Raw genomic sequence first — 57,189 nt, forward strand, 5'->3', positions numbered from 1 at the left:
AGCTCGATGGCGATGGTGTTCGCGGAGCGGCCGAAGCGGTCGCGCTCGGCGAGCGCATCGAGCGCCGCGCGATAACGGGCGGGGTCGCAGTCCTCGCCGACGACCTCGGAAAGGCCGGTGGACAACTTTACCTTGCGCAGGCGGGTCACGAAGGCGGCCACGAGCGTCAGGGCGAGGGCAACCAGATAGAGCACATAGCGCTCAAGACGGACGGCCCAGAGCATCACGACCAGGTTGGCAAGGAGCACGACGATGAGCTGCACACTGATCGAGCGCAGCCGCTTGAGGTACGCGGCCACGGTCCCCTGTGCATCCAGGCCCCAGTACGCGGAGCGCCCATCCCCCGTCGGAGACACGCTGTCGATAGGGTTGGGCTCCGGCGTCCGGGCGGGCGCGGTCGGAAGGTTGCTCATGGCGGTCATCTCCTCCTATAAGCTGCGACGTTCAAGCCGTCGTGATCATTCGCGGGCGCGGGGCACCGCATCGCCGTGCACGCCGCATCGCTGCGCCACCGGCACGGGCAACGTTCCCCAAAGCACCCCGCCCTCACATCCTCATGCGTTCGAGACGGGGGTACCCACGGCGAAGCGCCGCGTTGTACTGGCTCTTCAGGCGGCCCGCTTGCAGGTACCAAGCGGCATAGAGGGCAACACCTTCGACCACGAGCATCGCCGCGAGCACGAAGGGCGCCGTCTTCGTCATGAGCAGCATCGCGTCGAAAGCGGCGAAGAGTGCCAGCACGCCGGCCGTCGCCTTTGTACGCTCCTCAACCTGTCGGCGCAACTGGCAGCGAATGCCTTCCAGCTCCATCTCCGTATAACGCGCCGCAACGATGCCTTGGCGAACGCTTTCGTCCATATGCGCGATACAAAAACGGATCACGGGACCCTCCATCCCCTAGTCGACGAACCAGAACCACGCGAAGAATACGAGATACGGAACGCTCAGCAGGTACAGCGCGAAGATGAGCGCGATCATCCCGGTGCGAGCGGGCGAACCATCGCTCGCTCGACGCAGCTCGCGCACCGTCAACACGATGGCGACGACGAGCGCGACGACTGCCAGGACGGCCATGCCCATCAGCATCAGGGCGATGCCGACGCTCAACGCCATGACCGGCGCCATGAGCAGGGCGCACCCGCAGCCACCCGGACTGTAGAGGGTGCCGACCGCGCCTCGGCGAGCGCGACGCCGCGCACGGGGCGCATGCGTTGCGCTCGTGGGATTCCGCATATCGAAAAGCATGGCCCGCCCCTACTCGATCGGATCGCCCGCAGCAAGCGGGCCGTCCACATCGCGCGCGCCCACGAGGGTGCGCGTCGTGGGATACCAGCGTACCTCGGCCATCGGCTCGTCGAGCACGAGCGCGACCTCGGGCCAATCGGACGCGTTCACGCTGAGGCGCGCATCGACCTGGCCGTTCGCGACCGACTCGCCGTCCTTGTAGAGCGATACCTCGAAGGTGGTCGGCGTAAGCATGGCGCCGCGGCCGCGCGGGTGGTTGATCTCGGCCTCGTAGAAAACGAAGGTCTCCTGCTTCCACCCGCCGTTCAGGTCATCGAGCATCTCGCTGCAGGAAAATGCGCCCCCGACCATCGCGATGCCAGCCATCACGCCGCAGAAGAGCACGATCGCCGCGGCGCCGGTATGGTTATAGCTGATGGGGTCCTTCTTGCGATGGCGGCGATAGATGAACGGGATCGCCAGGAACACGATGGTGAGCACGATGCCGAACGCTCCGGTGCGGTCCGCCGATGACAGCGCCCCCATGCCGAAGAGGAACGGCAGCACGTAGCAGAAGAAACCCAACGCGATACCGCGCACCTCGCGTGCAAGCGCCCGCTGGTCGACATGCTTCTTGTGGATCGTCTGCAGGTAGAGGCAGGGGGTGAAGACGGCCATCGAAATGCCGAACAGCAGAAAGCCGACTCCGACCGAAGCGCGGTTGTACAGCGCCGCCGCACCCACGCTCGTGGCGAAGCGGCTGTAGACCAGCGCGGCGAACCCGACAAACAGGAAGACGCACCCCGCGAGAAGAAAAGGCGCCTGCTTGCGGTTCGCGGTGGTGGTTATGTGCGCCATACGTATACCTCGTCTTATGCTCGCGGCGCCCGAATCCGTCGCCGAGTTGATGTTCAGACGAATCTAGCATAGGGCACATTAACCTATGGCAACGGTTCGGTAAGCGCGCGGACCCAGGATCGGGAGCAAGCGCTTTTCAAGCTAGAATCTTCAGCTGCACAGGGCGAGATGACGCGAATGAGGCTCTGGCCCCCGAAGTGAGTGGATTAGACGGCAATCCAAAAGTATGCTGCACCGCGGCACAGTGCCCAACTGGTCAAACGGCAGGCGAATCTGCCGTATGTTATAGGTCTACTTGCCCCGAAGGAAAAAATCCACTCACTTCGGGGGTCAGAGCTATAAAGAACACCCTACCAACTCCCCGAGAACCCCGCGAAGGCGCCCCATCGCCGCCTCGGTGCCTCGACTTGACCGCACGTCAAGGGAAAACCCGTCTCCTCGCACTCAGCAGACGCCGGCTTCGCATCATCAAACGCTCTTTCATGCGGCCCGGCCATGCGAAATGGAACCGAGCGCGGGAACGCCCAAGGAAGGCGGCGTCCGGAGCAACAGGCGCCCAGCGGGACCCATGCCCACGGTCGGCGAGCGTCACCGCTCTTGCCACGCTGCACTAAGGAGGCTCGCGCACGGGGGGCGCTCATGCGACGATACCGCGCTCAAGCACCCGCCGGCAAGCACGCCGGCCGCGCAAGACGGTTGCGGAACCCCCTCATCCGCTCCTCCCTCCACGCCTGCGGGGATCATCGCGATGCATGTCGCTCAACCGACTATGCCAACTATCCGTCGCTCTCGCGTATTGTTGACAGAGGGAGATATCGCAAACCGGTCCCTCGCGTACCGAAACCACTCAAGAAAGCGAGGTGAGGACATGGAAGCTTGGAATGCATCGGCAGCGCGCCGGGCAGGCGGCGGGGGCGGCCCGTCGCACGACGCGTTACGAGGCACGGCGCGCGCTTCGATAGAGGCGGAGGCGAATCGGCTCGTCGAGACATACGCCGACACGATCCTGCGCGTGAGCTACACCTACCTGCACAGCACGCAAGATGCCGAAGACATCTGCCAAGACGTCCTTCTTAAAGCCCTCAACCGTGCGGAGCGCTTCGAATCGGCGGAGCACGAGCGCGCCTGGATCATCCGCGTCGCCATCAACGCCGCGAAGGACCTCCTCAGGCGCCAGTCGGGACGCACCACCGTCGCGCTCGACGACATCGCCGAGCCCGTAGCACCGACGCGAGCCACCGAGTACGAGCTCGAGGCCCGATCGGGAAGCGTCCTTAAGCGCGTCATGGCGCTGCCCCTGGAATACCGCGAGGCCATCTACCTCCACTACTACGAGGGCTGCTCCATCAAGCAGATCGCCGCCATCGTCCATGCATCCGAATCGGCCGTGGCCACGCGACTCAGCCGCGGCCGGTCCAAGCTTCGCCCCGCCCTGGAAGGAGTTCGACATGAGCTCGACCTTTGATTCCACCTCCTATCGATCCGACCTTGACCAACTCTCCTTTACCGACGAGCAGAAGGCGCGCATGGCGGCGCGACTCGCCGAAGCGGCATGCGGCACCGCAGAAGCAGTCGTCCAGCGCGAATCCGCAGCGAGCAAGATCCTGGAGCTGCACAGCGCCGACGGCGCGCGCGACGCGACGCGGCGCGCACGCCGCCCGAAGGCCCGTCGCAACGGCGCCCGCCGCATCGCGGCGGCGCTCGGCATCGCCGCCCTGCTCACCATCGGCGGGGGCACCGCCTATGCCACGGGCACGCTCGCGCGCGCGGCGGACTCCCTCGCCGCCGTCTTCGGCGCGGGGCCTGCGCAGACCGAGCTCATCGACCGTATCGGCCGGCCGATCGGCGCCAGCTGCACGAGCGACGGCATCACCATCACAGCCGACGCCATCATCGGCATGCGCCACGCCTACGCGGTGGTCTACACCATCGAGAAGGATGACGGGACCGCGTTCGACGAGCTCACGATGAACGAGAACGGCGCCTTCAATCTGCTTCTCGAAGGAGGCGGAAGCATCAACGCGCTGACCGCGCTGCGCCTTGGCGTGAAAGGCGGCTACGGCAGCTACCACACCTTCGACGCCGACCCCTCGGACAACGCCATCCAACTCGTTGAGATGATGAGCCTCACCGGCTCCTATTCCTCGCTCGTGGGCGAGACGCTGCACTTCGACGCCAGCAAGCTCCTCTACTTACCCGAGGGCAAGCAGGCGGACGGGCGAGACCTTCCCGCAGAGACGCTCGCCACCGGCGACTGGAGTATGTCCTTCAAGATCGACTACGAAGACCTCTCCGTCGATCTGCCCGCAGGCCAGACGTTCACCATCAACGGCAACAACGCCGTCATGAACGAACTCGCCATCTCCCCGCTCGGCGCGGACGTCACCTACACGGTCGATGCCGTGGACGGCCCTTCCGAACCCACGGGCCGCGAGGACAGCTCCGAGAACCGTGCGGGGCACGGCGACTTCACGGTGACCTTCGCCGACGGTACCACGCAGGAACTGGGCAGCGGTTACGGATCCTGGCAGGAGAGCGGCAAGACCGTCGTTCAAAAGACCTACTTCTTCAACCAGATCCGCGATGTCGACGATATCGTCAGCATCACCATCGGCGACCTGACGATCCCGGTCGAGTAGGCACGCCGTACGGGCGAGCAACGCAGCAGCTGCGCAGAACGAGGCCGCGCTCGACATCCCCCAAGGGAGCCGGGCGCGGCCTCCGCTGTGTTCCGCCGCCTCAGATTAGGGACAGTCCCTTTTCTGAGCCGGCGGCGATCCCGCAACGATCTCGTCGCGGGAGGGTGCGGCGCTACGACAAGTCGTCCTTGCGGCACCGCGCCCCAAGACCTCAAAAAGTGCCTGTCCCCCATTTGAGGTAGTTGACGCCTTATACTATGCTCCGTATAGTATCAGTTGAAGGGAGGTATCATGGATGCTCAGATGAAACGCGGCTTCCTCGAGATATGCGTGCTCGCGTCGCTCAAAGGACGGGACTCCTACGGCTACCAGATCGTCAAGGACGTACCCGATATCCTGGGACTTACCGAGTCGACGCTGTACCCGCTGCTCAAGCGCCTCGAGAAGGCCGATTGCCTGACCGCCTACTCCGTGGAGCACAACGGACGGCTGCGAAAGTACTACCGGCTCACGCCGACCGGCGAGGAGCGCATCGCCGAGTTCCTCTCCGAGCAGGCGGACATCATGTCGATCTATGATTTCGTGAAACGAGGTGCACACGTATGACCAAGCAGGAATTCCTCTCCGAGCTCGAGCGGGCGCTGGGTAAGCTGCCGCACGCCGAAGTCGAGCAGGCGCTCGCGTTCTACGACGAGGCCATCAGCGACCGCATGGAAGACGGTCTCAGCGAGAGCGAGGCGGTAGCCGGACTGGGCCCGATCGACGAGATCGCGGCGCAGATCGCCGCCGAGACCCCGCCCATCCCGCGCGCCATCGCGCGGGCCAACACCGGCAGCCGCACCTTGAACATCGTGCTGCTCGCCGTGTTCTCCCCCATCTGGGTGCCCGTCGCGCTTGCGCTGGCTGCCGCCGCGCTCGCCGTGTACGTTGCGATCTGGGCCGTCATAGCGTCGCTATGGATCGTCGACACGGTCCTCGTGCTCATGCCCTTCGCGGGGCTGGCGTCGCTCGCCGCGCTCGCAGGCGGCGGAATGCCGCTGCCCGGCGTCTTCGTCCTCGGCCTCTCGCTCGTGTCGAGCGGCTTCGGGCTCGTCGCCTCCTTCGCCGTCTTCTGGGCGAGCAGGCTGCTCTTCCAGGCAACGAGAGCCTTCGCGCGCTGGGTCGCGAGCCTGTTCGTGCGCGTGAGCGGCACAGATGATGACGGCACGTCCAATCGTGCAAAGACCCACGGCGGCCCAAGCATGCCCGCAGCCGTCGAGAGCGTCCCCTCCGTCCACGACACCCTCCCGGAAGGAGGCGTTCACAATGCGTAAGGCCCCCAAGATCATCCTCGTCACCGCAGCGGCGCTCATCGGGACCGGAGCCATGCTCTCGTGCGGCGCCTGGGCGGCGGCCGGATTCGACACCGCCCGCCTGTCCACCGTGAACTACGACTGGCATCAGACCGTGAGCGCGCTCGAGGACGAAGCCGCCTCGCCGCACGGGCGTATCGTCATCACGTCCGAATTCGAGAACGTCCAACTCGAACCCGCCGACGGCGACGCCATCGAGCTCGAGTATTGGACGGGAAACTGCCAGAGTGTCTCCGTCGAGGACGCGGACGGCGTGCTCAAGATCGACGTCGACTCGCAGCCCATGGAGGGCGTCATGATCGACCTCTCCCCTGCCGAGGCAGGCGGCGTCAACGACACCACAACCGTGGTTCGCGTGCCCGCGTCGTTCACCGGCGAGATCGAGGTGCACTCCGATTCGGGCGACGTCGTCGCGGCTGACGTGCGCGAGCTCGCCGGCCTGTACGCCTCCACCAGCAACGGGAGCCTCGTTACGAAGAACGTCTCCGCCGCCAAGCTCGACGCGATCAACGAGAACGGCGACACCTTGCTCTCCGGCATCGAGGCCGAGGCGATCCTCGCGACCAACTTCAACGGCGACATCTCGCTTGGAGGTGCTGCGGCACGCAAGGCCCAGGTCGTGAACGAAAACGGCGACATCATGTTGGCGGACCTGGCGCTGCAGGATGACCTGCTGTGCGAATCCGCGAACGGGGATATCTCGGCGCAGAGGCTCGACATCACCACGAGTCGGATCGAGAGCGTGAACGGGGACATCTACCTGTCGTACCTGGGGGCAGAAGACTCCTATCATATCGACGCCCACACCAACCAAGGCGACATCGTATCGCCGCAAGGTGCCGACGACGCCGCGCGCACCATTAGCGTCGACAGTAACCTGGGCGACATCCAGATCAACTTCACCTCGAAATAGGGGCACCCCCACCTCAATTTAGGGACTATCCCTACATTGAGGTGGCGAGGGTGGCACCGAGACGAGGCGATTTACCCCCGTCCGCCTTCATCGAACGCAAGTCGGCATCACGCGCGTCATCTTTTGACGATTTGGAGCGCAATTTTGACGCTCGTGATGCCGACCGGGAGCACCTACGCCAAGGCCAAACGCCCTACTTAACCCATCCCTCTCAGAAATTCGATAATCGCCAACCCGATACAACCCAATCCAAACGCATCCAATTGGAGGCACCCATGTCGCACACGGCCCTGCGCCTTGCTGACATCACTAAGCGTTACCGCTCGAACACCGTTTTGGGCCCCATTGACCTCTCGCTCGAAGAGGGGCGCATCTATGGCCTCATCGGCGAGAACGGCGCGGGGAAATCGACGCTCATCCGCATCCTCATGGGACTGAGCAAGCCGACAAGCGGCACCATCGAGATCATGGACGCGTCCACTCCCGATGGACTTCGCCGATCACGGGCGCAAATCGGGTACGTCCCCGATTCGAGTGCGAGCTATCCGCTGCTCAGTGCTGCCGACAATCTCAAGGCGCGTTGCCTTGAATGGGGCTTTGACCAGCGGCAGATTCCCTGCATTCTCAACATGGTCGGATTGACAGACACGGGCGGCAAACGGGCGCGGAGCTTCTCCCTCGGCATGCGCAAGCGCCTCGACCTGGGCATCGCGCTTTTAGGGCAGCCGCGCATGCTCGTGCTCGATGAACCCACCAACGGGCTCGACCCCCTCGGCACCATCGAGATTAGAAAACTCATAAAGCGCCTCAACCGCGAGCTTGGCACCACGGTGCTTATATCGAGCCACAACCTATCCGAGCTTCATCAAACGGCGACCGACTACATCATCTTGAGTAGCGGTGCACTGGTGGCTCAGCTCACCGCGTATGACGTCGACAACCTGAGCGGCGGCGATCTGGAAATGCTCTACGCACACATCATGTTGGGCCGTGGCGGCGGGGTCTCTTCGCGGCGTGGCAACCCCTGCGACTCCGCCTCGTCTTGGAAAGGCGACCGTCATGACCGATAGAGCAACGCGCCGACATGGCGTCCCGCATCGACAGAACAGCGACTCGGCCCTGAGATGCGCTCTGATCAGTGAGATCTTCCTCGCGAGCCGTATTGAGCGCATGGCACCCGTGGCCCTCATTGCCCTTTTGACCTGCGCAGCCACCGTTTTGAGTCCCGAAGGTGGGCCGTTGTTCATGGTGGCGGGCGACCCGAACGGCACCATGGGGGTCACCATCGGGTTCATCGGCAACGTCATCGACCACACCCATGTTGCTGAGTCCGCCGTGCGCGCGTCGCTCGTCTACACGGTTGCATGGATCCCCGCGGCGGTGATTCTCGGCATAACCGCGATTGGCGAAGGAGTCGCATCTAACAGCGCGCAGATTTCCCAGGCGAAGGGCATGCCAGGCGGGGCGGTCATTCTCACGAAGGTGGCACCGCAGGCGATGGCAATCGCAGTCGCATATCTCCTATCGTGCGGCATTGCCTTCGCAGCTACATCGGCTGCTTACGGTATAGCATCCGGTATAGCATCCAACGTCACTTGGCAGGTTGCGTTTGCGGTAATAACAACGAACTGCCTCCTTCTGTGCGCCATCTACTTTGCGTCCGCCTGCGTTGCCGCCATATGCAGAATGCCCCTGCTCGCCATCCTCCTTGCCCTGCTATTGCACATAGGGCCCCTGCTCGCGCACCCAAAAGTGTATGTCGCGGGGACTTCGCCGGAGATTGCCTGGGCAAGTCCCGTCGTTTGGCTCATGCACACGTGCTCCCTCAACATGGCGGGACCGACCTTCGCCTTCGGAGCGATGGTTGCCGCGGGCATATGCATTGCCAGCATGGCCCTCATGTATCTGGCTTGCAATCGTCAGGAGGCTTGTCGATGAACGATGGAACGCACTTCTCAACACCTCATGCGACCGTAAGAATCGGCGGATCTTCCTCGGGGCACGAACTCATAAAGCGCCCCCGTCCTGCCGTCGCGTCGTTGCTTATTGGATTGAAAGCCCATCTCGGACTTCTTGCGCTCGCAGGCAGTGTGGTCACATGTCTTATCTTCCTCTTCTTCGGCGATGGTTCATGGATGTTCGCTCTCACCGAAGCATCGGGTATCGGCTTTGCGCCCGACCCCGCATATTGGACAGCAAACGCCGGGATATCGACCGTCGACGCACTCGCGTGCTCGGCGCTTGCCGAAACGGTGTTCCTGCCGTTCATCGCGCTGGGAGTATGCGGGCGATTTTGCGGAGCCGTCTATACAACCGGTGCCCGGTCGGTCTCTCGGGCGCGCGGCACATCACCCCGGCGGCTGGCAGCGGGCGATCTTCTAGCCGTCTCGCTTCCCGTTCAGGTTCTCTATAGCGCAACTGTCCTCATGACCGCAACGGCCCTCTGCCTACAGGCGGGGCAAGCCAACCTCCTTGGAACTGTCCTCGCATCACTCGCGCCGCGCCTCTTGCTCGCACTCGTCGTCAACGAGTCGTTTATCGCTTGCGTACTTACGCTGTATCGGCTTATCCCCAACCGCGCCGCCGCGTTCGGGATCATGGCCGTCGGCTTCATCGCCTCCTGCGTGGCTCAGCTCTCGTTTCCCGGGGACATACTGCCGGCACATGCTGGGCTCTGGATGCATGCAAGCAGCACGACTGCTCTGCACGCGCTCACACTGCCGGTCGCCGTCTTCTCGAGTGTCACGGGGTTCGCCGCGCTTGCCCTCTGCGCGCGCGTGCAGCGATTACGGATCTAACTTCGCAGGAAACGGTTTTGTTAACAAGAGAAGGCAAGGAAGAAGAGGTAGAAACAGCTCACGTCTAGCAAAACGGCAGACACAAGCACAATGATGGCAACAATTAGGTCTCGTTCCTCACGCGTGTGAACACCGGGAACGTTGGAGAGCGAAAAATGCCGACAGCATATTCCAAAAATGATCACGCCAATGGAAAAGAGCGGCATGAAGAGATACTCCCACTTGCTTCCAAAGCGGGTTGGAACGTTCCCAAAACCAAAGTGGACGGGAACGACATCAGGCAGCTTCGATACCCGCAAAAGAAACCATGCGAGGGGAACCAGGCAAATCACCAGACTGGCAACATCAATAATCAAACAGAGCCGTTTTCGATTCATGGTCCCACCCCATCGCTCAACCCTACATTGAGATCCGCGGTCTCCTATTCCCCGTTGCCCTTAAGCGCCCATTGCCATGCGAACCGACGGATACTCGTAATGACATGGCTGAGATTGAACGACGCGGGCTCGGCCAGCGCTTCGACAGCCTCGTGGCGCGGACGGGGGTTCGGAAACTCAAAGGCACGGGCCTCTTGCACCAGATCAGCATGGTCAAACGCAGTCAGCGACATTGGGTGCCTCCCTTCCTTCGCCATCAGTATACAAACTTCTCTCTGATGGAGAGAAGTTTGAGGTCTATCTTCGCTCAGTGCCTCCTACTCCCTCACGTGCTCAAGCAGGTATTCGCGCATATAGGGGATCGCAAAGCTAACCACACCGTACGACGGAGCCTCGATGAGCGCCGCATCTACGAGGCGACGACGATAGGTGCTCACGGACGTGGGGGCGACCCCCATCTCGCGCGCGATATCGCCAGACGCCACGGGGCCAGACCCACATCGCACCATGGCCGCAAGGTACTCGAACTGCTTGCCCGAGACGCGCCTGAGCGCCGGTTCAATCACCATGTTATCGAAGCTCTTGCGCGCCGTCGCGATGCCCTTTTGCGCATCGCGCAGCTCAATCGCATCAGAACCGCGGCGCGAAGCTGACTGCCAGGTGTAATATCCGACAAGCTGAACCATGAAGGGATAGCCGGCAGCGGCGGCCGTGAGCACATCGGACACCCCAGTCGCAACAGATTTGCCCGCGCGCACCATCGTGTCCTCAAACGAATCTCCGACCTCAAAGTCCATAAGGCGCTTGAGCTCGACATGCTTGGCCCGCTGAAGAAACGTCAGGGTCTCATCCACCACAACACCGTCGACTGAAGCGGGAAGACCCGCGAATGCAAAGGCAACGTTCGCACCCTGGCGCACCAGCAACTGGATCTCGTTACCAAGCTCGCGGATCTCATCAAGCGGCGCATCTTGAATTTCATCGAGCGTGATGAGGAGGCCACCGTTGCGCGAAGCCTCGTACATCGCCTCCCCCAGCTGCGTCGCCGACTTGGATATCTCGACGGAACCCAAGCTCACGTCCAATATAGAAGGGGATACCGACAGCGAGGACACTTCGCGATTCCGCGAGAGGGCACCGAGAATGCGATCGCAAAAGCCCGCGTTCGCGGCGACGTCAACCACATGGAACCCATGCTCGCGCGCGATGTCTCCAAATGCGTTAAGGAGCATGGTCTTGCCCACGCCACGGACCCCGGAAACGCGAAGTAATCTGTCAGGAGCTCCGGGGCCGTTTTCAAGCGCTTCGGTAAAGTCGTCGAGAATCTCGTCTCGACCGATAAGTTCAGGTGGATTCATTCCAGCCGTCGGCTTGAACGGATTAACGCGCACCACCGCACATCACCCTCTGCGGTCAAAGAAGTTTAACAAGTTGAACAGAGTTTAACAAGTTGAACAAAACTCATACCGAGGGCTCGATAGAAGAAACGCCCGCTCAATCAACACACTCGCAAATTCTGTCACTCATTGAGAAACCGCACCGGTGCGGTCCTGATCACGCGCAGCACCGGCATCAGCCCTGCTACGGCCAGCACGACGAAACCTGCGACGGCGATGAGGACGGCAGGGGCAAAACGCACGGACAGCATCGCGCTCCCAGCACCCAAGCCCAACGCATGGGCCGCGATCATTACGCACGCGAGGCGCGGATCGAGACCGAATCCGCTCCCGCTCGTCACGCAAGGCCATACGAGGCCTCGGCCAGCGGCTACTTCCAGCCGGGGATGTCGGCACCCGAGGAGAGTATCGTGGACAGGATGGTCAGGATAACGACAATCAGCAGGAACACAACCGCAGTGCCCGCGATGACCATGAGGGCGCTGAGGGCGAAGCGGTACTCGCGCGACAGCTCGCGCGGGGCGGACGCCGAGGGCGTCTCGCACACCGACGGGACACTCGCCGAGCCCGTGAGGATGAAGTCCGTGCTCACACGGTAGATCTGCGCGAGCTTGACCACGTTGTCGACTTCAGGGCGGCCCTGGGCGCCCTCCCACTTCGAGATGGCCTGACGGGAAACACCAAGCAGGTCCGCCAACTGCTCCTGCGAGTAACCGGCCTTGCGGCGAAGATCGAGCAGACGATCGGCTAGCTGCGTCGTCGCGTCATCCATAATGAAAGCCTCCTTGTAGCGCTGATATTCCGGGGCCCGACGGCAGCCGTCATGGGATGCTTTCGCCCCCTTTGGCCATCGGGCCTCAGCGCAAGACTATCCTCGCAACCGCCGTTGCGCTCCACCATCTAGCAGCGACAATTGTAGCAACACATCGCGACAATTCCGCCACCGCCCGTTGCGGTGCAGGCGCGAGGGTTTCGCAGCAAGGACGCCGCCTCATATTCGGCCCCGTTCTCCCCTGCGGCTTGAGAATCTGGGTTCATGATTGACCTAGTGGTCAAAATACCCGTATTTCGCGCTTTTCTGATTCAAAAATCGTGCGTTACTTCCTAAAGAGTGGAGATGAGAGCGCTCCATGAAAAGAAAACCGCAGATAGGGAAAGACCAGGCAGCACCATCGCACCCAGAAAAAGGTTTAAACAACCAATCGAAAGCGCGAAATACGAGTATTTTGACCATCGATGCCGATATTAACGAAATCGAGCTCTCTCGCTTATCCCAAAAGAAGGTTACACGGTGCGCCAACGACCCAGATGAGTCATTTCGGAAGAACACTTCCGGCAAGGTCATCGGTGGGAACAGTGCCATCGGCCTCGCTGATGCAATGGTTTCAGCCGGCAGAATCGCTATAACGGGGACGGGGCGCAGTGCCGACGGGCAAATCGTCCTGATCAAAATCGAGAAGGAGCTTGGTGCACCACAAATCACGGCACTGCGGCTCGACATGATCGCGGCGAGCCGCACCGAGGGTTGGGCCTATCGAAGATCTCCGCCCACAGCGCGAACGCATCTATTACGACGAACAGCGCGATGATGCCGCAGGCGGCCTTCTTGCGCGCATCGATGGTGCGCCGCAGGATGCCGCTGATCCCCTCGGGCTCCATCTCCGCGTAGCGGTCGGAATCAACCCTCACGCGCTTGCCACCAGGCGACGGCGAGCTGCGTGCGGTTCTTGTAGCCCGTCTTCTGGAGCGACGAGCTGATGCGGTTGCGGACCGTACCCTCGCTGATGAACGCCGCAGCGGCAATCTCGTGATTGTCGAGTCCCTCGGCGATGAGGGCAACCACCTCGTATTCGCGATCGGTAAGCTGGGAGAACGCAGCCCGGCAACGCCCATCGGTCGACAAGGCGGCAAGATGAGGCAACATAACCGCATGCGCCGGCTCAGCATCGGCAGCAGAGGTCCCATCAGGACGGTCCGCGGCGCCGGTGACACGGGAATCGAAATCGACGCGACCCCTTACCAAGCGACCTTCCACCTCGACCAGCTCGCGCTCGCGATACTCATCCCACGCCCGATGGCGAAGATCGCGCTGGGCGAGCAATGCGCTCGTGCGCATGGAGACAAGGGCGGCAAGGGCGCACAGCGCCGCGCTGAGCACGATGGCCCCCGCGGGCACATGGTGCACCGCGGCGGCACAGGCAAACGGAATGGGCACCGCTAGAGGCGCCGCGCGCCAAGGCAAAGGATCCCGGATGAAACGGCACAGTTCGTAGGTGGCAGCCGGCACGAAGAACAACCCCTCGGGCACGACGGCAGAGAGCGCGCAAAAGAAAACGGGGGCAAGCGAACGCCACCCGCTCCTCGCCCATTCGCATCCCAACACCGCGATGACAGCAACCAGCAAGCAGGCGACCACCGAAGCAGAAGCTGCAATATCCCCAAATGGCAGCAGCACGCCAGCACCGGCAGTGTCCACGACCCCGGCGTCGAGCGTCGAATGTGCAACGAACGACACCGCGCATGCAGTGAAAACAACCAGTATGTCGACGATTCGTACCATGGTTCCCCATGGTAGCAAAAGCAAGATACGGCAGGTAAAACCAAGTCGTGACAAATGTCACTACCGTCATTTCCGCCCGTCAGGCACCATGTTCCCAACATGACCGCACCCAACGACCTCAATTTGGGGACAGGTACCGATCTTAGGCTCGACTCCAGCCGCAATGCGCGTGGCGAACGGCCGCTCAATTCAGTGCCTGTCCCTAAACTGAGGTGGAGTGGAGGAAGCAATGGACATCATCGCCGTCGACGGGCTCGTCAAGCGCTACGGCGAGCTGCTCGCGCTCGATCACTTCGACCTGCACGTCGCCGCGGGCGAGATCTTCGGCCTGCTGGGACCCAACGGATCGGGCAAAACCACGAGCATCAACTGCATGCTCAGCCTACTCGCCTACGACCGAGGCAGCATCCGGCTGTTCGGCGAGGCGATGGCGCCCACCCGCTACGACCTCAAGCGCCGCATCGGCATCGTGCCGCAGCAGGTGGCCGTCTTCGATGAGCTCACCGTGCGGGAGAACATCGATTACTTCTGCTCGCTCTACATAGGCGACCGCACGCAGCGGCGGGCGTTGGTCGAAGAGGCCATCGAGTTCGTGGGACTCGAGGAATTCGCGCGCTTCCGCCCTGGGAAGCTGTCGGGCGGCCTGCTGCGCCGTCTCAACATCGCCTGCGGCATTACACACAAACCCGAGCTGATCTTCTTCGACGAACCCACCGTGGCGGTCGACCCGCAGAGCCGCAACGCCATTCTCGTCGGCATCCAACGCCTGCGCGCCGAGGGGGCGACCGTGGTGTACACGAGCCATTACATGGAAGAGGTCGAGCAGATCTGCGACCGCGTGATGATCATGGATCACGGCCGCGCTCTCACCCAGGGCACCTGCGACGAGCTCAAGCGCTCGATTCGCACGGGAGAGCGCATCGTGGTGGAGCTGGAAGGAGCGAAGGGGCGTCGTGGGGCCGTACGCGATGCCGCCCCTACACCTCCCGCGATTCCGGAACGTGAGCTCGAACGCCTGCGTGCGCTTCCCCATGTGATCGACGTCGCGCTCGACGGCAACCTACTCACCGTCTCGTGCGAGGCGAGCGAGCACAACCTCACCGACGTGCTCGCAGCGCTGCGCGCGGGCAAGGCGCGCCTGGGCCGCATCACGTGCGCCCCGCCCACCCTGAACGATGTGTTCCTCGAAATCACCGGCCGCGAGCTGCGCGACTAAGGGGCGAATATGTGGACTACCTTCAAAACGACGGTGCACAGGCTCTTGCTCACGCCGAGCGCCGTCGTATGGACGCTCATCTTTCCCATCATCCTCGCCACGGTCTTCAACTTCATGTTCGAGCCCATGCGCGCGACGACCTCCATCGAGGCGGTCGATGTGGCGGTGGTGGCTGACGATTCCTGGAACGCGTCGCCGTTCTCGGCCGTGGTCGAAACGCTGGCGGAGGCCGATGAGCCCCTCATCGCGCTGCATGCCGTCGCAAGCGAGCAGGAGGCGCGCGATCTGATCGAACAAGGCGCGGTCGAAGGCGCGTACCTGGTCGAAGTTATCGACCACGGCGAGAAAACAGCCCTCGAAAAGGGCAATGATGCAGACGCATCCACCGCATCCGCAGTGACAAACGAAGCCGCGCCGGCTCCCCATGTGATCCTCGCCCCCGCTGGCAACGGCTCCGCCGACGCTATATCCCACGACGTGAACCGCTCGATCATCGAGTCCATCGTGACGGGCTACCTCCAGAGCGAAGCACTCACCCAGCAGGTCGCCGCAAGCAACCCCGCGGCGCCTGCAGATGCCGAAGCGGTCGAGCGGGCGCTCTCGCTCGATGCCCCCGTGCGCGAGGTCTCCCTCACGCACGCTCAGCCCGACGCCATGGTGCGCTACTACTACGCGTTGCTCGGCATGGCCTCGATGTTCGCTGCCCAGCTCGCCGAGGAACACGTGTGGCGCCTGCAGCCCATGGCATCCGCAGAGGGCGCCCGTCGGGCCGCATCCGGCACGAGCCGCATGCGGCAGCTCGTTCCCACCGTGGGCGCATGTTGGGCGGTTTCAAGCGCGTTTCTCGCCATCGCGTTCGGCTACATCTGCCTTACCGCGCATATCGACTTCGGCGGGCGCGAGGCGCTCTGCCTTGCAGGGATCACGGCGGCCAGCTTGCTCTCCAGCGGCATCGGTGCCGTGGTGGGGGCACTTCCCGGTAAGCTCGAGAGAGATTCGCGCAGCGGCCTGCTCACGGCGGCGACATGCCTGCTGTCGCTCTTCGCCGGCCTCTACGGCGCGCCCGCCATGCAGCTCGCCGATGCCGTTGCCCGCGCGTTTTCCGCGGCGGCTTGGCTCAACCCGGTCTGCTTGATCCGAGACATGTTCTACAGCGTCTATTACTACGACACGCTCGCCCCGTTTACGCTTCGCCTTCTTGCCTGCTGCGGTATCGCCGTTGCGCTGTTGGCGGGGGCGACGTGGCTCTTGAGGAGGTCCGCGCATGAACATCGCTAAACGAGCGCTCACCATCGCCCTCAGGCACCCGATATACCTCGTGATCTACATCGGTTTTCTGTCCGTGATGGGCGTTGCCCTTATGGGAGAGGTGGATGGCGGAGCGCATGCAAGCGAGACCGCCGGCACCGAGGGCGCCAGAACCCGGATCGCGTGGATCGACCGCGACGACTCGGCCGTTTCGCGCGGGGTAGAAAAGGCCCTTGCCCGGACCGATGAGCTCGTACCCTGCGAAGACGAGGAGGTGGCGCTCCAAGACGCCCTCGCCTCCGACCACGTCGATGCGGTGCTCATAGCCCCCGCGGGGTTTGGCGACGATCTGATCGACTCGGCGCGTTCCGGACGCGAGCTGCCCGCCCTCGAGGTCGCGACGGGAAGCGACATGCAGGCGACGGCACTGGCAAGTCAGCGGGCGAGCCGCTTGGCCTCGCTCGTCGCCTCCCAGGCGGCCATAGACCCGCGAGCGGACGTGGAGCAAATCCTGGCAAACGTTCGGGATCTCGATGACCTCGACGCGAACGTCGAGGTCATCGAGGCAACACAAGAAGATACAGCCGCATCGCGCCTGGCGTTCTACCTCACCTTTAGCTCCTACACGGTGACCTCGTCCGTTGTCGTCATCGCCGGCGTCGTCCTTGCGGCGATGAGCAAACCCGGAGTGCGTCACAGGCAGCTCGCGTCGACGGTAAGCAGTTGGCGCACGGGTGCCGAGAGCATCGCCGGGTGCGCCGTGCTGACGCTCGGCGTATGCGCCTGGGTTGCCACCGTGGGTATCGTGACGTCCGGAGCGACAGCGACCTTTGCTCAGATCGCACCTCAGATTTGTCTTGCCCTTACCTCGTTCCTCGTGTTCTCGATGGTCCCGCTTTCGCTCGCCTATACGCTCACGCAATGTGGCCTGCGCGAGGAGGCGCTCAACGCCATCGCCAACCTCGGCGGCATGATCATGTCGTTTTTGGGAGGAGCATGGGTCCCGCTGTCGCTGATGGGTCACGGCGTCCAAACCGCAGCGAGGCTCTCCCCCACCTTCTGGATGTACGACGCCGTGACTCGAGCGCTCGAAGCGCCCAGGGTAACGCCGCAACTTCTCGGCACCATTGGGGTCGACCTCGGCATCATCGCGCTGTTCGCCGCGGCCATCGCATCCGCGGGCCTCGTAGCGGCCCGCCTGCGCGTCCGCGAGAGGTGAAAAGCGCGGGCGCGTACCGCGAAACCAAAGATCCTTTCACCTCAGATTAGGGATGGGCGCGTCTCTGAGACGGTGGATCGGGCGCGGATGTCGCACCCCGATCCGCCTCGCAGCCAGTCACCCCACCTCTATTTGGCACCTGTCCCCAAATCGAGGCGTGTGCGCGCATTAGAAAGGCAGCCGCGATGTATGAGCGCGCTCGACGCGCGGGGTCTTCATCCGGAACAGGCCATGACGGTTGCAGTACAGATAGACCACGCCGCTGCCGCGCATGGCGAAGCGCGCCTCGGCGGCCTGTTCGGGGTAGAGCTTCTTCAGCCGAACCGTATCCGGTGTCACATAGGCGATGAAGCTGGCCGGCTCAATAGATGCGCACGCTTGCATTATGCGTGCCGGTTACCCGCGCGCCAACCTACGCACCGTAGAGACGCGCCGTCCTCTCCCCGTCGCATGCGGCGTCCGGAACGCCCGCCGTCCTCGCCCGCCGCGCGGCTCGAATGAGTGCCCGCCCCAATTTGAGGCGGAGTCGCCCTTGCGCACGAAAGGGGGCTGCGGGCGTGGTTCACCTGCAGCCCCCTGAGCCTCAAACGAGGGTCTCAAATAAGTGCCTGTCCCCTATTTGAGAACGTGGCACGCTTACTCCGCGGCCGCACGAACGAATTCACGGAACAGCGGGTGCGGACGCGTGGGGCGGCTCTTGAACTCGGGGTGCGCCTGCGTGGCGACGAACCACGGGTGCAGGTCGCGGCGCAGCTCGACCATCTCGACCAGCTCGCCATCCGGGCTCGTGCCGGACACGACCAAGCCGGCCGCCTCCAGCTCCTCGCGGTACGCGTTGTTGAACTCGTAACGATGGCGATGGCGCTCGTGCACCAGCGGCTCGCCGTACGCCTCCGCTGCGAGCGTGCCTTCGACCAACGCGCACGGGTACGCGCCCAGGCGCATGGTGCCGCCCTTCTCGGTCACGCCCTCCTGTTCGTCGAGCAGGTCGATGACGGCGTGCGCGCACTGCGGGTCGAACTCGGACGAGCTCGCATCCGCATAGCCCAGCACGTCGCGCGCGAACTCGCACACGGCGACCTGCATCCCCAGGCAGATACCCAGATACGGCACCCGGTGCTCGCGCGCGTAGCGGGCCGCGGCGATCTTGCCGTCGAAGGCGCGCTTACCGAAGCCGCCCGGCACGAGGATGCCCGACGCGTCGCCCAGCACCTGCTCGGCGTTGTCATCGGAGAGCGCCTCGCCGTCGACGAGCTCGACCTCCACGTGCTTGCCCAGGTGCGTGCCCGCGTGGTGCAGCGCCTCGATGACGGAGAGGTACGCGTCGGGCAGCTGGGTGTACTTGCCCACGAGCGCGATCTTCACGGGGTCGCCCTCGTTTTCCGCATGGTCCTTCGCGGCGAGGAACCTCTCCCAATCCGCCATGTCGCGCTCGCGTGGATCGAGCCCCAGACGCTCGCAGACGCGCAGGTCGAAATCCTGCTCGGCCATCATGCGCGGCACATCGTAGATGGACGGGGCGTCTTCGCAGGTGAACACGCAATCCATGTCCACGTCGGTGAACGAGGCGATCTTGGCGCGCACGTCGTCGTCGATGTGGTGGTCGCTGCGCAGCACGATGATGTCGGGCTGGATGCCGAAGCTCCGCAGCTCCTTGACGGAGTGCTGCGTGGGCTTGGTCTTCACCTCGTGGGCCGCCGCGATATAGGGCACGAGCGAAACGTGGATGTAGCAGACGTTCTCGGCGCCGGCGTCCTTCTTGTACTGGCGGATGGCCTCGACGAACGGCTGGCCCTCGATGTCGCCGATCGTGCCGCCGAGCTCGGTGATGACCACGTCGGCGTCCGTCTGCTCCTCGACGCCGCGGAACTTGGCCTTGATGGCGTTCGTCACGTGCGGGATGACCTGCACCGTGCCGCCGAGGAAATCGCCGCGGCGCTCGCGCGCGATGAGGTCCTGGTAGATGGCGCCCGTGGTGAAGTTAGAGTCGCGCGTGAGGTTCTCGTCGATGAAGCGCTCGTAGTGGCCGAGGTCGAGATCGCTCTCGTAGCCGTCCTCGGTGACGAACACCTCGCCGTGCTGGAACGGGCTCATGGTGCCCGGGTCCACGTTGAGATACGGGTCGGCCTTCTGCATGGTCACACGGTAGCCGCGCGCCCTGAGCAGGCGGCCGAGCGATGCCGCGGTGATGCCCTTGCCCAGCGAGCTGACCACGCCGCCGGTCACGAATATATGCTTTGTCATGGTGTTTGCCTGCGCTTTCCCGTCGAAGATGCTTACTTCCACGGGGTTTTAGTGTACTACCAGCCCACAGCGCCGATAGGTAGCTCTGCAAGTTCACGCACTCGAAACGAAACCTCAGAAAGAACCTCAGAAAGGGGACAGGCACTTTTTTGAGAGCTCGAAGCGACCGTCGCTTTCCCGAGCGCCAAGGCGGCCGCGAAGCGCACCGCTTCAAAGTGCGGTCCCTGTCTCAAAAAAGTGCCTGTCCCCTTTCTGAGGGCCCTTTCCGAGGGCCTGCCGCCGAGGTCAGCGTGCGGTCTTGACGCCGAAAACGAAGTACGCGACGTGGCCAAGCCACACGATGACGAGCACCGCGCGGCCGACGGGCGCGCCGCCCATGAGCGCGAACCCGATCGAGAGCAGCAGCGTCACCATGACCATGATGCGGACCTTGGTGGCGACGCTCATCCCGCGGCCCGCCACAGAGCTCTCAAAAAAGTGCCTGTCCCCTTTCTGAGAGGCACAATCCCTGGACTACAGGCCGGCCAGCAGCTCGAAGACGCGCGCCGCCATGGCGTCGACCTCCTCGCGCATGTTGTCCAGCCAGCGGCGCTGGCTGCCGACGGTCTCCTCCTCGTTCGCCTCCAGCGCGTCGATCGTGGCGGAAAGCGACGCGAGGGGCGTCTTGAGCTCATGCGACGCCCGCACGATGAACGCGCGCTGCCGTTCGGCGGCATCCTCGGCGGGCTTGAGCGCGCGACGGACCATGCGACGGCACACGAGCGCCAACAACAGGCAACCGACCGCCCCCAGCACAGCGAGCATCTTGGCCAGCGAGGTGAGGGAGACAACGTCGGGCGTCACGTCGAGCATGCCGAGCATGCGCCCGGCGAGGTGGCCGTCCGCCACGTAATCCTGCAAGTCGCCGCTCGCATACCACGCGGTGTCCGAATTCTCCCCCGTCTCGGGATCATAGTCCGGGTTGACGCAGGCCACCGCGCTGTCCCACAGGAACGTCCGACCGCCCACCGTGATCAGGCGCTCCCACCAGAAGCGCGCGCGACCGGACGCGAAGGCATCGCTCGCACGCTCGATCAGCTCGGCAGCCTCCCCGTCGGTGAAGTCCGAGTCCTCGCCCGTCGTCACGCGCGATGGGCGCCGCAGCAACGTCACCGTGTCATCTGGAGCGTACAGCGCGACGAAGGCCTCGTGGAACCCCGGCAGGCCGTCCCATGTCGCGATATCGCGTCCAACACTCATGGGCAGAAAATCGCCCCGCTCGGGCCATGTGTAGGCTGCGACGGCCTCGGATGCCGTGGCATATCCGCCGAGCAGCACGTCTGGCTCGGGCCTCTCGGAGGTCATGGTGCCGTACAGCAGGGTCGCGGCGGACTCGTACGCCGTCGTGGCGGAGAACCCCCAAGCGCCCGTGAGCGCCACCACGAGGACGGCGCATGCCAGCACGCTGGACGTCAGCCATAGGCGGCGATACGTCGCGGCTAGCCCGTCCCTCTCTTTCGCACCGCTCGCATGCTTCGCGCCCATCATCGTCTCCCCTCTTCCCGACCCGCGTCACATCGCCCAGCGATACCCGACGCCGCGGACCGTCTCAATCCGGGGCATCGCGCCCGCCTTCTCAAGCTTCCCGCGCAGTGCATGCACGAGCACCTCGAGCCGGTTCTCGCCGCCGATGGTTGACGGACCCCAGAGGCTCGCGACGAGGTCGCCCTTCGCGACGGGCGCGCCGACGCGCGCCATAAGTCTCTCGAGCAGCTGCGCCTCGCGGGGCGTGAGAGCGATATCGCCGGCCCCCGCCGCCGTGGCGACGCGAAGCGAGAGGCCGCGCACATCGAGCTCGGCGCCGAAGGACGCGAGGGCGCGCGGGGGCCGTATCGCCAGCGGGCGGCGCGTCACCGCGCGGATCCGCGCGAGAAGCTCGCTTGCATGGAACGGCTTGGGCAGGTAGTCGTCCGCACCGGCGTCGAGGCCCGCGACGCGATCGTCCACGCCCGTGCGTGCGGTGAGCAGGATCACCGGTACCGATGAGCCCGCCGTCCGCAGGACCTGCAGAACCTCCAAGCCGCTCTTTTTCGGCAGCATGATATCGAGCAGCACGCAATCGTGCGCCCCGGTGAGGGCGAGCTCTTCAGCGCGCTCGCCATCCGTCGCGATGTCGACACCATAGCCCTGCTTGCGCAGGACCTCGGCCTCCGCCTCCGCCAAGCGCGGAGCATCCTCGCAAAGCAAGATGCGCATCGGGCACCTCCCCCATCGTCGATTCAAGAAGAAGGATACCCGAGCAAGCTGAGAAAAAGCTGTGACATGCGGAGCGCTCCGCCGGCGGGCAGCCTCAGAAAAGCCTCAGAAAGGGGACAGGCACTAATTTGAGGCGCAGACGAGACGAAGCCATCGTAGCGGACGGCGCGAGGGCCGTGACCTCAAAAAAGTGGTAGCGGACGGTGCGAGGGCCGCGACCTCAGAAAAGTGCCTGTCCCCTTTCTGAGGTTTCCAGCACCACGCGCTCGACGGCGCGGGCGGTGATCGCCCCGTACGCCGCCATGAGGCCGATCGTGAAGGCGAGCACGCCCGCGACGATCGCAAGCAAGCCCTCGGCACCGATCGCGAACGCGAGGAACGCCACGAGGAACAGCCCGAAGACGTCGTGGACGAGTGCCCCGGCGAGCGGCGCGGCGAAGTAGAGCGCGAGCTGCCGGCGCACGGACGCGCGCATGAGGGCGCGGTCGCACCCGAGCTGTCCCAGCACCCCGTACGCGCGCCGCGCATCGACCGCGCCCGAAAGCTGCTGGAGCGCGAGCACCGCGACGGCGCTCAGCAGGAACACCGCCCCGTAGAAGATGCCGATGTAGCCGATCGGCGCCATCGACGCCGCGATGCCGGCCGAGACCATCTCGGGCGTGCGCAGCCCGATGCTGAAGACGAATCCCGCGACCATCATGCACACGGCCACCGCGACGAGCACGCATACGCAGGCGAGCGCCATCGAGGTGCTGGACACGCGCGCCTCGACCTGCCGTACCGTGAAGGCGGTGAGCCCGTCCCAGTACCGCTCGGAGCGCCCGCGCACCCGATCGCCCCACGCGGCCACGCCCAGGCGCGCGACGAGCGACGTGGCGAAGCAGGCGGCGAAGCCCATGGGGATGATGAACGCGATGAAGTACACCGGTTGGAACACGCACGAGCCCCATACGACCGCGAGCAGGACCGCGGCGAGCACCGCCTGGCCGCCCCGCGCGACCCGGCCGCCGAGGCGCATGCGCTCCGGCGCGCGCTCGGCGGACATGAGCTCGATCAGCGGGCGCCGCGCGATGTCGCGCGCGCCGTCCGCCGCGTTCACCGCGAACACCACGGCGAAGCACCCGGCGGTCCATACCGCAGCGTCCGGCGAGAAGGAGAACGCGAGCCTCCAGGGAACGTCGAACACGAACGCCGCGACCGCGCCGAACGCGGGCGATAGCGCCGCGCCCGCCCCCAGGCCGCACGCCAGCGCCCCGGCGCCCACGAGCGCCGTCTCGGCCACGAGCACGCCCGATACCGCGCCGCGCCCCATGCCGCACAGCTCGTAGAGGGCGAACTCGCGCTTGCGCCGGCGCAGCAGGAAGCGGTTGGCGTAGCGCACCAGGAAGAGGAACACGAGCACCGTGAAGACGGAGAACGCCTGCAAGACGTCGCCCGCGCTCCCCAGCACGCCCATCTGCTCGGACGAGAGTCCCATGGCGCGCAGGTGGTCGGTCGACGCCACGAACGAGTACAGCAGGCACGCCGCGAACCCGAGCGTGACGAGGTACACCGAGTAGTCGCGCGCGCTGCGGCGCACGTTGCCGATGGCGAGCTTGAGAAGCAGTCGCATGATGATCCCTCCGAACGTCTTGACGGCATCCATTCTCGCGGGCGCATGGTACGGTCGCCATCGATTCTGCTTACACGTGGCGAACAAAACCGTAAGGTTCCTGCGAGGCGCGGAGGCACAGGATGCGGGAGAACGCTCCGAAACCGCTTATCGCCGGCAGGGAATAACATCATGCCCTGCCCCTACCCGCAGGCCGTCTCCCTGCGGACGGACCGCCGACGGAGGGGCCAGAAGGGCCCCGAAAACGAAACGGGCGCGGACCCGAAGGCCCGCGCCCCGTCGCACGGCGCCCCATGCAGGGCATCAACCGTCCTACAGCTGGCGAATCGGCGCGCCCTCGATCTCGCGATGGCCAGCGCGCTCGCGCTCACCCCTCGCCGTGGGCGCCGAACCCTGGTCGACCGCCTTGCCGACCTGGGCGGCGTACTCGAGGCGCTCGTCCGCGGGCGACGTCGCCGCCGACCATGTGCGCATGACGCGCGGGACGGCGAAGAACGCCGCGATCGCGAGCAGCGCGACAACCGCCAACAGCATCAAGATCTCGTATCCAGACATGATGGCTCCTTTCCGTCATCGCCTTCGCGCCGAACCCCGGTGCTATCCGGAGTCCTACCCACCTCGTCCGCCGCAAGACCGATAACTCGGCGAATGAAGCCGAACCGCCGCTCACGGACCCTCCGCATCAACCGGCACCCGCCTCTCAAAAAGGGGACAGGCACCAAATTGAGAGGTTCGATACCGTGTCAAAGGGAGCCCCCGCCAACCTCCCTCAAAAAGGGGACAGGCACTTTTTCGAGAAGAGCGCGGTCTTCAGCTGCCGCCCCTTCGTTCAAAGCCCCGTCCGCCTCAGAAAAGTGCCTGTCCCCAATCTGAGAGGCCCACCCACAGCCCCCTCTGGCCATACCCGGAGGCCTGTCGCCCACTCGAAGCGAATCAAAGTAAAGACAACCGCTCCGTTCGCGGCCAAAAACGCCCGTGCTTTGAGGGCCGGATCGGATTCCCTACACCGAACCCACGGCCTTCCATTTCTCCAAGAACGAACGGTAGGCAGGGACTGCGCGCACAAAAGCATACTCGTCTTCACTCTCGACTTCCGAAAGCAGCAGTGCGCCCATTCTGGAGGTCAAATCTGTCAGGTCGTTCAGGTCCGAGTAGCGGTAGAGCGGTCCTTGGAGCGATGCGGAGTCATTCCCGTGCAGCGAAGCCATAACGGCATCAAGAAGCTCGATTGCCTCATCGGCGTCGCCCGCCACCGTCACGGCCGCCAGCCGCGGCATCAGACCCATCCATACAGGCTGACCAAGTGCCTCGAATGCCAACTGAGCGCGGTGCGCGCATTCGAGCGCATCATCTTTGCGGCCATCCCTCAAGGCAATTTCGATCAACCCGACAATCGCCCCCATCAAATCGGCGGCGATGCGAATCACGCGGGCCTCCCAAGTGCGTGCGGCGTCCTCGTCTCTCCCCTCGCGCGCATACAAGATAGCCTGGCGCTCCTCCTTATCCACCGTGCGGTCGGGGATGCCGTCCAGGATACGCTGAGCGTCCTCATACCGTTCTTTCTGCATGGCTTTCGCGATGAGCATTGCGGACGCCTGATCCCTCACCGCCGGCACGGCGCTCTTCGCCAAACGCGCATACGCATCGTCAAGCGCTGGCCGATACCCCTCGGCATCCGCTACTTGCCGAAGCGTGAGCGAGCCGTCGAGATACTGCGTAAGAACGATGGCCAGCTCATCGCTCGTCGGATATAGGCGCATCTTCTCCTGCGCGTAATCGAAGCCCGCATCGTATCCCTCTTCACGCACCAGTCGATCGACTTCGCGCTGTATTGCCAGGCTCTCTTCCTCTCCCAACTCCGGCTCGAACGACAGCAGCGTATTTGCATCCGTTTCGAACAGGCGAGCAAGCGAAGGGATGAGCGTGATATCCGGATAGCATATCCCGCGCTCCCATTTGTTGACCGCAGGGGCCGAAACACCGAGACGCTGCGCCACTTGCTCCTGAGTCATACCGAGCTCGCGACGGCGAGAGCGAATAATCTCTGAGATGTGCATGTCTTTCCTTTCGCCTAAGGACGATATACCGCAGCTGCTTGGCATCTATTTCATCAGCTAGCGACCGCCAACACAATTGACACGCCCTCATGTTTTCGGCAGGAAATCTAACCGCTGGTTAAAACAAGCATGCCCCCGGCGCGACCGCACCGGGGGCATGCAAGCATCTCTAGTCGAAAACGCCGCCTACAGCACACCATCCAACATGAGGTTCACCTTGAGCACGTTGACCGTGGGCTCACCGAAGACGCCCAGGAATCGGCCCTTGGTGCATTGGGCGATGATCTCGCGCACCTCGTCCTCGCTCTTGCCGGTAGCCTTGGCCAGGCGCGGAACCTGATACTCGGCCGCATCCGGAGAGATCTCGGGATCGAGGCCGGAACCGGAGCAGGTCACCAGGTCCACCGGGACCGCATCCATGTCGGCATCGGGGTTCGCGGCGCGAATCTTCTCGACGCGCGCATCCACGAGCTCCTGATACTCCTCACTTGCCGGAGACAGGTTGGACGGAGCGGAGTAGGCCATGAGCTCACCGTTCTCATCCTCGACCACCGACACGTTCTGGATGCGGCCCCACATGTGGTCCTCATCCTCGAAGTTCTGACCGATCAGCTCGGAGCCCACGATCTTGTCGTCGACCTTGATGAGCGAACCGTTCGCCTGATACGGGAACGCAACCTGGGCGATGCCGGTCACGACGAGCGTATAGCCCAGGCCGCAGACAACGGTAAACAGCGCGAACACGCCCAGTGCGCGCGATGCAACACCTTTGAACATACAGACCTCCACTTACATAATGCCGCAGAACGCGAGCAGCATGTCGATGAGCTTGATGAATACGAACGGGGCAATGATGCCGCCCAGACCCCACACGAGCAGGTTGTGGGTCAGCAGCTGTCCGGACGGGACCTCGCGGTACTTAACGCCCTTCAGCGCGGCCGGGATCAGCGCGACGATAACGAGCGCGTTATAGATGATGGCCGAAAGAACCGCGGACAGCGGGCTTGCCAGACCGAGGATGTTGAGCGCGCCAAGGCCCGGGTAGATCGGCGAGAACAGGGCCGGGATGATAGCGAAGTACTTCGCCACGTCGTTGGCCACCGAGAAGGTCGTGAGCGAACCGCGGGTCATGAGCAGCTGCTTGCCGATGCGCACGATATCGATGAGCTTGGTGGGGCTGGAGTCGAGGTCGACCATGTTGCCGGCCTCCTTGGCAGCCTGGGTGCCCGTGTTCATGGCCACGGCGACGTCGGCCTGAGCCAGAGCCGGTGCGTCGTTGGTGCCGTCGCCGGTCATGGCGACCAGGTGACCCTCGCGCTGGAACTCGCGGATCTTCTCGAGCTTGCCCTCGGGGGTGGCCTCGGCCAGGAAGTCGTCCACGCCGGCCTCGGCGGCGATTGCCGCGGCAGTGAGCGGGTTGTCGCCCGTCACCATGATGGTCTTGATGCCCATCTTGCGCAGGTCGGCGAACTTCTCCTTAACGCCGGACTTGATGATGTCCTTGAGGTACACAACGCCCAGCACGCGGCGGTTCTTGGCCACGACCAGCGGGGTGCCGCCGGCCTTGGCGATGCGCTCAACGACCTCGTCGCACTCGGCGGAGAACACGCCGCCGGCTGCCTCCACATAGGCGCGCACGGAATCGGCAGCGCCCTTGCGGATCTCATTGCCCTCGTAGTTCACGCCGGACATACGCGTCGCCGCGGTGAACGGGATGAACTCCATGCCCTTGTCCTCGAGCGTGCGTCCGCGCAGGCCGAACTGCTCCTTGGCGAGCACGACGATGGATCTGCCCTCGGGGGTCTCGTCGGCCAGCGAGGAGAGCTGCGCGGCGTCGGCGAGTTCCGCGGGATCGACGCCGTCGACCGGGATGAACTCAGACGCCTGGCGATTACCCAGGGTGATGGTGCCGGTCTTGTCGAGCATGAGGATGTCGACGTCGCCGGCGGCCTCGATGGCGCGGCCGGACATGGCCAGCACGTTGGCCTCGTTCAGACGGCTCATGCCGGCGATGCCGATGGCGGACAGCAGCGCGCCGATGGTGGTGGGAGCCAGGCACACGAGCAGCGCCACGAGCGTGGTCACAGACGTGGGGTTGGCCATGTCGTTAAGGCCGGCCGAGAAGCAGGAGTAGCAATAGAGGGCCAGCGTGACCAAGATGAAGACGATGGAGAGGGCCACCAGGAAGATCTCCAGGGCGATCTCGTTAGGGGTCTTCTTGCGCGCGGCGCCCTCGACCATCGCGATCATCTTGTCCAGGAAGCTCTGGCCGGGCTCGCTGGAGATCTTGACAATGATCCAGTCGGACAGCACCGTGGTACCGCCGGTAACGGCAGAGCGGTCGCCGCCAGCCTCGCGGACCACGGGGGCGGACTCGCCGGTGATGGCGGACTCGTCAACGGAGGCAGCGCCCTCGATGACGTCGCCGTCGCCGGGAATCTGCTCGCCGGCGCGTACGATCACCAGGTCGCCGCGCGTGAGCTCGGTGCCGGGAACGACGGTGAAGTGCTCCTTGTCCTCGACGGACTCGATGCGATGGGCCTCGACATCCTTCTTGGCCGCACGCAGGGAATCGGCCTGAGCCTTACCGCGGCCCTCGGCAAGCGCCTCGGCAAAGTTCGAGAACAGGTCGGTGAGCCACAGGATGACCGCGATGGCGACCACATAGTAGGTGGGCACACCCGCGTCCTGCACACCGAAGACGGAAGCGACGGCCAGGACGGAGGTCATGACGGCGGAAAGCCACACCAGGAACATGACCGGGTTTTGAATCTGGACGCGAGGATCCAGCTTGGCAAACGAGTCGCGGACCGCGCGGCCCATCATGTCTTTTTGCATAGCCATAAATCTGCGCCCTCCTTTACGCAATCATCTGGAAGAACTCGGCAACGGGGCCAAGCGCCAGGGCCGGGAAGAAGCTCAGGGCACCGATCAGCAGAACGATGAACACGAGCAGGAATACGAACATGCCGTTGGTGGTAGACAGGGTACCGGCGCTCTCGGCGACCTTACCCTTCTTGGCCAGCGAGCCGGCGATGGCCAGCGTACCGACGATGGGCATGAAGCGGGCGAACAGCATCTCAAGGCCGAGTATGACGTTGATCCAGGGAATGTTGCAGTTCATGCCCGCAAACGCCGAGCCGTTGTTGCCGCCGCATGAGGTGAAGGCATACAGCACCTCGGAGAAGCCGTGCGCGCCACCATTGTTGAGCTGGTCGGCAAGACCGGGCACCATGCAGGCGATGGCCGAGCACACCAGAATGGCAAACGGAGTTGCCAGGCACAGGACAACTGCCCAGCGCATCTCACCCGGCTCGATCTTCTTGCCCAGGAACTCAGGCGTGCGTCCGACCATGAGGCCGGCGATGAACACCGTGAGGATGGCGAAGCCGATCATGCCGTACAAGCCGCAGCCCACGCCGCCGAAGACGACCTCGCCCAGAGCCATCTGGAGCATCTGGACAAAACCGCCCAGCGGGGTGTAGGAATCGTGCATGGAGTTAACCGAGCCGTTGGAAGCGGCGGTGGTGTAAGCCGACCACGTGGAGGAGGTGGCGATGCCGAAGCGGCTCTCCTTGCCCTCCATGTTGCCGCCGGCCTGGCCGTCGGTCATCTCGATATTGACCGCGCCGCTATCGGCCAGCTGCGGGGTGCCCGCATGCTCGTTGACGGCGATGACGCCGGTGAAGATCACCAGCAGGATGAACATGGCGGCAAAGATGGCCTTGCCCTGCTTGGTGTTCTTGACGCCGATACCGAAGGTGAAGCAGCAGGCGGCCGGAATCAGCAGCAGGCTGGTCATCTCAATGATGTTGGTGAAGGCGCTGGGGTTCTCATACGGATGGGCGGAGTTCACGCCGAAGAAGCCGCCGCCGTTGGTGCCGGACTGCTTGATGGCGACCTGGGGGGCCGCGGGGCCCTGGGGCAGGAACTGCTCGGTGACCACGCGCGCGTCCTCGACAACCTTGCCGTCGACCTTGACGGTGTCGCCCTCGATCTGGGCGCCGTCGATAACGCTCCAGCCACCGTCGGCATTGGGCTGAACGGCAACGGGCTCGACGAGCTCGGCCTTCTGAGCCGGCTGGAAGTTGGAGATGACGCCACCGGCAGCCAGGCAGATGCCGAACACGAGGTTCAGCGGGATGAGCACGTACAGGACGGTACGGGTGAGGTCGACCCAGAAGGAACCCAGACCCTGCTCCTTGACCTGACGGAAACCGCGGATCAGAGCGAACATGACCGCGATGCCGGTACCGGCGGAAACGAAGTTCTGCACGGTGAGGCCCATGAACTGCACGAGGTAGGACAGGGTGGTCTCACCGGAGTAGGACTGCCAGTTGGTATTGGTGATGAAGGAGGCCGCCGTGTTGAACGACAGGTCCCACGACACGCCCGGCAGGTGCTGCGGGTTGCCCGGCAGGACGGCCTGGAGCATCTGGAGCGCGATGAGCACCACGAGCCCGATACCCGAGAAGGCGAGGACGCTCGCCAGATAGCGCTTCCAGCCCATCTGCTCCCCCGCGTCAATGCGGAGCAGGCGATAGACGCCTCGCTCGACCGGGGCAAGCACGGGCGACAGAAACGTATGCTCACCGTCCATGACGCGCGCCATGAACTTCCCCAGGGGGATGGCGAGCGCGATGAGGACGGCAAAGTACAGAGCGTACTGAATGATGGCACTCATGCTTTACGAATCACTCCTCATGAGAATGTAGATGTAGTAGATAAGAAGTCCGATGCATGTGATTCCGATGATCGGAATGAGGACGTCCATGCGCCCGCTCCTTTCGAAGAAGCCTCTTTCCCTCACGCTGCGTCCGAAGGGGACGCGGCATGAGAATAGTAAACGCCCGTGCGCATTAAAGCGGTGTTAGGGTTGCGCGCCCACGCATTAAGATACCGTAAAGATGCAGGTAGGTGTACATAAAAGCAAGCTTTGGACAGCTATACTCATCCCATGCGCCAGCCCGTGGGCCATATCATCCCGTGCTCGAACCGTCCTGCTCGCGCGAAGGACCCACCGGGTCCTTCGGCTCGTGCGGAACTGCGCGCGGAATGATATGGCCCACGGGCTGGCGCGACGCACTTAATCGCAGCACTCTATAGCGAGCTGTTCCCCCGAGCGGCATGCAAGGTCCGTCGCGAGTTCCGCACGCAAAGGAGCGCCCGGCGGACGCTCCGTCTTGCGCAGGACCGTCCGGGCAGCGGACGTTGCGGGCCCGCCGAGGGAACCCACGGAAGGGAGTCTCATGCCACGTGACACAACCGATGGCCGCGTCGATCCCGATGCGCTTCTCAAGGCCATCGAGCACGATGCCGACGGCGACGAGGAGCATGCACGGCGCGGACATCTCAAGATCTTCTTCGGCTATGCGGCCGGCGTGGGCAAGACCTATGCCATGCTGCAAGCGGCCCACGCCGCGAAACGACGCGGCGTGGACGTGGTGGCCGGCTACATCGAACCCCACGAGCGGCCGGCGACGGCGCGCCTCGTGCGGGGCCTCGAGCAGGTGCCGCACGAGCTCGTCGAGCACAACGGCATCACCCTCACCGAGTTCGATTTGGACGCCGCGATCGTGCGCGCGCCGCAGCTCATCCTCGTCGACGAGCTCGCCCACACGAACGCCCCGGGCTGCCGGCATGAGAAGCGCTACCAGGACGTCGAGGAGCTCCTGCGCGCAGGGATAGACGTGTACACCACCGTCAACGTCCAGCATATCGAGAGCCTGAACGACATGGTGGCCTCCATCACCGGCGTCGTCGTGCGCGAGCGCATCCCCGACCGCGTCTTTGACGACGCCGACCAGGTTGAACTTGTGGACATCGAGCCCGCCGACCTCCTCGAGCGCCTGCAAGCGGGGCTCGTCTACCGCGAGGCTCAGGCGGAACGGGCGCAAGACCACTTCTTCACCGTCGAGAACCTCACCGCCCTGCGCGAGATCGCCCTGCGCAAGTGCGCCGACCGCATGGGGCACCTGGCAGACGCCGCGCGCGTGCTCGGCAACCGCGACTATTACACGAGCGAGCGCATCCTCGTGTGCGTCTCCCCGGCGCCGACCAATCCCCGCATCGTCCGGGCAGCCGCGCGCATGGCCAAGGCGTTTCGCGGAGAGCTGGTCGCCCTTTTCGTGGAAAGCCCGCGCACGCAGGCGATGAGCGAGCAGGAACGCGGTAGGCTGTCGGGCAACATCGCCCTCGCCGAGCAGCTCGGGGCCCACATGGAGACGGTGTACGGCGACGACATCGCCTTCCAGATCGCCGAGTTCGCCCGCCTCTCGGGCATCTCCAAGATCGTCATGGGGCGGACCGGCGAGCTGAAGGGTGCCCATAACGTCCTCTTCGGGCGCAAATCCCTCGTGGAGCAGCTCATCTCCATAGCTCCCAACCTCGACATCTACATCATCCCCGACCGGGCGGCGCCCGAGTCGCGCCCGGACGACCGTCGCGAGCACGGCGGCTTTCGCCCGCCGAGAGGGCGCGACATGGCGCGGACCCTCGGCCTCTCCCTTCTCGCCACCGCCATCGGGACGTACTTCAGGCATCTCGGCTTCGCCGACTCGAGCATCATCTCGCTCTACATCCTCACGGCCCTGCTCACCGCCGTCACCACCGAGGGGCGCGCCTGCACCCTGCTGTCGAGCGTGCTCTCCGTGGTGCTCTACAACTTCTGCTTCGTCACGCCGCTGTTCTCGCTCAACAGCTACGACCGAAGCTACCTCGTGACGTTCGCCATCATGTTCGTAACCGCCATGGTGGCGGCCGAGCTCACCGCGCGCCTCACCAACAACGCCCGCGCGAGCGCCAAGAACGCGTTCCGCACCCGCGTGCTGCTCGAGACGAACCAGCTCCTTCAGCAGGCCGAGGGTATGGAGGCCCGCGCCCGCGTGGCCATGAGCCAGCTCATCAAGCTCCTGCGGCTCGACATCGTCTTCTACCCGGCAAGCGGAGACCTGCTGGGAGACGCGCTCTACGAGCCCGCCGGGACGCAGGACCGATCTGCGAGCATTCTCACGGAGTACGAGCGCGCGGTCGCCACCTGGACCTTCACCAACAACAAGCACGCGGGCGCGAGCACCCGCACCCTGCCCGAGGCGCAGTGCCTCTACCTGGCCGTCCGCGCGGGAAAGGAGGTGTTCGGCGTCATCGGCATCGCGCTGGAGGGACGCGAGCTCGAGGCATTCGAGAACTCGATCGTGCTGTCCATCGTGGGCGAGTGCGCGCTTGCGCTAGAGAGCGACAAGGCGGCTCGCGAGCGCGAGGAGGCGGCCGTGCTCGCTAAGAACGAGCAGCTCCGCGCCAACCTGCTGCGCTCGCTCGGGCATGATCTACGTACCCCGCTCACCGCCATCTCGGGGTCGGCCGCCGTCCTGCGCGAGAGCGGCGATCAGCTGCCGCCGGCAAAGCGCCGCGAACTCGCCGATGCCATCTACGATGATTCGCTTTGGCTCATCGACACCGTGGAGAACCTGCTCGCCATCACGCGCGTCGAGGACGGCGACCTGCATCTCAATCTCACGACGGAGCTCATGGACGAGGTCATCGCGGGCGCGATGACCCATGTGGCACGCGAGGCGCACGGGCACCATCTCGTGGTGGAGCACACCGACGACATCTTGCTGGCACGGATCGACGTCCACCTCATCATGCAGGTCCTCACGAACCTCATCGTGAATGCGTTCAAGTACACGCCGCGGGGATCGACCGTCACCGTAGGGGCGCGTCGATCGGGTGCGGACATCGTGGTAACGGTGGCCGACGATGGGCCGGGCGTCGCAGACGCCGACAAGCCGCATGTCTTCGACCGCTTCTTCATCGCCGATAGGAACAGGCCAGTCGATTCGCACCGCAGCTTCGGGCTGGGGCTGTCGCTCTGCCGCGCGATCGTCGAGGCGCATGGGGGTATCATCGAGGTCGGAGATAATCAGCCCCATGGGGCCGTCTTCAAGTTCACCCTTCCCGCCGAGGAGGTAGAGATACATGAGTGATGCATCGCGGCAGCGTATTTTGGTGGTAGAGGACGACCCGGCTGTCCGCAACCTCGTCACGACGGCGCTCGACCTGCATGGCTACGATGTCGAGCGGGCCGAGACCGGAGAGAGCGCCGTCATGGAGGCCGCCTCGCGCAACCCGGACCTCATCATGCTCGACCTCGGCCTGCCCGATATCGACGGTGTCGAGGTCATCTCCAAGATTCGCGGCTGGTCGGCGGTGCCCATCATCGTCATATCCGCGCGCACCGAGGATTCCGACAAGATCGGCGCGCTCGACGCCGGTGCGGATGACTACCTCACCAAGCCGTTCTCCGTCGAGGAGCTGCTTGCGCGCGTCCGCGCGAGCCTGCGGCGATCGGGGATGGCGGGGACGGACGCGGTCGAGGCGAGCACGTTCGACAACGGCCCGCTTCATATCGACTTCGCCGCGGGCTGCGCCAGCATCGCGGGGCAGGAGCTCCAGCTCACACCCACCGAGTACAAGCTGCTCGCACTGCTCGCCAAGAACGTGGGCAAGGTGCTCACGCATACGTTCATCACGCATGAGATCTGGGGAACAAGCTGGGACAGCGACATCGCGAGCCTGCGCGTGTTCATGCGGACGCTGCGCAAGAAGATCGAGGCCGACCCGTCGCATCCCACCATGATCCAGACGCACGTGGGCGTTGGCTACCGCATGCAGCGCCTCTAGCCTCCCTCAAAAAGGGGACAGGCACTTTTTTGAGAGGAGCGCGGCCTTCAGCCGCCCCTTCGTCCAAAGCCCCGTCTGCCTCAAAAAAGTGCCTGTCCCCAATTTGAGGCTCCGCATCGAGGCTATTCGCTGCGCAGGGCCTCGACGGGATCGCGACGGGCGGCACTGCGGCTCGGGATGAGGCCGGCCACCACCGTGAGCAGCACGGAGATGAGGATCAGCCCCAGCGCAGACGCCACCGGCAGCTGCATCACGTTCTCCACCTGGTGCTCGGCGAGCGCCCAGGCGTTGACGGGGAACGAGACGGCAACCACCACGCCGATGGCGAGCGCGCCGGCGATCAGGCCCTCGATGAAGGTCTCGGCGTTGAACACGTTGGCGATATTGCGCTTGGAGGCGCCCATCGCGCGCAGGATGCCGATCTCCTTCTTGCGCTCGAGCACGCTGATGTAGGTGATGATGCCGATCATGATCGAGCTCACCACGAGCGAGATACTCACGAAGGCGATGAGCACGAGCGAGATCATGTTGACGATGCTCGTCACGCTGCCCATGAGCACGCCCATGTAGTCGGTGTAGACGATCGTCTTGTCCTCCTGCCCGGAGTCGCGCATCTCCTGGTTGTAGCGGTCGATCGCGGAAAGCACCGCATCCTTCGCCTGGAAGTCCACCGGATAGATGCTCACCGCCTGCGGATCGGACTGATCGGCGTAGCCGAGCGTCGACAGGTTGTTCGCATACGTCAGCTTGCCCGCGTTGGCGTAGCTCGCCATGAGCGACGCCAGGTCCTCGGCATCCATGTTGAAATGGATCGCGTTCGCGAACGCGGCTCCGTCCACCGAGAACGCGCTCTGCATATTCGCGGCGAGCCGCTGGGCGAGGTGCGGGGCCATGGCCGCCATGGCGCGCCCGAGCCCCTCTTGGAGCTGGGCGCCGATAGCCGCGGAAAGCTGCGCGCCCACCTGCTCCGCCATGCCTTGAAGCGCCGTCGCCATATAGGGCGCGAGGTCGTTCTCCACGTAGGCGCGCACGATCTGCTCCAGGCGCTCCGACACGGGCTTGCCCGCGACCTCGCCCACCTGCTCGAGCAGCGCGGTGCCGCCCTCCGGCGCATCGCTCGTCGCATACGCGGCGAACTGCTCTACCAGCTTCTTGCCGAAATCGGGGTCGGTGGGGCGAAGCCCCTCGCCATGCGCGGGCAGCCATGCCGTCAGGAACCGCTGGACGAATTGACCCGAAAGATCCACCACCTGCTCGAGCTGGGTCTTGTCGAGCACCGAGTCGTTCTGCAGATCGCCCAGGATCCCCTCGAGGTCGGGCATCGGGGCGCCGGCGAGAACGGAGGAGAGGTCGATCGACCCCAGCGCGCCCGAGACATCGATGTCGATACCGCCCAGGTCGACGCCGGCCAGATTGAAGCCCGATAGGTCGAGGCCCGCCGTCAGCTTCGATGCATCGACCTTGAACGCGCTGCGCAGGCCGGATTCATCCACCGTGAACAGGCTCGACAGATCGACGCCCTGCTTCGCCTCCTCCTGCAGGGTGGCGAAAGGCTTGTCGGTGAAGACGTCGACCTCCGGGTCGGCGAGCTGCTGGCGCACGATCTCGGAGTTCGCGGCGCGCGCCATGAGCTCCTCGGTGAGCCCGTGCGTGTAGGCGATGCCCTGCGAGAGCGCGGCGGACTTCGCCGTGGGGCTCGGCTGCACCACGCCCACCACCTTGAGGTCCAAGCCGTTCGCGACTTGCCGCGCCATGAACGCGGCGTCGTCGGACATGTCGGTCCAGCCGCCCGTCTCGGCGTTCCTGCGATAGGAGTCCGACGGGCTCAGGACCTTGAAGCTCGTGCCCAGCGCGTCGTCGTAGGTGAAATCGGCCTTGACCGCAGGCACGTCGACCTCGCCGGACCCGCTCATGGTACTGTCCACCATGCGATTCAGCTCCGCGGGATCGAGCGCGCCGATGCTGTAGAGGGTGAAATCGGAGATCTTCCCGCGCACGGAGAGCACGAGCACGCATTCATCCGCCGCCTCGGCCCAACGGCCCGCCACCACGTCGTACTGCTCGTCGAGCAGCTCGGGGTTGTCGATCATCTCGCTGAACGCCGTGGTGCCGCTCATCATGGTCCCCGCCATGGCCCCACTCGAAGCGCCGCCGGACATGGCGGTCGACATCGCGTTAGGTGAAACCTGCACGGGATCGCCGCCGTCCGCGTCCGCACGGTACACGAGCGGCGTGATCCCGTAGTCGTACTGGATGGCGGAAACCTCGCCGTCGAGCTCCTTGGCATCCCCGTCGAGAAAGGTCTTGAAGCTCGCCATGTCGTTGGACTTCACGCTCGCGAACATGTCCGAAAGCATCGTGAACACCGGGATGGGCTTGCTGGGATCCACCGTTTCGGGCGCCACGTCCTTCGAGGTCGATCCCTGCTCCGCACCATCGTCCGCATCCGCATCGGCGCCATCATCGGTCTCCGCAGCGCCCGCGTCCCCGGTCATCATGCTCGTGAGGTCGTAGCTCTGCCGCGCGATGGTGAGCGGATAGCTCGAAAGCGTGTCCTGCTCGACCTTCGCGATGTAGCCGTTCACGCCGTTGGACAGCGCCAAGATCGCCGCGATGCCCATGATGCCGATCGATCCCGCGAAGGCCGTCATGATCGTGCGGCCCTTCTTCGTCATCAGGTTGTTGAATGAAAGCGACAGCGCCGTTAGCAGGCTCATCGAGGATCGGCGCGACGGGGCCGCATCGGGATGCGCGGCCTCGGCGGCGCGCGCGGCGGAGAGCTCGTCGGCCGTCACCGGATTGGTGTCGCCCACCATGTGCCCGTCCTGGATCCGCACGATGCGCGAAGCATAGTCCTCGGCGAGCTGGGGGTTGTGCGTGACCATGATGACGAGCCGCTCGCGCGCGACCTCGGCGAGCAGGTCCATCACCTGGATGCCCGTCTCGGTGTCGAGGGCGCCGGTGGGCTCGTCGGCCAGCACGATCTCGGGGTCGTTCACCAGGGCGCGGGCGATGGCCACGCGCTGCATCTGCCCGCCGGAAAGCTGCGAGGGCTTCTTGTTCACGTGCGCGCCCAGCCCCACGCGCTCGAGCGCGGCAATCGCCCGGCGGGTGCGCTCGGCGCGGTCCACGCCCGCCAGCGTGAGGGCGAGCTCCACGTTGGCGAGCACCGTCTGGTGCGGGATGAGGTTGTAGCTCTGGAAGATGAAGCCCACGCGGTGGTTGCGGTAGGTGTCCCATTCGGCATCGCCATAGTCGCGCGTCGAGACGCCGTTCACCACGATGTCGCCCGAGTCCGCATGGTCGAAGCCGCCCAGGATGTTGAGGAACGTGGTCTTGCCCGAGCCCGAGGGCCCCAGCACGGCCACGAACTCGTTGGCGCGGAAGGTCACGGACACGCCGTCCAGCGCCCGCTGGACCAAGTCGCCCGTAGTGTAGGTCTTGGTGATGTCCCTGATCTCGATCATGCTCGCACGTTCCCATCGATCGGTTGCGTCACCTGTTGATACCCCGAATCGATGCGCTTATCCGAGCGAACGCCTTAAATTCCCGCGCGCCAGCCACCCCGCCAGGCCGAGACGAACGGGTCGAAACCCCTCCCCAGCCGGTCGATTCAACACGGGCGCGCCCACCCGACAGGCGGCGGCCGACGGGAGCCGGCGCACGAGACGCGCCCGCGTCGACACGGCTACGCGCGCTCGGGTCCCTCCGAGGCACGGGCGGCAAGCCGGGCGTTCGTCCACTCGCGGAACAGCTCGTAGAGCACCGCGACGATGGGGATGAAGAAGACGATGCCCACCACGCCGAACAGGTTGCCGCCGACGAGCGCCGCGATCAGCGTCCACAGCGCGGACAGCCCGACCGAAGACCCCACGACGTGCGGATAGATGAACTGGTTCTCGACGAACTGCACGACCAGGTACACGATCACGCACAGAATCGCCTGCTCAGGCGCAGCGAGCAGGGTGAGGAACGCGCCGATCGCGCACGAGGCGAAGGCGCCCACGTAGGGAATGAACGCGAAGAGCGCCGTCAGGAATCCGATGAGGCCCGCATACGGCAAGCCGACGACCGAGAAGGCGAAAAAGATGAGGGTTCCCAGGATGCACGCCTCGAGACACTGGCCGGAAAGGAACTTGGAGTAGGTGTCCGACGCGAGAGCGGCGACATGGCGGATGCGGAACGCGACCCGGGGGTCGAGGTGCGCATCCATCACGCGGACGGCCTGACGGCCGAGGGTTCGCTTGCTCGCCAGCACGTACACCGCGATGACGAACGCGAAGATGAAGCTCGAGACCATGGAGACGGTCGAGCGGGCCGCCGCGAAGACCGAGTTGGCGATCGAGCCGAGCCCGAAGTTGAGCAGCCCTTGGACGCTGCCCGCCGCGACGCCGGAAGCCGGCTTGAAGAGGCGGGCGAGCTCGTCGACATCGACCCCGTTGGCGGCGAGCGCGCGCTCGATCTCCGGCAGGCGCTCGGTGAGCAGCGGGGCGACGGAGCGCGCGGAGGCGACGAGCTGGGGCACGAGCATGGTGACCGCGAGGACCGCGACGCCGACGATCGCAAGAAGCGCCAGCACGATGCTCACGGCGGAGATGGCGCCGTCGCCGGGGCGGCGCCCCTCGGGAAGCGCGGAGGCGGCACGACGCAGCAGGCGCTCCATACCGGAGACGGGAACGTTCAGGACGAACGCCACGCCCAGGCCGAGCAGCACCGGGAAGAATATGTCGACGACCGCGGAGAGCACGCCGAGCACGACGTCGAGATGGCTGAGGCCGACATACAGGCAGACGCCGAACGCCACGAGGGCGGCGGCTCGACGGGTTTGCGTATCGAACATAGGAGCCTTTCGCGCAGACGGCGCCGGCTGCGTGGCGCCCGAGGAAGCGTGGAACTCCTTATACCCGCACTCGAACGCGGTATTCCCCCGCAGGGCGGCGATCGCCGCCACCGACACCGCATCTTCGGCACGGCTTAGCCGCCCTCCCTTCCAGGATCGGGACGGAGACGCTGGGGGCGGCTGAACGAATTAATCCATAACCCCCTGCTGAATTGGACAAATATGGCAAATATAGGTCTGACCGGCAGGGATCGCCCCATGAGAGCGTCCGAAGCGCGCTCGAGGTGCGCGCGAGCGGGTTAATATTACTCGTCCTCATGGCTGTGCGCACCTTCTGATAAATCACGGGAATCGATGGGCCGCGTGCTCGCGCAAACGACTTATATAATTGCCAAATTTGCCCAAGAAAGCAGGGGGTTAAGCAAAAAAATCGATGTAACCCGTTGCGGAGGGGAGCGGAGCCGGGCGCCAGCGCACTTCGGCGTCCGTCCGAACCGGGCCGACAACCCCGCGCGCCCATCCGTACGACCCGCATCCCGCGCGTCGCCCATGTCGAACCCTACTCCCGCCAGAACCCGTACAGCGCCTGGGAGTAGAGCGCGGCTCCGTAGTCCGACGGATGCGAATAGTCGCGCAGGAAGAGCGGGTCATACTCGCGATCCGAGAAATCCGCCGTGCGCACGCCCGCCCGCGCGCACGCCGAGCGCACCATGTCGTAATATCGGGCGCGCACGTCCCGCGTATAGGCCGTCTGGTCGTAGACGGCGCCCTTGACGGGCTGGATCACCACGAGCGGCTCGACGCCCGTCGCCCGGCACACCTCGAGCATCAGCTCGAAGTCCTCGAGCTCCTGCTCGCTGAAATACCCTTCCTCTCCGATTTTCCAGCCGCTCTGGGCACCGGAAAGCCAGGCGTCGTACTTCTTCTCGTACCACGCATCGTATAGGCCGAGGTCGTTCGACGAGGAGGCCTCCACCGCGCGCTCGCGCGCCGCGGCGACGATCCCCTCCCAATCCGGCTCCCCCGAAGCGGTCTCGGGAAGGTCGTCGGGACCGGGCCCCGATCCGTCCGCCGCGGCGCCGTCCTCCCCTGGGGCCCCTGCGCCCCCGTTCGCGCGGAGCCTCCAGGCGAGGCGCAGGTCGTCGACGCGCTCGCGCGCGGCGCGGTCGACGGCGGATGTCGCGCGGGCCAGCGGGCAGGCGTCCGAACCGCCCGAGACGTGCGCCCCGTACTCCTCTGCGCGCTCCGCCACGCGGCGCTTGATGCCGTCGGGAATCGAGGCGTTCGCCATGAAGGCGTCGTAGGCGCCCTGCGAGAAGACGCCCGGGAAGCTGGACTGCGGGTCCCGGTAGCACATGAACCACTGCATGCTGACGAAGACGACCGCGCGCCGGCTCCCTTCGGGCAGGCGCGGGGCGAGGGCGCCGAGCTCGATGGCCTGCCAGAAGTCGTTCGCGCCCGCGCGGCCCGCAACGACCGACGTCGCCCCGAAACGGCCGTCCGAAAACATCGCTGCAGGATGGGCCGGGCCGGCAGGGCCCGGCTTGAGCTCGGAGGAGCCCAGCACGACCTCCGGGGACGCGCCCGCCTCGGCGAGCGCGTCGTATTCGCCCGACATGAATTCCCAGCTCGCCACCTCGTCGTACCCGGGATACTCCGAGCGGAGCAGCTCCGACGGGAGCCCGGCGACGCCGCCCCCGGTGAACGCGATGGCGCAGGCGCCCGCCGCGAGCGCAAGCGCGATGCCGATAGCGGCAAGACGCCTCATGTGCACCTCCTAGAACTCAGCGTAGACCGGGGCCGCCGGCGCGCCGTAGGGCGAGCAGACGAAGAACCATGCGAGGACGGCCAGCAGGGCAAGCGCCGCGAGCGCCCAGGCCGCGGCGGAGCCAATCGAATCGGAGCCGAGAACCTCGCGGCAGCGCGCGCGGCGGCGCGCAAGGCGAGCCCTCCACCGGCACCAGACGCACCCGGGGTCCGGCGACGAAGGCGACGCGCCGCGGGACCCGCGCCCCTTCCCGCCCGCCCCAGGCGAAACCCGGAACGGCCGGACGGACGGGCCCGAGGCGAGAGCCGGCGAGGCGGCCCCATCCCCTGCAGGCGCGGACCCGATCGCCCTCACAGGCGCACCGCGATCTGCTCGATGATCTTGTTCACCGTGTTCATCTCCTCGCGCTCGACCGCGGTCGGGGCTATGTCGACGCCGAACGCCTCCTCGATGCCCACGAGCACCTCGATGGCGGCGAGCGAGTCGAGCAGGCCCGCCTCGAACAGGTCGACATCGCGCTCCTCGCGCACCGCGTCGTCCTCGCAGATGTCCTCGAGCATATCGAGCACCCTGTTCTCGAGTTCGTTTCTCTCCATGTCGTTTCCCTTCTCGCATGCGCGCCGCGGGGCGCGCATTGATAGACGTCGGATGTGCCGCCCCGCCGGCGGCGCCCCGAGCCGTCGAGGCCCGGGGCCGTGGGTCACGCTGCGAACGCGCGGGCGAGCAGGCCGCCCACCTGGCCGGAGAACAGTGCGAAGCCGAGCACCACGAGCTGCAGCGTCACGAACCACGTGAGCACCCGGTACCAGGCCTTCTTGCGGTAGCGCTTATGGAACCCGCAGCGCTTCTGGTAGACCTCGGTCGCCGCCAGCAGGACGCCGTGATAGGCACCGTAGGCGAGGTAGTCGGGCGTGAGCCCGTGCCACGCGCCCATGAGGAGCATGTCGACGGCATAGGCGGCGCACGCCGTCGACAGGCGGCTCGAGAAGACCTTGCGCCTCGTCGCGGCGCGCACGAAGCGCATGAACACGAAGTCCCTCAGCCACGTCGACAGCGTGATGTGCCAGCGGTTCCAGAAGTCCTTCATGTCGAGCGCGCGGTACGGGGCGCGAAAGTTCGCCGGAGTCTCGATACCGAAGCACGCGCTCGCCCCCATCGCCATGAGCGAGTAGCCGGCGAAATCGCAGAAGAGGTACACGGCGTACCCGTAGGCGCGCAGGACCTCGCGGGCGGCGACGGGCAGGCCGAGCGCATCGACGGTGAGCGTGCCGGCGGGGGCGGAGGCCGGGTCGTAGAACCCGCGCGCGACCGTGGCGAGCACCAGCTGCAGGACCGCTCCGGCGAGAAGCATCATGGTCCCGCGCGCGAGCAGGTCGGCGTACGCGGAGCGCGGGCGCGGCGCGGCGAGGTCCGAGGCGAAGCGCCGGGACCGATCGATGGGCCCGGAGGTGAACGTCGCGAAGAACGTGAGGAAGTACAGGTAGTCCAGGGGCGCGATATCGCGAATGAGGCCGTCGCGGATCTCGATGACCACCTGCACCGCGCGGAACGTCGCGTAGCTGATCCCGATGAAGCCGAGCAGGTTGCAGTCGAACACCGCCCCGACCTTGCAGGCGACGAGCGGGGCGAGGCACGCCGCGAGGGCAAGGCGGTACACCGCCATGCTCCTGTTGCCGCCCTCTCGCGCCCAGCTGCGCCAAACCGCATACGTCGCGACCGACGCCGCCGCGACGAACAGGGCGAACGCGCAGGCGCCCCGCGGGTCGCCGGCGAACAGCAGCGCGAGCATCGCCCACGAGGCGACCATGCCGTAGCCCCTGACGGAGCGCCCCGCGAGCCCCAGCGCCACCGCGGGCGCGGACACAGCCGCGAGCGCGATGAAGAAGGACGGGGACGTGTAGAACCCCATGGGGCTACCGCGCCGTCTCGGCGAGTGCGCGACGGTCCACCTTGCCGTTGCCCGTCATGGGCAGTGCGTCGAGAAAGGCCACCTTCTTGGGGATCATGTAGTGCGGCAGAGCGCCGCGCAGGCGCTCCTTGAGGGCGAGGCCAGCGCGGAACGGCGTCGTGGAGAGCGGGGCGGCGGGCACCACGTGCGCGACGAGGTGCGAGACCCGTCCCTCGCGGACGGCGGGGACCACCGCTGCGGCGGCCACCTCGGGCAGGCGCCGCAGATGCTCCTCGATGTCGCCGAGCTCGATGCGGAACCCGTTGAGCTTGACCTGCAGGTCGAGGCGGCCGCGATAATGAAGCATGCCCGCGCCGTCCAGCCATCCCTCATCCCCCGTGCGGTACGTGCGGACGGGCGCTCCGGCCAGCTCGCAGGCACCGAAAGACCGTTCCGTCAGATCCGGCCGGCGATAGTAGCCACGCGCCACCGTATCGCCCTCGATGACGACCTCGCCGAGGGAGCCGGGCGCGCACTCCGCGCCCGAAGCGTCCACGATGCGGATGCGCGTGCCCGGCCGCGCGGACCCTACGGGCAGCGGGTCGGAGGCGCCGGCCATCTCGTCCGTCACCTCGACGGAGGTCACGGCGACCGTCGACTCGGTCGGACCGTAGGTGTTAAGCACGCGTGCCGAGGGGAAGCGCTCGAGAAGCCGCGCGGCGGTGGCGTTCGGCAGGGTCTCTCCGCAAAAGATGGACAAGCGAAGGTCGGCCATGAGGCCTTGGCCGAACTCCGGGTTCGCCAGGCAGAGGGATGCGAACGCCGGGGTGGAGACCCACACCTCGATGCCGGACGACGCGAGGGCGGCGAGCAGGGCCGATGCGCTTTGCTGGGAATCGTGGACCAGCGAGAAGAGCGTGCCGCCGCTCGCCAGCGCACCCGCGAGCTCAAAGACGGAGAGGTCGAACGAGAACGGGGCCTGATCGAGCCACACCGCGGGACTCCCGCCCGAGAGCTCGAGGTCCCAGGCACAGAAGTTGTCGAAACAGTCCGCCGTCACCTCAACGCCCTTGGGGGCGCCGGTCGAGCCCGAGGTGAACAGGATGTACGCGAGATCCTCGCCGGAGATCCAGCGGGAACGGTCCGAGAAGCCGCCCTCCGAGACGATGCGGAAGAGTTCGTCGCCATCGAACAGCTCGACGGCGCATGCGCCCTCCACGCCGGGAAACGGCTCGCTCGCGAGCACCGGCAACGGCGCGTTCCCCGCTATCTGGGCCGCAATCGACGCCACGCGCTCGGGCGGGACCGAGAACCGGTCGACCGGCACGTACGGGCAGCCCGCCTTCATGCAGGCGAGAAAGCACGCGACCATGAGCGGATGCTTGTTGCCGTAGACCATGACCGGCTGACCCGGGGCCGCGATGCCCGCGATCCGGGACGCCAGGGCCTCCGACGCGAGCCAGAGCTCGAGATACGTCATGCGGTCCCCCGCGGACGTGCGCAGCGCCGGCGTCTGAGGCAGCGTCCGCGCCGTGTACTCAATGCTCTCCAGGTACTTCATGCCTCTTCCACCCCTCCGCACGCAAGCGGCGTACGCCGCGGCGAATTCGATACACAGACGAGAAGGCTACCCCCCCCCGACCCCGATCTGGCAAGTACCGAATCGGGTCCGCGGGCGAGGTCGCCGCCAACCATTCTGGTCTGCCAACCTTTACGCATCCTTACCGGCAGATGACAAATAAGTAAGTATTAATCGGGACGCAGCCCGCCGGGCTGCTCCCCGAAGGCCCTCGCCAAGAGGGGCGTACCCTAACGGCGCACCGTGCCATTAGGGTACGCCCCTCTTGGCGAGGGCCTGTCCCCCTTGGCACAGCCGGCAGGCGACATGCAATTAGGATGCCGGACGCACAAGCACGAGCCTGCGCACGACGGGGTGACGTATCATGGAGAGGTTAGCAATCCGCCGGCTCAAGGCGGTCCGCGCACCGCGCGGCCGGCCGCTGCCGCGCGGCACCGACCCGTCCACAAAGAAGGGCAGGACTCCATGGTCTCTCGTGTGTACGTAGAGAAGAAACCCGGCTTCGACGTCGAGGCCCGGCAGCTCAAGGGCGAGCTGACCGCGATCCTGGGGATTTCGGGCCTCACCGGCCTCCGCCTCATCAACCGCTACGACGTCGAGGGCATCGACGAGGAGCTGTTCGCTCGCTGCGTGCCCACCGTGTTCTCCGAGCCGCAGGTCGACGTCGTGTACGACGAGCTGCCGGCGGACGACGCCGCGACCGTCTTCGCCGTCGAAGCCCTGCCTGGCCAGTTCGACCAGCGCGCCGCCTCCGCCGCCGAGTGCGTGCAGTTGATCTCCCAGGGCGAGCGGCCTGCCGTTCGCTGCGCCAAGGTGTACGTGCTCTCCGGCAACCTTTCCGCAGAGGACCTCGACGCCATCAAGGGCTACGTCGTCAACCCGGTCGAGTCGCGCCTGGCGTCCCTCGAGTGCCCTGAGACCCTCACCCAGGAGATCCCCGACCCCGAGCCGGTCGAGGTCATCGACGGCTTCCGCGAGCTCGACGAGGGCGGCCTCGCCGCCTTCATCGCCGAGCGCGGCCTGGCCATGGACGAGGCGGACATCACCTTCTGCCAGCAGTACTTCATCGACGAGGGCCGCGACCCCTCGATCACCGAGATCCGCGTGATCGACACCTACTGGTCCGACCACTGCCGCCACACCACCTTCGGCACCGTCCTCGAGAACATCGAGATCGACGACGCGACCGTCCAGGCGGCCTTCGACCGCTACCTCGAGATGCGCTCGCAGCTCGGCCGTGACGAGAAGCCCATCTGCCTCATGGACATGGGCACCATCGGCGCCAAGTGGCTCAAGAAGCAGGGCATCCTCACCAACCTCGACGAGTCCGAGGAGATCAACGCCTGCACCGTCAAGGTGACGGTCGACGTGGACGGCGAGGACCAGGACTGGCTGTTCCTCTTCAAGAACGAGACGCACAACCACCCCACCGAGATCGAGCCCTTCGGCGGCGCGGCCACCTGCGTGGGCGGCGCGATCCGCGACCCGCTCTCGGGCCGTTCCTACGTCTACCAGGCCATGCGCGTCACCGGCGCGGCCGACCCGACCGTGCCGGTGTCCGAGACCATCGCCGGCAAGCTGCCCCAGCGCAAGCTCGTGACCACCGCGGCGGCCGGCTACTCCTCCTACGGCAACCAGATCGGCCTGGCCACCGGCCAGGTCTCCGAGCTCTACCACCCCGGCTACATGGCCAAGCGCATGGAGGTCGGCGCCGTGGTGGGCGCCGCGCCCGCGAGCCACGTCCGCCGCGAGTGCCCCGCCCCCGGCGACAAGATCATCCTGCTCGGCGGCCGAACCGGCCGTGACGGCATCGGCGGCGCCACCGGCTCCTCCAAGGCCCACAACGTCGAGTCCATCGAGAAGGACGGCGCCGAGGTCCAGAAGGGCAACGCCCCCATGGAGCGCAAGCTGCAGCGCCTGTTCCGCCGCGGCGACGCCTGCCGCCTGATCAAGCGCTGCAACGACTTCGGCGCGGGCGGCGTCTCCGTCGCCGTGGGCGAGCTGGCCGACGGCCTCTACATCGACCTCGACATGGTCACCAAGAAGTACGACGGCCTGGACGGCACCGAGCTCGCCATCTCCGAGTCCCAGGAGCGCATGGCCGTCGCCGTGGCCGAGGCCGACGTCGACGAGTTCATGGGCTACGCCGAGGAGGAGAACCTCGAGGCGACCGTGATCGCCGAGGTCACCGCCGAGCCCCGCGTCCGCATGGCATGGCAGGGCGACGCCATCGTCGACCTCTCCCGCGCGTTCCTCAACTCCAACGGCGCGCCGAAGTTCCAGGACGTCCACGTCCCCGCGCAGGGCGTCGCGCCCATCGACCCCGAGAGCGAGCTGGCACAGGCCGCGCTCGAGGAGTTTGACAGCCTCGAGAACGTCTTCGAGAGCACCGTGCCCATGGTCCCGGGCGCCGAGGAGGTCGATTCCTTCGCCGAGGCCATGCGCCTGCTCGTGAGCGACCTCAACGTCTGCTCCAACAAGGGCCTGTCCGAGCGCTTCGACTCCACCATCGGCGCCGCGACCGTCCTCATGCCCTTCGGCGGCGAGCGCCAGCTCACCCCGAGCCAGGCCATGGTCGCCAAGTTCCCGGTCGACGGCGAGACCACCACGGTCTCCGGCATGGCCTGGGGCTTCAACCCCTACATCATGGAGGCCGACCAGTACCGCGGCGCCTACCTCTCCGTCGTCGAGAGCATCGCGCGCCTCGTGGCCACCGGCTTCGACCACACCAAGGCGTACCTCTCCTTCCAGGAGTACTTCGAGCGTCTGCGCGACGTCCCCGAGCGCTGGGGCAAGCCCATGGCCGCCGTCCTGGGCGCCCTCATGGCCCAGGTCGAGCTCGGCGCCGGCGCCATCGGCGGCAAGGACTCCATGTCCGGCTCCTTCGAGGACCTCGACGTCCCGCCCACGCTGATCTCCTTCGCCGTCGCGGTCGATAAGCTCGCCAACATCGTGTCGCCCGAGTTCAAGCGCGCGGGCAGCCGCGTCGCGCTGATCCAGCCCGCCTACCAGATGGACGACCTCCTGCCCGAGACCGACTCGCTGCTCGCCGCCTTCGGCGCCGTCGAGGAGCTCGTCCGCGAGGGCAGCGCGCTCTCCGTCTCCACGCCCGGCTTCGGCGGCCTGGCCGAGGTCCTGTTCAAGGCCTGCCTGGGCAACCGCATCGGCTTCACCGTCGCGGACGCCTACTACGAGGCCGACGCGCGCGACCTGTTCGACCACGCCTACGGCTGCTTCATCGTGGAGCTCGCCGAGGGCGCGGAACTGCCCGAGGTCGACGGCGTGACCGTGGTCGAGCTCGGCACCACCACCGAGGCCTACGAGCTCGCCGCCTACGACGAGACCCTCGATATGGCCGAGCTGCAGGAGGCTTGGGAGTCCGGCATCGAGTCCGTGTTCCCCTACCGCAGCGCAGCCGACGACGTCGACGCCCCCGAGGAGCTCGTGCCCGAGGAGCGCTACCGCTGCGAGGAGGAGGGCCGCGTCCGCGCGACCTACGGCGGCCTCAAGATCGCCCGTCCGCGCGTGATCATCCCGGTCTTCCCCGGCAACAACTGCGAGTTCGACTCCGCCCGCGCCTTTACCGCCGCCGGCGCCGAGGCCGATGTCTTCGTGATCAACAACCTCACGCCCGAGCACGTCGCCGAGTCCACCCGCGAGCTGGCGCGCCACATCCGCGAGTCCCAGATCGTCATGATCCCCGGCGGCTTCTCCGGCGGCGACGAGCCCGACGGCTCCGCCAAGTTCATCACCGCGTTCTTCCGCGCACCCGAGGTCACCGAAGCCGTTCGCGACCTGCTGCAGTCCCGCGACGGCCTGATGCTCGGCATCTGCAACGGCTTCCAGGCGCTCGTCAAACTCGGCCTGGTGCCCTACGGCGACATCGTGGACGCCACGGCTGACGCCCCGACGCTCACCTTCAACGAGATCGGCCGTCACCAGAGCCGCCTGGTGCGCACGCGCATCTGCAGCGACCTGTCGCCGTGGCTCTCCCAGTGCGACCCCGAGGAGCTCTACACCGTGGCCATCTCCCACGGCGAGGGCCGCTTCGTCGCTAACGACGAGGTGCTCGCGCAGCTGCGCGCCGGCGGCCAGATCGCCACGCAATACGTGGACGTGGCGGGCATGCCGTCCATGGACCTCGACGTGAACCCCAACGGCTCCGTGGCGTGCATCGAGGGCATCACCAGCCCCGACGGCCGCGTGTTCGGCAAGATGGGCCACGTGGAGCGCCGCGGCGACGGCCTGTACAAGAACGTCCCCGGCGAGAAGTTCATGCCGCTGTTCGAGAGCGGCGTCGCGTACTTCTCGTAAGCGAGTCATGTTGGGGCGGGTTTTGCCCCGCCCCTCCCCGTGGCAGCATGAAGGCCGCCGCCTGGAACACATCCAGGCGGCGGCCTCTTTTTTCCCGCCTCAAAAAGGGGACAGGCACTTTTTTGAGGCGCGGGCCTTGTCCGGGGACCGCACAGGGCACGCGAAACCTCAAATTGGGGACAGGCACTAAATTGAGGTCTGTCAGCGGCACGGAAATCGGCATCGGCCGCGGCATCAAGGGCAGTCTCCGGACACCGAATCGGAAACCTTGGAAAAGCGCCCGCCCCTAAACCTCAAATTCGTGCCTGTCCCTAATTTGAGGTGCACGCCCTAACTGCACGCGGTTCTCACGATTGCCCGCTGAGCGCCTATCTCGCATCGCATCGACGTTCTCGCATGCAGGAGAACACGCAGCTCACGATAGCCACCAGCGCGATCACTGCAACGAACGCCAACTCGCCGCCCACCGGCAGCCAGCCCGTTGAGAAGGGATTGGCGCTCCCCGGCACCGACCGCTCGCACAGCGCATGGTCGAACAGCACGGGCACAAGCAGCCATCCGAAACCCGCGCACACGGGCACAACGCGCACGAGCATGCCAACATAGCCCGCACTCATCCGGGCAAGCACGAACGACAGGAGCCCCGCAGCAAGACCCAGGCCCACCATCAGCGCGACGCGAGCAGCTACATAAGCCCCCAGCGTCATGTCCCAGCCGCAGACATAACCGCTCAACGGACCCGTGATAACGCAGTCCATCAGGGCACCAATCCCAGCACCGGCAAGGGGAACGGCCCAGGCGCACAGGCTCACGGCAAGAACGAGCGCCGCCGACAACACCGCAGCCGCCAGCTGCGCGCCGAACACCTTGCGACCGATGCGCGATGACCACTGGACCGCCCGCATGCGATGCAGCTGGTCGCTCACCGCGACAGGAGCCATCACAAACATGGGTGCGACCACAAGCCACGTTGAGAGACGGTTGAGATACGTCTCGATATCCTGCAACCACATGTGCGAGAGATAGCCGCGTGCGCCCCCTTCCCCCTCTAAAGCCTGAAGCCAAAGGTCCATCTCATACGCCCTCTCATGGGAAGGCAAGGCAAGGATCCGCTCGCTCAAAGCGATATCCGCCTTGAGCGCATCATCGGGCTCGCCTCCCGCTTGCTGTACCCCATATTCGCGATCGAGCACCTCGATTGAAAAGGCATCGAAGTCCGCCCGCGTGCGAAGGTCGCGCTCGGCAGCCCCATCGAGCGTCGCCAAATCAGACTCGAACGCCGTCTCCGCAGCGCGTGCTTCCGCACGGATTTCACGCATCTCGGCATCATCGATCGAGGCCCCGAATCTATCCGCCCACTCCTGGGCAAGCTCGAAATGAAAGGTCGCCTGGCTCCCGTTGGGAAAAGCGACTATCCCAGGCCCCTTTCCGACAAGAAACCAGAAAGCGATGCCGGACACCAGAAGCGCCGCAAAGATACCCGGGCGCCATATCCTACTCAGCTCCTGCGCGAACAGACTCATCTATGCCACATCCTTATCGAACCACATGCGCCGCAGCACCGGATGCATGCACCACAGGACAGCGATGCCGCAAATCACAGCTGCAGCTTCTTGCAATGGGATGAACGAACGAAGCCCCAAGTCGGTAAACCACTGGCCGCTCACGGAAAGCAAGGGCGCTGGAAAGACGTGCATGAGTGCACGGGCGACGTGCCATCCGTTGAGCGCGCATGCCGCCTGCGCCCCCAGCGGCGCGATCAAGAGCACGCAAGCCGTTACAGCGGCACGGACCACGCTATAACCGGTTGCCAGCAGGACCGCTTGGACCGTAAGGCACAGCAGCGCCACGAAGCCCGACCCCAGCAGCAGGGTCCACATGAGGTACGAGCCGATCGAGCAATCGAACCACGTCACGAACGGCCGCGCGGAGCCTCCGTCCACCACAACGTTGAACAAGCTCGAAACGCTGCTCTCCCACACGGGACCGATTCCCCATCCGGACAGCGCGGCAACCGCTCCGAAGGTCAGCACCGCGAACGCTGCGTACATCGTCAACGCCCATATCAAGGATGCGGTGAGCCTTGTTGCAACGACGCCGCGCCCGACGGGACTCGACAGCGCGATCGACCGCGCCCCCGTTCGCTCGTCCAGCTCGCACATAGCAAGCAGCGCGGCCATTCCTATGGCAGAAGCCTCCAAGATAACCACGGGCACGAGCGTCCCGAATAAGAATTGGTGCACGTCGAACGTGTAGGCGGCACCGTATACGTCCCGCTCCTGCCTCGACGCCCGCACCGCATCGACCCGATCCTCCCAAGCCGCATATTTCGAAGCCACCAAGTGCGACGCCAACGGCGCATCCATATCGATCGCCGCCGCGGTACCGGCCTCGCCCGCATCAAAGGCGGCAAGTATGCCCTGGGCGTGGGACACGGACCATGCGAGCTGGTCGCGAGCACCGGTCGCCGGACGTGCCATCACCGCATCCAAGAATTCCTGATCCATATGAACACCCACCAGCTGGGCGACCGAAGCGACTTCCGCCATATGCGGAAACAGCCACGAGTTGCCAAAGATGAGCGCACCGTTCAAAACGAGGAAGGCGAACGGCAACGCGACAAGCAGGGGCATGCGAACGATCCGGCGCAACTCTTCCGCAAGCAGTGACAACCCTAGCGAGCGCGATATCGCCGCGCTCAGCGCCGTCATTTTCCTCACCGCCCCTCGCGATACCGCACCAGAAACGCATCCTCCAAGGTGGGGGAAACGGCGCGCGCACCCTCGGGGCACCGTGTCGCGCAGATGCGAAGCATCGTGCGTCCATCGCGCTCCCGCTCTCCCAGCACCTGACAGCCACGGGGAAGTTCCGCATGAACCGGCATCTCGAATATCATTCCAGCAAGCTCGGCGCAGAGTTCCGCGCTGCCCGGATACGCCTTCACGCGACCGTTTTGGATGAATACGATCTGGCCGGCAATCGCCTCGATGTCCGACACGATATGCGTCGACAGAATCACCGTGCGCTCTTTTGCGAGCTCATGAATGATGTTGCGAAAGCGCACGCGCTCGCGCGGATCAAGCCCCGCGGTGGGCTCATCAAGAATGAGGATCTGGGGATCGGCAAGCAGCGCGGTCGCGATTCCGATGCGCTGGACCATGCCGCCCGAGAACTCGCGCATGCGGCGGTCTGCCGCGTCGGCAAGACCTACCAGCTCGAGCAGCTCGTCGCATCTCCGCGCGATGTCGTGCTTGCCCATTCGCTGCAGGACGCCCACGTAGCGCAGGAACGCCCGGGGCGTATAGCTCGGATAATATCCAAACTGCTGGGGCAGGTAGCCTAGCACGGCACGGTAGCGCTCCCCCATCGCATGAATGTCCTCGCCGTTCCAGCAGATTCTTCCCTCGGTTGGAAAGGTAAGCGTGGCGAGCATCTTCAGAAGCGTCGACTTACCCGCTCCGTTTGGCGCTATCAACCCGGTAACGCCCGTGGAAAACGCAAGCGTCGCGTCCTCGATCACAACGTTGCTCTTGAATCGTTTGGTCACGTGTTCGACGGTAAGCATAGCGCATCTCCCCTACGCGTATTCTGCGAACGACATCGTGCAGGCATCAGCAATAAGGCGGACAAATAGGATCGTCGCGGCCGCTGCGACCGCGAAGAACACCACCGCGGGAACGGCGAGCAGCGCCGTGGCGGCTGCAGGGAGCATTGCCAGCAGCATGCCTGCAAGCGCCCAGATGACAATCGGCATCAGCGGGACGACAACCGCCTGAGCCGCCCCGTACATTCGCCCAGCCACGTTAAGCCGAAAGATCAGAAGCGAAAAGGCGCCGAAGGTCGCGAGGCTCGCCGCGGCAAGGGACAGCATCCACCAAAACGAGACCATGCGCGCGCTCGCGACCCAGGCCGCAGCGGCAAGCGGCACGGTAAGCAGAATCGCCATCGCCCCAAACGCCAGCATGCGGGCAGCATGGAACTCGAGAACCGTCATGCGACATGCCGCGCGCCACGCGATTGTTCCGCTCTCGCGGTCCTTCCACGCAACAAGTCCCTGAAGCGCCGCAAAAAACAACGGAGCCAGCATAAAGACCGCGAGCGCCGCGTCCCCGGGTTCTGCGATGAACGCCAAAGGAGCCGCGCCGGCAAGAGTGATGATTCCTGCCAGAATCGCGCAGTCCTCGATCCCGAAGAACAGCGCGCGCAAAGACAGGGCGGCGAAATTGCCCCGCATACGGCCGTATGACGCTTCGCATGAAGGCAGCGCCTCATCGAGAATCGATTCGATGGCGCGATCGCGCTCCTCGCTGCTCAACCCTTCGCGCCATTCCGCTTTGCTCATAGTCGCTCCTCCCGCTCAATGCATGCCCTCATCGCCTTGACCGCCCGGTAGTACTGGGCCTTGGCGGCTGCTTCGCCTTGCTGGGTCGCCCGAGCGATCTCGGCGAAGCTGCTCCCGGCAAACACCCGCAAGCGCACCACCGCCTGCACTCTGGGCTCAAGCCCCAACAAGAGCCCCATCGCCCTCCGCGCCCTGTCCTCGCTCCAAGAGCGATCGATGAGCTCCTCGTATTCATCGCGCATATCCACGGGATCGATCTCTACCCCATCTATGGATAGCGGCGTGAAGCGCATCCGCGCGCGATGCCAATCGATGATCCTATTGGCGGCGATGCGGTAGAGCCACGTTCGAAACGAGGCGCGCCGCTCGTCGAAGGATGCAAGCGCGCGCATCGCCGCAACGAAGACATCCTGCGTCACGTCGAGCGCCTCGTCCTTATCTCGCATCTGATGGGCGACAAACCGGTAGATGTCGTCATAGTGCCTGCGAATCAACTTGTCCGCGCATCGGCGCGATCCTGTTCGAACGATCTTGCGCACCAGCGCGACATCCCCGTCCGCCATTCGATCACCTCCTCGCACGGCATCGCGGCCCCTTGCTATGAGACTATACGTGCGCTCCCTCCATACGTTGCAAATTGGCCCTCGTTCGATTTCCGTATCATGCGCGCGACGGCGCAAGCCCTACCTCGAGACGATATGAGTTGAACATTGGGAGCCCCTCCCCTTGTAGCTCTATCGTGGGTCGGGCGACAATGGTCGTAACGCCAACCGTGGCCGCGCGCCACATGCGACGGAGAGGGGCCCGCCATGTCCAATTATGTCACAGCCATCGGTCTCGACGTCCACGCGAGGAGCATCTCCGCATGCGCCTTCGACCCCATGACCGGCGAGGTGGTCCGGGCCAGGTTCGGCTACGACCCGGCGTCGGTCGCCGAGTGGGTCCTGGGGTTCGAGTCGCCCAGGGCGGTGTACGAGAGCGGCCCGACCGGCTTCCACCTGTGCCGCGCCCTGCGCGCCCTCGGCGTCGACTGCGCCGTGGGCGCCGTCTCCAAGATGCACCGGCCCGCGGCCGACCGGGGCCGCAAGAACGACCGGCGCGACGCCGAGTGGCTGGCCAGGCTCCTCGCCTGCCGCAACGTCGTCGAGGTGTGGGTGCCCGATGACCGCACCGAGGCCGCCCGGGACCTCTCCCGCGCGCTCGAGGACGCCCGCGACGACCTGCAGCGCGCCAGGCAGCGCATGTCCAAGTTCCTGCTCAGGCACGGCCTGGTGTTCGACGAGACGACGCCGGCCGGGCGCCGCAGGTCGAACTGGACCGAGGCGTACTGGAGGTGGGCGAGGTCGATCGAGTTCGGCGAGGCCGACGACGCGGCCGCCTACGAGCACTACATGGACGCCGTGGAGCGCTGCGCCGAGGCCAAGAGGGAGCTCGAGCGCAAGGTGGAGGAGGCCGCCGCGCGCCCCGAGTGGGCGCCTGTCGTCGACGCGCTCTGCCTGGTGAAGGGCATCGACGTCGCGAGTGCCTTCCTGCTCGCCGCCGAGGCCGGCGACTTCTCGAGGTTCCCGACCGCGCCGTCGTTCGCCTCGTGGTGCGGCCTGGCCCCCTCGGAGCGCTCGAGCGGCGAGACGGAGTCGCGCGGCGGGATCACCCGCGCCGGTAACGGCCACGTCCGGCGCGCGCTGGTCGAGGCGTCCTGGCACGTCCCGATGTCGACGAGGCACCCCAAGAAGCCGAGGCCGGGCCACGGGGTCGCGCCGGCCGTGTCGAGGCACGCCGCGAAGTGCAACCGCCGCCTGCAGGACAGGCGGGACGCCATGTCCCAGGCGGGGAAGAGGCCGTGCGTGGCGAACTGCGCGACGGCCCGCGAGATGGCCTGCTGGGTCTGGGCGATAGCGCTCATGGCCCGGTAGCGCCCGCGGCCCCATAGGAGTCCGACCCCGGGGGCTCGCCGCGCTCGAGGCCGTTGGGAGGCCGTTCCAGTCCTTTTTCTGGGCGGCGGGAGACCGCCACGCCCGCCACGAGACTGCGACCGAGCGGAGGCCCCCAGCCGTAGCAACGAGATGCGGTTCCGACCCGCGGATATTAGAGTGCCGAACGTGCGTCGAGCAGACACGCCCTCAAGCGGCGCGGCCACCGGGTGAAGATAGATGGACCCTGCCCTCCGCGGTAGCTCCGCGGAGGGCAGGGCCTTTTTGCCACTTGACAATGTTCAACTCATATTAAAAAGCGCCCGCCCCCTAAATCTCAAATTCGTGCCTGTCCCTTATTTGAGGTGCTACCCTCAAAAGGACCGCACCGCCGTCGCCATGAAGGGACCCACCATGCACCAACCCATGAAGCAACTGCCCAAACGCGCGATCTCCGAAGACGAGGCGCGCGAAATCCTGTACGACGGCGAGTACTGCGTCGTCGCCACCGTCGACGCGGACGGCCACCCCTATGCCACGCCGCTCTCCTACGTGCTCGACGGCGACGTCCTCCTCATCCACACCGGTGCCGCCGGCGGCCAGAAGACCGACGACTGGGAGCGCGACCCGCGCGTCTGCGTTACCGTCGCCGTGGACATGGAGCCCGTCTTCGTGGAGAAGAACGGCGAGCCCGGGTTCTTCACCACGCGCTACGCCAGCGTCATCGCCACGGGCGTCGTGCGACGCGTCACCGACGCCGCCCAGATCCGTCGCGCACTGGCCCAGCTCTGCCTGAAGTACGCGCCCGAATACAAGGACGAGATCGGCGGCGCCATCGAGCGGGAGCTGCCCGTCACCGCCGTATGGGCCATCGACCTCGAGCACATTTCGGGGAAGGCCGGACGCCGCGTCCCCAACGGCAAGGGGGCCGTCGCGCGTCGCTAAACCGCGGAGCGAACCGGCCCCGCCTGCCGACGGCGCAGAAACCGGCGCCACGCCCCGGCGACGACCGCCAACTCGAGCGCGGTCGCGAGCGCGATCGTCCACGCCGGCAGCACGTCGAACAGGACGCCGAAGACGGCCTGGCCGAGCGGCGTGGCGCAGTTCACCAGCGTCATGAAGAGCGCGATGAGCTTGCCCACCAAAGCCGACGGAGCCCCTGCCTGCAACTCCGCCAGCATGCAGGAGCCCATGAGGCCGCCGGACATCGTCGCGAACGCATAGCTCGCCGTCAGGACCAGAAACACCGCCATGGGCGCCATGAAGGCCGCAGGGGACAGCACCCAGGCGGCGACGCCTATGGCCGCCGCGATTCCGCCCACGTAGGGCGCCGAACGCCTCAACGAGAAGCGCCGCGGCGCGATGGCCAGCAGGCTGTGGCCCACCAGGCTTCCCGCCCCCATCGCCATCTGGGCAAACGAAGCATACGCCGCGGGGAGCCCCAGCGTGATGGTGACCACGTACACGGTGCCCACGCTGATGAGCGCGCCCGCCGACACGTTCACGAAGGTCGCCGTCGCCATACCGCCCAGCAGCAGCGGCTTGTCGCGCAGATAACGGACCGCCTCGGCCAGGTCGTCGCGGACCATGGCGATCGCACCGCCCTCCCACGAAGCGGGCTCGCAGGGAAACCGCACCGCGAGCGCCACCACCGCGCCGGACAGCGCGAACGCGGCGAGCGACACCCAGACCACGGGCACCAGCCCCACCGCACCGTAGACCGCCGCACCCACCACGGGTCCGCTGAGCGTGGTCAGGCTGCCGATCTGGCTGACGAGCGCCACGCCGCGCGGCACGTCGGGGGCGGCGAGGACGAACGGCACCGTCGACTGGATCGACGGCTGGTAGAGCGCCTGCGCCATGAACGAGGCCATGGTGGCGAACACCACCAGCGCAAAGGGGTCCCCGGTATCCTTG

General features: G+C 65.5%; 50 protein-coding genes (2 of these 50 running past the window's edge). 16 read left to right on the plus strand and 34 right to left on the minus strand.

What is annotated here, in order from left to right; all coding sequences use genetic code 11:
- The 4 genes from BQ7355_RS00280 to BQ7355_RS00295 all read right to left on the minus strand — a co-directional run.
- Nucleotides 1-413 carry the 5' portion of a hypothetical protein gene (locus tag BQ7355_RS00280; RefSeq protein ID WP_240307271.1) on the minus strand. It extends 493 nt beyond the left edge of the window, so the window shows 413 of its 906 coding nt (coding positions 1-413); its start codon is at nt 411-413; its stop codon lies off the left edge, out of view.
- A 133-nt stretch (nt 414-546) separates the two neighbouring features.
- On the minus strand, nt 547-858 hold the full coding sequence (locus BQ7355_RS00285; protein WP_143761619.1) for a hypothetical protein: 312 nt from the start codon (nt 856-858) through the stop codon (nt 547-549).
- A 39-nt stretch (nt 859-897) separates the two neighbouring features.
- The gene (locus tag BQ7355_RS00290) at nt 898-1,245 is read right to left on the minus strand and encodes a hypothetical protein (RefSeq protein WP_072414378.1); all 348 of its coding nucleotides are present in this window, start codon (nt 1,243-1,245) and stop codon (nt 898-900) included.
- A gap of 9 nt (nt 1,246-1,254) precedes the next feature.
- Nucleotides 1,255-2,082: a hypothetical protein gene (locus BQ7355_RS00295; protein WP_072414379.1), complete on the minus strand. Its 828-nt coding sequence runs from the start codon at nt 2,080-2,082 to the stop codon at nt 1,255-1,257.
- Nucleotides 2,083-2,950: 868 nt separating this feature from the next.
- Between BQ7355_RS00295 and BQ7355_RS00300 the strand changes: the two genes are divergently transcribed.
- The 8 genes from BQ7355_RS00300 to BQ7355_RS00335 all read left to right on the plus strand — a co-directional run bounded on the left by BQ7355_RS00300 (nt 2,951) and on the right by BQ7355_RS00335 (nt 9,784).
- Nucleotides 2,951-3,547 carry an RNA polymerase sigma factor gene (locus tag BQ7355_RS00300; protein WP_083581339.1) on the plus strand — a complete coding sequence of 199 codons (597 nt, stop codon included), beginning with the start codon at nt 2,951-2,953 and terminating at the stop codon, nt 3,545-3,547.
- Complete coding sequence (locus tag BQ7355_RS00305) at nt 3,531-4,721, plus strand: DUF4179 domain-containing protein (RefSeq protein ID WP_072414380.1); 1,191 nt, start codon at nt 3,531-3,533, stop codon at nt 4,719-4,721. The genes BQ7355_RS00300 and BQ7355_RS00305 overlap by 17 nt, the downstream gene beginning before the upstream one ends.
- Before the next feature lie 291 nt (nt 4,722-5,012).
- Nucleotides 5,013-5,327 (plus strand): PadR family transcriptional regulator, encoded by a 315-nt coding sequence (locus BQ7355_RS00310; protein ID WP_072414381.1) that lies wholly within the window; start codon nt 5,013-5,015, stop codon nt 5,325-5,327.
- Nucleotides 5,324-6,034: a DUF1700 domain-containing protein gene (locus tag BQ7355_RS00315; RefSeq protein ID WP_072414382.1), complete on the plus strand. Its 711-nt coding sequence runs from the start codon at nt 5,324-5,326 to the stop codon at nt 6,032-6,034. Before BQ7355_RS00310 ends, BQ7355_RS00315 begins: the two co-directional genes overlap by 4 nt.
- Entirely contained in the window at nt 6,027-6,986 is a 960-nt protein-coding gene (locus BQ7355_RS00320; RefSeq protein WP_072414383.1) for a DUF4097 family beta strand repeat-containing protein, read from the plus strand. The genes BQ7355_RS00315 and BQ7355_RS00320 overlap by 8 nt, the downstream gene beginning before the upstream one ends.
- Nucleotides 6,987-7,261: 275 nt before the next feature.
- Nucleotides 7,262-8,056 carry an ABC transporter ATP-binding protein gene (locus tag BQ7355_RS00325; protein WP_072414384.1) on the plus strand — a complete coding sequence of 265 codons (795 nt, stop codon included), beginning with the start codon at nt 7,262-7,264 and terminating at the stop codon, nt 8,054-8,056.
- Entirely contained in the window at nt 8,046-8,924 is an 879-nt protein-coding gene (locus BQ7355_RS00330) for a hypothetical protein (protein ID WP_072414385.1), read from the plus strand. The genes BQ7355_RS00325 and BQ7355_RS00330 overlap by 11 nt, the downstream gene beginning before the upstream one ends.
- On the plus strand, nt 8,921-9,784 hold the full coding sequence (locus BQ7355_RS00335; protein WP_143761621.1) for a hypothetical protein: 864 nt from the start codon (nt 8,921-8,923) through the stop codon (nt 9,782-9,784). The genes BQ7355_RS00330 and BQ7355_RS00335 overlap by 4 nt, the downstream gene beginning before the upstream one ends.
- A 20-nt stretch (nt 9,785-9,804) precedes the next feature.
- On the opposite strand, the gene BQ7355_RS00340 is transcribed toward BQ7355_RS00335, so the two are convergent.
- From BQ7355_RS00340 to BQ7355_RS00365, 7 genes are all read right to left on the minus strand, one after another.
- Nucleotides 9,805-10,161: a DUF1648 domain-containing protein gene (locus tag BQ7355_RS00340; protein WP_072414387.1), complete on the minus strand. Its 357-nt coding sequence runs from the start codon at nt 10,159-10,161 to the stop codon at nt 9,805-9,807.
- A gap of 44 nt (nt 10,162-10,205) precedes the next feature.
- Nucleotides 10,206-10,394 carry a hypothetical protein gene (locus BQ7355_RS00345; protein ID WP_072414388.1) on the minus strand — a complete coding sequence of 63 codons (189 nt, stop codon included), beginning with the start codon at nt 10,392-10,394 and terminating at the stop codon, nt 10,206-10,208.
- 84 nt (nt 10,395-10,478) lie between these two features.
- A complete protein-coding gene (locus tag BQ7355_RS00350; RefSeq protein WP_240307272.1) occupies nt 10,479-11,555 on the minus strand; it encodes an AAA family ATPase in 1,077 nt (358 codons plus the stop codon).
- A 125-nt stretch (nt 11,556-11,680) separates the two neighbouring features.
- Nucleotides 11,681-11,809, minus strand: coding sequence for a hypothetical protein (locus tag BQ7355_RS09410; protein ID WP_275886582.1), 129 nt, complete (start codon nt 11,807-11,809; stop codon nt 11,681-11,683).
- A gap of 119 nt (nt 11,810-11,928) precedes the next feature.
- On the minus strand, nt 11,929-12,330 hold the full coding sequence (locus tag BQ7355_RS00355) for a helix-turn-helix domain-containing protein (RefSeq protein ID WP_072414389.1): 402 nt from the start codon (nt 12,328-12,330) through the stop codon (nt 11,929-11,931).
- A 707-nt stretch (nt 12,331-13,037) separates the two neighbouring features.
- On the minus strand, nt 13,038-13,247 hold the full coding sequence (locus tag BQ7355_RS00360; RefSeq protein WP_072414390.1) for a hypothetical protein: 210 nt from the start codon (nt 13,245-13,247) through the stop codon (nt 13,038-13,040).
- The gene (locus BQ7355_RS00365; RefSeq protein WP_072414391.1) at nt 13,237-14,118 is read right to left on the minus strand and encodes a helix-turn-helix transcriptional regulator; all 882 of its coding nucleotides are present in this window, start codon (nt 14,116-14,118) and stop codon (nt 13,237-13,239) included. The genes BQ7355_RS00360 and BQ7355_RS00365 overlap by 11 nt, the downstream gene beginning before the upstream one ends.
- 229 nt (nt 14,119-14,347) lie before the next feature.
- Between BQ7355_RS00365 and BQ7355_RS00370 the strand changes: the two genes are divergently transcribed.
- Genes BQ7355_RS00370 through BQ7355_RS00380 form a run of 3 tightly spaced genes read left to right on the plus strand, consistent with a single transcriptional unit; the run spans nt 14,348 to nt 17,801 of the window.
- Nucleotides 14,348-15,334 (plus strand): ABC transporter ATP-binding protein, encoded by a 987-nt coding sequence (locus BQ7355_RS00370; RefSeq protein ID WP_072414392.1) that lies wholly within the window; start codon nt 14,348-14,350, stop codon nt 15,332-15,334.
- 9 nt (nt 15,335-15,343) lie between these two features.
- Nucleotides 15,344-16,612, plus strand: coding sequence for an ABC transporter permease (locus tag BQ7355_RS00375; RefSeq protein WP_072414393.1), 1,269 nt, complete (start codon nt 15,344-15,346; stop codon nt 16,610-16,612).
- Entirely contained in the window at nt 16,599-17,801 is a 1,203-nt protein-coding gene (locus tag BQ7355_RS00380; protein ID WP_072414394.1) for an ABC transporter permease, read from the plus strand. The genes BQ7355_RS00375 and BQ7355_RS00380 overlap by 14 nt, the downstream gene beginning before the upstream one ends.
- 168 nt (nt 17,802-17,969) lie before the next feature.
- On the opposite strand, the gene BQ7355_RS00385 is transcribed toward BQ7355_RS00380, so the two are convergent.
- The 11 genes from BQ7355_RS00385 to kdpA form a co-directional block, all read right to left on the minus strand.
- Nucleotides 17,970-18,185 carry a hypothetical protein gene (locus tag BQ7355_RS00385; RefSeq protein ID WP_072414395.1) on the minus strand — a complete coding sequence of 72 codons (216 nt, stop codon included), beginning with the start codon at nt 18,183-18,185 and terminating at the stop codon, nt 17,970-17,972.
- A 252-nt stretch (nt 18,186-18,437) separates the two neighbouring features.
- Entirely contained in the window at nt 18,438-20,045 is a 1,608-nt protein-coding gene (locus BQ7355_RS00390) for a CTP synthase (protein ID WP_072414396.1), read from the minus strand.
- A gap of 285 nt (nt 20,046-20,330) precedes the next feature.
- Nucleotides 20,331-20,492 carry a DUF454 domain-containing protein gene (locus tag BQ7355_RS09005; RefSeq protein ID WP_143761625.1) on the minus strand — a complete coding sequence of 54 codons (162 nt, stop codon included), beginning with the start codon at nt 20,490-20,492 and terminating at the stop codon, nt 20,331-20,333.
- Nucleotides 20,493-20,558: 66 nt separating this feature from the next.
- A complete protein-coding gene (locus tag BQ7355_RS00395; protein WP_072414397.1) occupies nt 20,559-21,572 on the minus strand; it encodes a histidine kinase dimerization/phospho-acceptor domain-containing protein in 1,014 nt (337 codons plus the stop codon).
- A 24-nt stretch (nt 21,573-21,596) separates the two neighbouring features.
- The gene (locus BQ7355_RS00400) at nt 21,597-22,280 is read right to left on the minus strand and encodes a response regulator transcription factor (protein WP_072414398.1); all 684 of its coding nucleotides are present in this window, start codon (nt 22,278-22,280) and stop codon (nt 21,597-21,599) included.
- Nucleotides 22,281-22,500: 220 nt separating this feature from the next.
- Nucleotides 22,501-23,892, minus strand: a complete 1,392-nt coding sequence (locus tag BQ7355_RS00405; protein ID WP_205407534.1) for an FtsX-like permease family protein — start codon at nt 23,890-23,892, stop codon at nt 22,501-22,503.
- 312 nt (nt 23,893-24,204) lie between these two features.
- Complete coding sequence (locus BQ7355_RS00410) at nt 24,205-24,447, minus strand: hypothetical protein (RefSeq protein ID WP_072414399.1); 243 nt, start codon at nt 24,445-24,447, stop codon at nt 24,205-24,207.
- Nucleotides 24,448-24,893: 446 nt separating this feature from the next.
- Nucleotides 24,894-25,949: a helix-turn-helix domain-containing protein gene (locus BQ7355_RS00415; protein WP_072414400.1), complete on the minus strand. Its 1,056-nt coding sequence runs from the start codon at nt 25,947-25,949 to the stop codon at nt 24,894-24,896.
- Nucleotides 25,950-26,135: 186 nt separating this feature from the next.
- Complete coding sequence (gene kdpC, locus BQ7355_RS00420; protein WP_072414401.1) at nt 26,136-26,726, minus strand: potassium-transporting ATPase subunit KdpC; 591 nt, start codon at nt 26,724-26,726, stop codon at nt 26,136-26,138.
- Between the two features lie 12 nt (nt 26,727-26,738).
- Entirely contained in the window at nt 26,739-28,793 is a 2,055-nt protein-coding gene (gene kdpB, locus BQ7355_RS00425; RefSeq protein WP_072414402.1) for a potassium-transporting ATPase subunit KdpB, read from the minus strand.
- Between the two features lie 16 nt (nt 28,794-28,809).
- Nucleotides 28,810-30,633, minus strand: coding sequence for a potassium-transporting ATPase subunit KdpA (gene kdpA, locus BQ7355_RS00430; RefSeq protein WP_072414403.1), 1,824 nt, complete (start codon nt 30,631-30,633; stop codon nt 28,810-28,812).
- A gap of 565 nt (nt 30,634-31,198) precedes the next feature.
- Here kdpA and BQ7355_RS00435 point away from each other — a divergent pair.
- Nucleotides 31,199-33,934, plus strand: a complete 2,736-nt coding sequence (locus BQ7355_RS00435; RefSeq protein ID WP_072414404.1) for a sensor histidine kinase — start codon at nt 31,199-31,201, stop codon at nt 33,932-33,934.
- Entirely contained in the window at nt 33,927-34,631 is a 705-nt protein-coding gene (locus BQ7355_RS00440) for a response regulator (protein ID WP_072414405.1), read from the plus strand. The genes BQ7355_RS00435 and BQ7355_RS00440 overlap by 8 nt, the downstream gene beginning before the upstream one ends.
- Nucleotides 34,632-34,753: 122 nt before the next feature.
- Here the strand turns inward: BQ7355_RS00440 and BQ7355_RS00445 are convergent, their stop codons facing one another.
- The 6 genes from BQ7355_RS00445 to dltA all read right to left on the minus strand — a co-directional run bounded on the left by BQ7355_RS00445 (nt 34,754) and on the right by dltA (nt 44,688).
- Complete coding sequence (locus BQ7355_RS00445; protein ID WP_072414406.1) at nt 34,754-38,098, minus strand: ABC transporter ATP-binding protein/permease; 3,345 nt, start codon at nt 38,096-38,098, stop codon at nt 34,754-34,756.
- A gap of 221 nt (nt 38,099-38,319) precedes the next feature.
- Complete coding sequence (locus BQ7355_RS00450) at nt 38,320-39,471, minus strand: AI-2E family transporter (protein ID WP_072414465.1); 1,152 nt, start codon at nt 39,469-39,471, stop codon at nt 38,320-38,322.
- A gap of 559 nt (nt 39,472-40,030) precedes the next feature.
- Nucleotides 40,031-41,239, minus strand: a complete 1,209-nt coding sequence (locus BQ7355_RS00455; RefSeq protein WP_072414407.1) for a D-alanyl-lipoteichoic acid biosynthesis protein DltD — start codon at nt 41,237-41,239, stop codon at nt 40,031-40,033.
- A gap of 350 nt (nt 41,240-41,589) precedes the next feature.
- The gene (gene dltC, locus BQ7355_RS00460; RefSeq protein WP_072414408.1) at nt 41,590-41,835 is read right to left on the minus strand and encodes a D-alanine--poly(phosphoribitol) ligase subunit DltC; all 246 of its coding nucleotides are present in this window, start codon (nt 41,833-41,835) and stop codon (nt 41,590-41,592) included.
- Nucleotides 41,836-41,939: 104 nt separating this feature from the next.
- Nucleotides 41,940-43,148, minus strand: a complete 1,209-nt coding sequence (dltB, locus tag BQ7355_RS00465; protein ID WP_072414409.1) for a D-alanyl-lipoteichoic acid biosynthesis protein DltB — start codon at nt 43,146-43,148, stop codon at nt 41,940-41,942.
- Nucleotides 43,149-43,152: 4 nt separating this feature from the next.
- Entirely contained in the window at nt 43,153-44,688 is a 1,536-nt protein-coding gene (dltA, locus tag BQ7355_RS00470; protein ID WP_072414410.1) for a D-alanine--poly(phosphoribitol) ligase subunit DltA, read from the minus strand.
- A gap of 483 nt (nt 44,689-45,171) precedes the next feature.
- Here dltA and BQ7355_RS00475 point away from each other — a divergent pair, with 483 nt between their 5' ends.
- A complete protein-coding gene (locus BQ7355_RS00475) occupies nt 45,172-49,020 on the plus strand; it encodes a phosphoribosylformylglycinamidine synthase (protein ID WP_072414411.1) in 3,849 nt (1,282 codons plus the stop codon).
- A gap of 368 nt (nt 49,021-49,388) precedes the next feature.
- Here the strand turns inward: BQ7355_RS00475 and BQ7355_RS00480 are convergent, their stop codons facing one another.
- From BQ7355_RS00480 to BQ7355_RS00500, 5 genes are all read right to left on the minus strand, one after another.
- Nucleotides 49,389-50,543: a hypothetical protein gene (locus tag BQ7355_RS00480; protein ID WP_072414412.1), complete on the minus strand. Its 1,155-nt coding sequence runs from the start codon at nt 50,541-50,543 to the stop codon at nt 49,389-49,391.
- Nucleotides 50,544-51,653, minus strand: a complete 1,110-nt coding sequence (locus BQ7355_RS00485; RefSeq protein WP_143761629.1) for a hypothetical protein — start codon at nt 51,651-51,653, stop codon at nt 50,544-50,546.
- A gap of 83 nt (nt 51,654-51,736) precedes the next feature.
- On the minus strand, nt 51,737-52,585 hold the full coding sequence (locus BQ7355_RS00490) for an ABC transporter ATP-binding protein (protein WP_072414414.1): 849 nt from the start codon (nt 52,583-52,585) through the stop codon (nt 51,737-51,739).
- 12 nt (nt 52,586-52,597) lie between these two features.
- Nucleotides 52,598-53,362: a hypothetical protein gene (locus tag BQ7355_RS00495; RefSeq protein WP_072414415.1), complete on the minus strand. Its 765-nt coding sequence runs from the start codon at nt 53,360-53,362 to the stop codon at nt 52,598-52,600.
- On the minus strand, nt 53,359-53,901 hold the full coding sequence (locus BQ7355_RS00500; RefSeq protein WP_159430421.1) for an RNA polymerase sigma factor: 543 nt from the start codon (nt 53,899-53,901) through the stop codon (nt 53,359-53,361). The genes BQ7355_RS00495 and BQ7355_RS00500 overlap by 4 nt, the downstream gene beginning before the upstream one ends.
- A 270-nt stretch (nt 53,902-54,171) precedes the next feature.
- Between BQ7355_RS00500 and BQ7355_RS00505 the strand changes: the two genes are divergently transcribed.
- Together BQ7355_RS00505 and BQ7355_RS00510 are read left to right on the plus strand one after the other, a co-directional pair.
- Nucleotides 54,172-55,275 (plus strand): IS110 family RNA-guided transposase, encoded by a 1,104-nt coding sequence (locus BQ7355_RS00505; protein WP_072414417.1) that lies wholly within the window; start codon nt 54,172-54,174, stop codon nt 55,273-55,275.
- 411 nt (nt 55,276-55,686) lie between these two features.
- Complete coding sequence (locus BQ7355_RS00510) at nt 55,687-56,217, plus strand: pyridoxamine 5'-phosphate oxidase family protein (RefSeq protein ID WP_072414466.1); 531 nt, start codon at nt 55,687-55,689, stop codon at nt 56,215-56,217.
- On the opposite strand, the gene BQ7355_RS00515 is transcribed toward BQ7355_RS00510, so the two are convergent.
- Nucleotides 56,214-57,189: the 3' portion of an MFS transporter gene (locus tag BQ7355_RS00515; protein ID WP_083581342.1), read on the minus strand. It continues 287 nt past the right edge of the window; only the last 976 of its 1,263 coding nucleotides appear in the window; the start codon falls outside the window, past its right edge; its stop codon occupies nt 56,214-56,216. The genes BQ7355_RS00510 and BQ7355_RS00515 overlap by 4 nt on opposite strands.

The organism is Collinsella phocaeensis, assembly GCF_900119895.1.
GTDB classification, from domain to species: Bacteria; Actinomycetota; Coriobacteriia; order Coriobacteriales; family Coriobacteriaceae; genus Collinsella; species Collinsella phocaeensis.

What these genes read in the sequence shown, in the direction of transcription:
- BQ7355_RS00285 (WP_143761619.1), bottom strand. Translation starts at nt 858, where the DNA reads ATGGACGAAAGCGTTCGCCAAGGCATCGTTGCGGCGCGTTATACGGAG.
- BQ7355_RS00290 (WP_072414378.1), bottom strand. Translation starts at nt 1,245, where the DNA reads ATGCTTTTCGATATGCGGAATCCCACGAGCGCAACGCATGCGCCCCGT.
- BQ7355_RS00295 (WP_072414379.1), bottom strand. Translation starts at nt 2,082, where the DNA reads ATGGCGCACATAACCACCACCGCGAACCGCAAGCAGGCGCCTTTTCTT.
- BQ7355_RS00300 (WP_083581339.1), top strand. Translation starts at nt 2,951, where the DNA reads ATGGAAGCTTGGAATGCATCGGCAGCGCGCCGGGCAGGCGGCGGGGGC.
- BQ7355_RS00305 (WP_072414380.1), top strand. Translation starts at nt 3,531, where the DNA reads ATGAGCTCGACCTTTGATTCCACCTCCTATCGATCCGACCTTGACCAA.
- BQ7355_RS00310 (WP_072414381.1), top strand. Translation starts at nt 5,013, where the DNA reads ATGGATGCTCAGATGAAACGCGGCTTCCTCGAGATATGCGTGCTCGCG.
- BQ7355_RS00315 (WP_072414382.1), top strand. Translation starts at nt 5,324, where the DNA reads ATGACCAAGCAGGAATTCCTCTCCGAGCTCGAGCGGGCGCTGGGTAAG.
- BQ7355_RS00320 (WP_072414383.1), top strand. Translation starts at nt 6,027, where the DNA reads ATGCGTAAGGCCCCCAAGATCATCCTCGTCACCGCAGCGGCGCTCATC.
- BQ7355_RS00325 (WP_072414384.1), top strand. Translation starts at nt 7,262, where the DNA reads ATGTCGCACACGGCCCTGCGCCTTGCTGACATCACTAAGCGTTACCGC.
- BQ7355_RS00330 (WP_072414385.1), top strand. Translation starts at nt 8,046, where the DNA reads ATGACCGATAGAGCAACGCGCCGACATGGCGTCCCGCATCGACAGAAC.
- BQ7355_RS00335 (WP_143761621.1), top strand. Translation starts at nt 8,921, where the DNA reads ATGAACGATGGAACGCACTTCTCAACACCTCATGCGACCGTAAGAATC.
- BQ7355_RS00340 (WP_072414387.1), bottom strand. Translation starts at nt 10,161, where the DNA reads ATGAATCGAAAACGGCTCTGTTTGATTATTGATGTTGCCAGTCTGGTG.
- BQ7355_RS00345 (WP_072414388.1), bottom strand. Translation starts at nt 10,394, where the DNA reads ATGTCGCTGACTGCGTTTGACCATGCTGATCTGGTGCAAGAGGCCCGT.
- BQ7355_RS09410 (WP_275886582.1), bottom strand. Translation starts at nt 11,809, where the DNA reads ATGCTGTCCGTGCGTTTTGCCCCTGCCGTCCTCATCGCCGTCGCAGGT.
- BQ7355_RS00355 (WP_072414389.1), bottom strand. Translation starts at nt 12,330, where the DNA reads ATGGATGACGCGACGACGCAGCTAGCCGATCGTCTGCTCGATCTTCGC.
- BQ7355_RS00365 (WP_072414391.1), bottom strand. Translation starts at nt 14,118, where the DNA reads ATGGTACGAATCGTCGACATACTGGTTGTTTTCACTGCATGCGCGGTG.
- BQ7355_RS00370 (WP_072414392.1), top strand. Translation starts at nt 14,348, where the DNA reads ATGGACATCATCGCCGTCGACGGGCTCGTCAAGCGCTACGGCGAGCTG.
- BQ7355_RS00375 (WP_072414393.1), top strand. Translation starts at nt 15,344, where the DNA reads ATGTGGACTACCTTCAAAACGACGGTGCACAGGCTCTTGCTCACGCCG.
- BQ7355_RS00380 (WP_072414394.1), top strand. Translation starts at nt 16,599, where the DNA reads ATGAACATCGCTAAACGAGCGCTCACCATCGCCCTCAGGCACCCGATA.
- BQ7355_RS00385 (WP_072414395.1), bottom strand. Translation starts at nt 18,185, where the DNA reads ATGCAAGCGTGCGCATCTATTGAGCCGGCCAGCTTCATCGCCTATGTG.
- BQ7355_RS00390 (WP_072414396.1), bottom strand. Translation starts at nt 20,045, where the DNA reads ATGACAAAGCATATATTCGTGACCGGCGGCGTGGTCAGCTCGCTGGGC.
- BQ7355_RS09005 (WP_143761625.1), bottom strand. Translation starts at nt 20,492, where the DNA reads ATGAGCGTCGCCACCAAGGTCCGCATCATGGTCATGGTGACGCTGCTG.
- BQ7355_RS00395 (WP_072414397.1), bottom strand. Translation starts at nt 21,572, where the DNA reads ATGATGGGCGCGAAGCATGCGAGCGGTGCGAAAGAGAGGGACGGGCTA.
- BQ7355_RS00400 (WP_072414398.1), bottom strand. Translation starts at nt 22,280, where the DNA reads ATGCGCATCTTGCTTTGCGAGGATGCTCCGCGCTTGGCGGAGGCGGAG.
- BQ7355_RS00405 (WP_205407534.1), bottom strand. Translation starts at nt 23,892, where the DNA reads ATGCGACTGCTTCTCAAGCTCGCCATCGGCAACGTGCGCCGCAGCGCG.
- BQ7355_RS00410 (WP_072414399.1), bottom strand. Translation starts at nt 24,447, where the DNA reads ATGTCTGGATACGAGATCTTGATGCTGTTGGCGGTTGTCGCGCTGCTC.
- BQ7355_RS00415 (WP_072414400.1), bottom strand. Translation starts at nt 25,949, where the DNA reads ATGCACATCTCAGAGATTATTCGCTCTCGCCGTCGCGAGCTCGGTATG.
- kdpC (WP_072414401.1), bottom strand. Translation starts at nt 26,726, where the DNA reads ATGTTCAAAGGTGTTGCATCGCGCGCACTGGGCGTGTTCGCGCTGTTT.
- kdpB (WP_072414402.1), bottom strand. Translation starts at nt 28,793, where the DNA reads ATGGCTATGCAAAAAGACATGATGGGCCGCGCGGTCCGCGACTCGTTT.
- kdpA (WP_072414403.1), bottom strand. Translation starts at nt 30,633, where the DNA reads ATGAGTGCCATCATTCAGTACGCTCTGTACTTTGCCGTCCTCATCGCG.
- BQ7355_RS00435 (WP_072414404.1), top strand. Translation starts at nt 31,199, where the DNA reads ATGCCACGTGACACAACCGATGGCCGCGTCGATCCCGATGCGCTTCTC.
- BQ7355_RS00440 (WP_072414405.1), top strand. Translation starts at nt 33,927, where the DNA reads ATGAGTGATGCATCGCGGCAGCGTATTTTGGTGGTAGAGGACGACCCG.
- BQ7355_RS00445 (WP_072414406.1), bottom strand. Translation starts at nt 38,098, where the DNA reads ATGATCGAGATCAGGGACATCACCAAGACCTACACTACGGGCGACTTG.
- BQ7355_RS00450 (WP_072414465.1), bottom strand. Translation starts at nt 39,471, where the DNA reads ATGTTCGATACGCAAACCCGTCGAGCCGCCGCCCTCGTGGCGTTCGGC.
- BQ7355_RS00455 (WP_072414407.1), bottom strand. Translation starts at nt 41,239, where the DNA reads ATGAGGCGTCTTGCCGCTATCGGCATCGCGCTTGCGCTCGCGGCGGGC.
- dltC (WP_072414408.1), bottom strand. Translation starts at nt 41,835, where the DNA reads ATGGAGAGAAACGAACTCGAGAACAGGGTGCTCGATATGCTCGAGGAC.
- dltB (WP_072414409.1), bottom strand. Translation starts at nt 43,148, where the DNA reads ATGGGGTTCTACACGTCCCCGTCCTTCTTCATCGCGCTCGCGGCTGTG.
- dltA (WP_072414410.1), bottom strand. Translation starts at nt 44,688, where the DNA reads ATGAAGTACCTGGAGAGCATTGAGTACACGGCGCGGACGCTGCCTCAG.
- BQ7355_RS00475 (WP_072414411.1), top strand. Translation starts at nt 45,172, where the DNA reads ATGGTCTCTCGTGTGTACGTAGAGAAGAAACCCGGCTTCGACGTCGAG.
- BQ7355_RS00480 (WP_072414412.1), bottom strand. Translation starts at nt 50,543, where the DNA reads ATGAGTCTGTTCGCGCAGGAGCTGAGTAGGATATGGCGCCCGGGTATC.
- BQ7355_RS00485 (WP_143761629.1), bottom strand. Translation starts at nt 51,653, where the DNA reads ATGCCCCTGCTTGTCGCGTTGCCGTTCGCCTTCCTCGTTTTGAACGGT.
- BQ7355_RS00490 (WP_072414414.1), bottom strand. Translation starts at nt 52,585, where the DNA reads ATGCTTACCGTCGAACACGTGACCAAACGATTCAAGAGCAACGTTGTG.
- BQ7355_RS00495 (WP_072414415.1), bottom strand. Translation starts at nt 53,362, where the DNA reads ATGAGCAAAGCGGAATGGCGCGAAGGGTTGAGCAGCGAGGAGCGCGAT.
- BQ7355_RS00505 (WP_072414417.1), top strand. Translation starts at nt 54,172, where the DNA reads ATGTCCAATTATGTCACAGCCATCGGTCTCGACGTCCACGCGAGGAGC.
- BQ7355_RS00510 (WP_072414466.1), top strand. Translation starts at nt 55,687, where the DNA reads ATGCACCAACCCATGAAGCAACTGCCCAAACGCGCGATCTCCGAAGAC.